Raw genomic sequence first — 57,671 nt, forward strand, 5'->3', positions numbered from 1 at the left:
CACCGTAACCAAGTAGCGTTGCAAAGTGGTGCGTTTCACGCGCGTCACCAGTTTCAACCACGATGTCACACTTCGCACGTAGACCTTTACGGATCAAGTGGTGGTGCACTGCGCCAACTGCCAGCATTGCTGGGATCGCCGCGTGGTTTGAATTCACTGCGCGGTCAGTGAGTAGGATGATTGAGTAACCATCGATAACCGCGTCTTCTGCGTATTGGCAGATACGTTTTAATGCACGCTCAAGTTTGCCTTGATCTTCATTAGCTTGGAATACGATATCCAGCGTCTTCGCTTGTAGGTGCTCGTTATCGATCGCACGTAATTTCTCAAGCTCAGAGTTGGCTAGAACAGGCGATTCCAATTCTACTTTCTGACAGTGAAGTGGTGTTTCAGTCAGAAGGTTTTGGTCTTTACCCAAGTAAGTGTTCAGCGACATAACCATACGCTCACGGATCGGGTCGATCGGCGGGTTAGTTACCTGTGCAAACAGCTGCTTGAAGTAGTTTGAAAGATGCTGAGATTGATGAGATAGAACCGCAAGAGGCCAGTCGGCACCCATTGCTGACAATGGTTCTTTTGCGTCATTCGCCATTGGAACGATGATTTCGTTCACTTCTTCAGTGCTCACACCGAAAGCTTGCTGACGATGCAGCAAACGCTCAGGAGAAGGTTGGCTGAACTGGTTGCTCGCATCTGGCAGCTTCTTCAAGCTCAGTAGGTTTTCTTCTACCCACTTCTCGTAAGGCTGCGCTGTTGCGATGGTGTCTTTCACTTCTTCATCAGAGATGATGCGACCTTGCTCTAGGTCTGCAACGAAGATACGACCTGGTTGTAGACGACCACGGAACTCAACGTTTTCTGGTTCTATATCCACAACACCAGATTCAGATGCCATCACTAGGAAGTTATCTTTGGTCACTGTGTAGCGAGAAGGGCGCAAACCGTTACGGTCTAGTGTCGCACCAACTTGAACACCATCAGTAAAACATACGGAAGCCGGGCCATCCCATGGTTCCATGATGTTCGCATGGTACTGATAGAACGCGCGACGTTTAGGATCCATGTTTTTGTTTTCTTGCCATGCTTCAGGAATCATCATCATCAATGCGTGTGGCAGGCTGCGACCAGACAGAACTAGGAGCTCAAGTGCCATGTCAAAGTTAGATGAATCCGAGCTGCCTTCCTGACAGATTGGAAGAAGCATGTCGATTTCAGCCTGAGTGAACAGGTCTGATTCTAGGATTGCTTCACGGGCTTTCATCCAGTTCAAGTTACCGCGAACTGTATTGATTTCACCGTTGTGGGCAATGTAACGGAAAGGCTGTGCAAGACGCCATTTCGGGAAGGTATTGGTAGAGAAACGAGAGTGTACCAGTGCCAGTGCAGTCACCATGGTCGGGTTTTGCAGATCAAGGAAGTACTGCGGTACTTGCTCGGTCGTTAACTGACCTTTGTACACCAATGTCTTGTAAGACATTGAGTTAATGTAGAAGTCGTCACCAATGTTCGAAACGCTTTCTAGGCAAACACGTACAGTGTAGTTACGAAGCACGTACAGTTTGCGTTCTAGTTCTTCAGGTGTGATGCCAGGGCCACCAGAGATAAACACATGCTCAAACTGAGGCTCTGTGCTTAGTGGGTCGGCACCAATCATGGAGTTGTCGGTTGGTAATACGCGGTAGCCGATAACTTCAAGGTCTAGACGCTGTGCGTTGCGTTCTAGAATGTCACGGCATTGTTCGCGTTTGTATTCGTCTTTCGGGAAAAGAACGACACCAACACCATACTTTTCAAACGAAGGCAGTTTAATGCCTAGCTTAACGGCTTCTTCTAATAGGAATTCATGAGGTTTTTGTAGCAAGATACCCGCACCGTCACCGCTGCATGGGTCACAACCTTGACCACCACGGTGTTCCATGCGAGCCAGCATATCCAATGCTTGAGTCACTACTTCATGAGATTTACGGTTTTTAAGGTGAGCAACAAAACCGATACCACAAGCGTCATGCTCCAGTTCCGGAGTGTACAGACCCTGTGGATTTTGCTCTCTATCTACCATAGATACATCCTTCCAGTTCAATGTCGACGCAAAAGTACCGGGCAGCAAATACTACCTAGACTATTGATTACGTCTTGTCCTTTATATTTATTATCGCCACCGATCTAGGTTGACCGGTCTTGATTCCTTTCCGTATCTCGCAGGAAAAGTTTTGCGAGAAAAACAATCCTTGGTGGTATCCCTTTATTTATTATCACTATCTAGTGATTTATATAGGTAGGAGTGGGATAACACCGACAAATCCCGCAGTGTGCTTTGTAATAAAAGTCACAAAAATAACGGGGTTGTGTAAGTATCCTACAATTTTGTCACTTCAGAATGCAATGAAAAAGTCGGCGTTGTGACCCAATTTTTTCGTTTAATTATGCATTTTTAGTTTAACATTTACGCAACATGAACGATTTTTGTCTTTAATTATGCAAGTTTATTGATTTTGACCCGCATGATGGGTGTTTGAATTGATTAATATTGTGTGTTTTTTCTTGCAGGGATGTAATTTATTTACACAGATCGTAGTGAGATTGATTACGATTTATTGTTGGTGAGAATTTATGCAGTTACATGAGTTGGTCAATACAATCGGCCAAGATCTTCAGCGTCGATACGGTGAAAAGGTTCATAAGTTAACATTGCACGGTGGATTTAGTTGCCCTAACCGCGATGGCACGATTGGGCGGGGAGGATGTACATTTTGCAATGTGGCTTCGTTTGCAGATGAAGAAGTCCAGATAAAAAGCATTCACGAACAGTTAAAAGATCGCGCAGGTGAAATTCACAGAGCGAAGAAATATCTAGCTTATTTTCAGGCCTACACCAGTACCTATGCAGAAGTACAAGTTCTCAAAAACATGTATGAGGAAGCACTAAAGGCTGCAGACATGGTTGGTCTTTGTGTGGGGACGCGTCCTGATTGCGTCCCTGATGCGGTATTGGATTTACTGTCGGGCTATGTACAGCAAGGTTATGAAATTTGGCTAGAACTAGGTCTTCAAACCGCCAACAATGACACCCTAAAACGTATCAATCGTGGTCATGACTTTGAGTGTTATGCCGAAATCACTAAGCGTGCGCGAACACTCGGAATCAAGGTTTGTACTCACTTAATTGTGGGTTTACCCAAAGAAACCCGCGCCGAAAATATTGAAACGCTGCAAAAAGTGTTGGCCGTGGGAACGGATGGCATCAAGTTACATGGCTTGCATATTGTCGAAGGTAGCACCATGGCGAAAGCTTGGCGTGCTGGAAAGCTAGAAGCCCCTGAATTAGAAGAATATGTTGCGGTCGCCAGTGAAATGATTCGTATGACACCACCAGATGTGATTTATCATCGCGTTTCATCAGCAGCTAGGAGGCCCACGTTATTATCGCCTCTGTGGTGTGAAAACCGTTGGCTAGCGATGACGGAAATTGGTCGAGATCTCAGTGCTCATGGTGCTCAAGGGAGCCTTACGGGGAATGCCTTTATCTATACTAAACCGGAATTAATAGCAGATCGCTCAATAAATAACTGATATATTTTAACCAGTGTTCTTTGAAGGTTTAAACGATGGATCAGTTACTCAATTGGCTTTGGGGTGGTCAAGGCGGTTATGGCTATGTCGTCTTGTTGTTAATCGCAGGCGTGTGCGCGTTAGCACTGATCTATTTGCACTTTCAGACATCACTTAAGCAACTAGTAACGGATTCTCCCTATCCAGTCATAGTGGTGGACACTAGCCATGCTCAGCTCTTGCTATCTAACCAGGCTGCGATGCAGTTATTAGGCATTCGCTCTTTGGGAACGGGGTATTTGTATCCTGCTTTATTCGATATTCATGAGCTTGAGCAGTTTCTCGAGCGCTTCTCTAGTCGTCATTTTCGTCAGCAGGCTTTTGACTGGCGACTATCTGATAGTGAATCTATTAAAGTGGAGCTGTCAGGCAGAAAGAGTTTATTGCGCAATCATCGAGTTTGGATTCTTTATGCTCAGCCATATCAAGCCACTCACCAAGAGCAGCAACAAGAACTTGCCCAATTAATCATCGCACGTTCGGCATTAGACTCACTTTCAGAGCTGATTTGTACCCAAGACCGCCAAGGCAATCTATTAACGACCAATCGAGCATTTGATCAATTCTGGCAAGGGCGAAGGGAAGAAGCTTGCGCATCCAAGGCCTTGGGTGAGATGACCAGAAAAAGCGAACGTAAATGGACAACGGATCCACAAGGTCGAAGTTGCTTATTGGAAGTCAATCAAAACTCTCTTGTTTCGCCGAGTGGTGAGCTTATCGGTACGCTGTCTATTAGTCATGACGTGACTGAATGGCACAAGATGCAACAGAATCTGCGAGATGAAATGGAGCGTCGCAAAGATACAGAGGTGGCGCTAGCGCAAAGAGATACTATCTTACAAACGATTCTGGATGCCAGTCCGGACTCTATTGGTATTTTCAATGAGAACATGGTCTATCAAGCGTGTAATCAGCCTTTTGTTAAGGCGTTAGGCATTTCAAAAATTTCTGATTTGATAGGTAAGCGCCTCCAAGACGTGATTCCTAAAGAGATGTACGCGCGCTTAGCAGACAGTGACTTAGAAGCATTACGCCAGTTAGAGCCAGTTCGATACATAGATAAAGTCGTGAGTAGTGATGGTAAAAGTACGTGGTTTGATGTGGTGAAATCGCCTTTTAAAGATAAAGCATCAGGAACGAATGGTGTGCTGATCATGGCGCGTGATATTTCTGAGCGTTATCTTGCAGAACAAAAGTTGGAAAAAGCCAACCTAGAGTTAGAAAAATTGAGCTTTATGGATAGCTTAACTCAAGTATCGAACCGACGCCGTTTCGACGAACAGCTGCAGGTATTGTGGTACCACCACGCTCGAGAAAAGCTGCCGCTCACCATCATGTTATGTGACATCGACTTTTTCAAAGATTACAACGACTGTTACGGTCACCAACAAGGTGATGAAGCGTTAGTCAGTGTCGCTACCGTGTTTACACAAGTCATCAATCGTTCTTCGGATTGTGTTGCGCGTTATGGTGGCGAGGAGTTTGGTTTTATATTGCCGAATACCACCACGGAAGGTGCGCGCAACGTAGCGCAGCGTATTCATGAGAAAATTCTACAGCTTGATATGGAACACGACAGTTCAGAAGCATCTGAACGCCTTACCGTCAGTATCGGTCTGGTCTCTTACATTCCTCAGCATGGTGATGAACCCGAAATGGGCATCGCTATGGCTGACAGTGCGTTATACCAAGCTAAAGCTGATGGACGTAATCGCACCTGTATTCACCCCAGTTCTTGCTAACGCTTTGTGACCGCTTGCTCTAAGTTGATAGCTGATTGTTTAAATCACCGTATTAAACACGTTAAACTTACACAAGCCTGTGCGCTCGTTGGTTTATCTTTTTATCTCGTGTCACAAGCGCAGATCGCACCGTGTGTTTTTCACTAATCAAACAGACCTAAATTGCGTTAGGTCGAGTGCATTTACCTGTTTTTCATCATCGAATGGCGCTATTTAGCCACCACCATGGAGTAGTTAATGAAACCCATGAAAAATCTCGCCCAGTATTATGTCGACTTGCTAGTCAAACTGGGGATTGTTCGCTTCTCTATTTTGCTAGCCCTTGCGCTGGTGGCATTAGCTGTTGTGGTGCAGGTAGGGATTACTTTAGCTCTCAAAGGGCGAGTAGATGATATCGACATTGTCCGTTCGGTGTTTTTTGGTCTATTGATCACCCCTTGGGCGGTTTACTTCCTCTCTGTGGTTGTCGATCAACTAGAAGAGTCTCGCCAGCGTTTAACTAAGCTGGTGTCCAAACTGAAGGACATGCGTTCGCGAGATCAAGAGTTGAATTACCAACTTCAACAAAACATTGAAAAGCTTAACCAAGAAATTGAAGAGCGTATTAAAGCGGAAGAAGCACGTGAAGAGGCGATGCAAGACCTCGAAAACGAGGTGTTCCAACGCGAACGTACTCAATTAGAGTTGGCAGAACGTACCGCATTACTGCGTTCATTTATTGATGCCTCACCAGACTTAATTTACTACCGCAATGCGGATGGTGTTTTCTCTGGCTGTAACCGCGCGATGGAAGAGCTAACGGGCAAGAAAGAGCACCAGTTAGTCGGATTAAGCCCTTGGGATGTGTATAGCAAAGAAATCGCCGAGCATATCGTTGATACTGACCAAAAGGTTTTTGCCGATAATCAAGCGATTACTTACGAGCAATGGCTCGAATACCCAGATGGTCGCAAGCATTACTTTGAGCTGCGTAAAGTGCCATTTTACAGCAAAGATGGCCGTCACCTTGGTCTCGTTGGGTTCGGTCGTGATATCACTGAACGTAAGCGCCATGAAGAGTCGTTAGAGAAAGCAAGCCGCGACAAAACTACCTTCATCTCAACCATCAGTCATGAGCTGCGAACGCCGCTGAATGGCATTGTAGGCTTAAGTCGTATGCTTCTAGATAGTCCGTTGACAGAAGAGCAGCGTAAACACATGCAGACCATCAATGTGAGTGCGATTACTCTAGGTAACATCTTCAACGATATTATCGATATGGATAAATTTGATCGCCGTAAGTTAGAACTATTACCTGCGCCACTTAACTTCGAAGACTTCGTCGCAGAGATTGAGAGTATCTCTGCTCTGATGGCGGAACAAAAAGGGTTACGCTTTGACTTAGAACGTTTAAGCGACTTGCCAAAAGCAATTGAAGTGGATGCAACCCGTCTACGTCAGGTGATTTGGAACTTGGTCAGCAACGCAATGAAGTTCACCAAGGAAGGTGGCGTTGTGATGACAGTGAGCGCGGATGTCGAAGACGATTTTGCGACCATTATTATGGAAGTGGAAGACACAGGTATTGGTATCCCAGACGAAGAGCTAGATAAGATCTTTGCGATGTACTACCAAGTGAAATCAGGCAAGGACAACCTGCACGCGGTCGGTACAGGTATTGGTTTGGCGGTATCTAAGCAACTGATCAATATGATGGATGGTGACATTACGGTTACCAGTGAGGAAGGCTTTGGTAGCACTTTTACTGTATCGATCCACGTTCCGATTGTTGAACTAGCTGAGCCAGTCATTGATGCGAAACGCGACAATGTGCGCCTCAACATATTTATGGTCGAAGACATCGAGCTTAACGTAACTGTGGCTAAATCGTTACTAGAGAGCCTAGGGCACTCTGTCACCGTGGCAATGACGGGCCAAGAAGCGTTAGTGAACTTTGTGCCAGAAAAATACGACTTAGCGTTGTTGGATATCCAACTGCCTGATATGACGGGCTTTGATGTCGCCAATTATTACCGCAAGCATTATAACAATCTTCCTCCATTGGTCGCCTTAACTGCTAATGTAATGAAAGATCGTCGTGAATACTTAGATAACGGCATGGATGATGCGATCAGTAAGCCGCTGGCAGTGAATGCTATTCAGTCAGTGATTGATAAATTCTTCGCTCACCAGTTAGAACAACCTAAGGAAGTGGTGAGCGGTCCCGAAACAGTGGAAGAGCCAGTGCCTTCTCCTGTGATTGAGACACATTTGCTCGATATGGATATGTTAGAGTCTTACGTCGACATTGTTGGTGCAAAACCTGTCTACGACAGCATAAAAATGTTTGAAGATATGATGCCAGACTATATCGATGTCTTAGATTCGAACATGACAGCGAAAGATCAAGATGGGATTGTTTCTGAAGCGCATAAAATCAAAGGTGCTGCAGGTTCAATTGGCCTGAAACGTATCCAAAGTGTGGCGCAAAAAGCGCAATCGCCCGATATGCCTGCATGGTGGGAAAACATTTCAGACTGGGTTGAAGAGATCAAAAATGAATACCAAAACGATATTCAAGTCCTCAAAAGTTGGTTGGAACAAAGGAAATAACATGAAAAGAATCGCACCATTGGCGTTAGTCATGGCATTGATGGCAGGCTGTAGTTCCGTTCCAAATGTGAATTGGCAACAAAACAGTCAGATTACGATTAATGAGGTTAATGTTGAGCTCAAAAGTAATTTATGGGTGAACCTCATGCCGAATATTGGGGACGTGGAAGAGCAAAGTATTCAAGGTGCACTTTACCTCGAAGGAGATCAGTTACTTCCTGCAAATCTAACGGCAGAAGCTCTTATTATTAAACAGGGGCAAAAAGAGTGGTTGGTGGACAGTGCGTCTTTAGATACTCGAACGCACAGTGAAAGCCGATGGGAGGTGGCGTTCTCGTCTCACATTGATGTGAACACAGAAAAATCGGTTGATATCGCAGTGCTTCTAGACGATGCGGGTAAACAGCGTTGGTTAGTCGAAAAGTACGTGAAGATTAACAAGGTTTATTAACCGCAATGATGTTGCATTAGTCGTTAGACCTAAAACAAAAAGGGCTTGCTCAATGAGCAAGCCCTTCGGATATTAGCGGTTAAATCTAGTCTTCTAGATCGCCACAGAAGCGGTAACCTTCGCCGTGGATAGTGGCGATGATTTCTGGCGTACCTGAAACAGACTCAAAGTGCTTACGGATACGACGAATCGTTACGTCTACAGTACGGTCGTGTGGCTTAAGTTCACGACCAGTCATCTTCTTAAGAAGATCTGCACGAGTTTGAATCTTACCCGGGTTCTCACAGAAGTGCAGTAATGCGCGGAACTCAGAGCGAGGTAGCTTGTAGCTATCACCAGCAGGGCTTACTAGAGAGCGGCTGTTGATGTCTAGTACCCAACCGTTGAATTCATACTTTTCTACCGAGCGCTTCTCTTCTTGCACCGCGTTAGAGCTCATTGAGCGACTAAGTAGGTTACGTGCACGAATAGTTAGTTCACGTGGGTTGAATGGTTTAGTGATGTAGTCATCTGCACCAATCTCAAGACCTAGGATCTTGTCTACTTCATTGTCACGGCCTGTCAGGAACATTAAAGCAATGTTCGCTTGCTCGCGTAATTCACGCGCTAGTAGAAGGCCATTCTTGCCTGGAAGATTAATGTCCATAATAACCAAGTTGACTGAGTTATCAGACAACACTTGGTGCATCTCTTCACCGTCACTGGCTTCAAAAACAGCGTATCCCTCTGCTTCAAAAATACTCTTAAGAGTGTTACGAGTTACTTGCTCATCTTCAACGATAAGAATCTGCGGGGTTTGCATTGGCGGTACCTAAATTTGTGACAAAATTGTGCTAATAGAATAAATTCTAGGCAAAAATATAACATACAGGTAATGTGATTTTGATAATAAATCAAGTTGATCAAAAAAACACTTCTTTCAGTTATCCGCCCTCCATGGAATTTTGCCAACTCACCAGTATCCAATGGCGACGTTTATTCTAAAGGGCTTGTTTACCTTTCATTTCCTGCTTTCAGTGGGGCCTGAAACGTAAACACCCTAAGATATTGAGCGGATTTTATATTGTTAACAGCATGCTAACAATGCTCAAATGTTAATTCCATTCAGTTTGTTGATTTATATCAATTGATGAAATGTAACTGTTATTAATCGTTTAAGACTTATGATAGAAAAAAGTAATACGAACATAGACGCATCGTTATGGAATGCTTATTCAGAATCTTTTTTCAGATTCGAAGCCGAGTGGCGTGTTTCAAACTATGCTGTGATAACCGCTTGGAACCCATACAGTAACTTGAGGTCCAAAGAAGAGAACAGCATAAACAATCACGCGTTAGAAAAACAGCTACAGCACGTTAATTACGCGCCTGTCACGGTAGGTGATAGCGCTTTTACATGGTATGAGGAAAGCTTTGCCGTCGAGTTGTCGCCAGAGGTAGCCGTTGAATTGGCGAATGACTTTCAACAAAACGCGATTTATTACGTCATTAATGACCAACTTTATCTTATTGCGTGCTCGCAGCCGAAAGTTTTTCATACGTTAGGCTCCATTAAACCTCGGCTCGTATAGAAGGTATAGAAAAGGATACTGCTCACTGAAGCATCGCTTGGGTGAGAAAATTCACGGAGGAAATATGAGAGACATTACACCCGATATTTGTGACCAATTTGAAGACCAAGTGAGCTTGCTTACTTTACCATTGCAGAACTTTGGTCAACGTAGCGCTTTTTACGGTGAAATCGTTACGGTGCGCTGCTATCACGATAACTCGAAAGTGCGTGAAGTACTGGGCGAAGATGGAACGGGTAAAGTATTGATTGTTGACGGGCATGGATCGTGTCAGAGAGCATTACTCGGCGATCAATTAGCGATACTCGGAATAGAAAATGGGTGGGAAGGCATCATTGTCTATGGTGCAATACGCGACGTAGCACAAATATCTCAAATGGACATTGGCGTTCAAGCTCTTGGAACTAACCCGTTTAAAACAGAGAAACGCGGGATAGGAGAGGTAAACGTAACCTTAACGATGCAAAACCAAATCGTTCAACCTAAGCACTACGTTTACGCGGACTGGAACGGTGTATTGATTTCTAAGCAAAAGCTGGACTTCTAAAAACGAAAGCCTAAACCAACCTCAAAGCCTTGTTGCCAATCTTGGTAATCAAGAGTCGCGTGAAGATCCAGTTTATCGGTAATTTTTACGCGACTTGATACTTCAGCCGCGAGGCTGCTGTCGTCTTGGCGAATACCTTCCGCTGTTTCGTTCTTGTAAGAGCGAACTGTACTTTTCAGCGTGACACGATCATTAAAGTGATAGCTGATCCCACTCAAAAAACCACTTTGATTTTGGGTAGGAGAGTTATTGACTCGCGCACCGACATAAACGTCTACCGAATCAAAAAGTTCGTAAGCGTAACCCGTATCGATATTCCAAACATCAAAACTGTCAGACTGATAACTGTCGCTGGAAATGAATAGTTTATGAGGAGAAGGGGATGTTTTACCTGGAAGCGGCGGAAGCTCGTTTGCTAGACAAACACCAGGCACAAAAAACAGCAACAGAAAAAGCCATCTTTTCATGTTCACCACTCCTTGTGTCAACTTTTTTATTAGTATGCGCCCAAAGCTTCTCACTATTAAAGCATAGAATATGAAAGCTAGCTCACCTATTTTCTAAATAATTCGATCCTATGAACATAAGTCACAGTTAAGTTGTTGTTATGTGTCACAACCCTCTCGAATTATTTGATCGTACGTTTTATGGCAAAGATCAGACTAGTTATTAGATAAAAAACCGAACTGGTGATGATGGTTAAGTCCTTTACAAAAACTAACTGTAGATTTTCAAATGATCAATAATGTGTAATTAACTATAAATATCAATGACATTGCTTAGCAGAAATCTCTGAAAGATGGAAAAACAAACAATTTTTTGTTGACTATGTATCAGAAACTCGGTAAACGTAGAGTTAAGCAAACACAATTAACGTTGAATATTTATTTATGCCATCTAACAGCCTAGTAGTAATGACCACGACCATTATTATTACCGACACGACACATGTTGGGGCAGGCTGCTGAGCGAAAGAAATTCACAAAAAAGGCCTGTATCCAACAAGATACAGGCCTTTTTTTATGCTTTTTTATCCAGAATTTAGACAAATTTAAGAAGATATACCGGAGGAAGGGATGCGAGTATTGAAGTTTGGCGGATCATCACTAGCTGATGCAGATCGCTTTTTGAGAGCGGCAGACATTATTGCCAATAACGCTCAACAAGAAGAAGTAGCGGTTGTTCTTTCCGCTCCTGGTAAAACAACAAACAAATTGGTTGCGGTCATTGAAGGCGCATTGCGCAATGGTGAAGCAGAACTACAAATCAAAGAGTTGGAGGAGTCGTTTAAAACGCTCTTCACTCAAATCCAAGCAGTACTACCCAATATCGATGGTTCAGCTTTCGATAACCAAGTGAAAACTTCTCTCTCTCAATTACGCCAATTCGTTCATGGCATCAATCTTCTTGGCATGTGCCCAAACAATGTTAATGCACGTATTATTAGCAAAGGCGAACGCGTTTCGATTCAATTGATGAAGGCAGTACTTGAAGCGAAAGGCCAACCTGCGCATCTTATCGACCCAGTTGAATACCTATACGCAAAAGGTGATCACCTTGAAGCCATGGTTGATGTAGACGTTTCAACGCAAAACTTCCGCCAAAACCCTCTTCCTCTGGGCCATGTGAACATTATGCCTGGCTTTACCGCCGGTAACGAGAAAGGTGAATTGGTAACACTTGGTCGCAATGGCTCTGATTATTCAGCGGCGGTTCTTGCGGCGTGTCTGCGCGCAGATTGTTGTGAGATCTGGACTGACGTAGATGGTGTATACAACTGTGACCCTCGTTTAGTAGAAGATGCTCGCCTGCTTAAATCTCTTAGCTACCAAGAAGCGATGGAGCTTTCTTACTTCGGTGCTTCCGTTTTGCATCCGAAGACCATTGCTCCTATCGCGCAGTTCCACATCCCATGTCTGATCAAAAACAGCTTTAACCCACAAGGTGCAGGAACTTTGATTGGGCAAGACACTGGTGAAGACAATCTGGCGATCAAAGGTATCACGACGCTAAACGACCTAACTATGGTTAACGTCTCCGGCCCAGGTATGAAGGGTATGGTTGGCATGGCAAGCCGCGTATTTGGCGCAATGTCTTCCGCTGGTGTGTCTATTGTTCTTATTACTCAGTCTTCTTCTGAGTACAGCATTAGCTTCTGTATTGAGGCAGAAGATAAAGCAAAAGCGCAACAAGTACTGGCCGATGCGTTTGAGTTGGAACTGAAAGATAGCTTATTAGAGCCGGTCGAGTTTATTGATAATGTTTCAATCATAACGTTGGTTGGTGACGGCATGCGTACATCGCGCGGTGTTGCATCTCGCTTCTTCTCATCTCTTGCTGAAGTGAACGTAAACATTGTAGCCATCGCACAGGGCTCATCTGAGCGTGCTATCTCAGCCGTGATTCCTGAAGATAAAATCTCTGAAGCAATCAAAGCGTGTCACGAAAACCTCTTCAACTCTAAGCACTTCCTAGACGTCTTCGTGGTTGGTATTGGTGGCGTTGGTGGTGAGCTGGTGGATCAGATCGAGCGTCAACAGGCGAAGCTTGCGGAAAAAGGCATCGTTATTCGCGTGTGTGGCTTGGCAAACAGCAAAGGTCTTTTACTTGATAGTGAAGGTCTGCCACTCGAGCATTGGCGTGATCGTATGTCGGCAGCGACAGAAGAGTTCAGCCTAGCGCGTTTGATTTCTTTGGTTCAACGTAACCACATCATCAACCCAGTATTGGTTGACTGTACATCAAGTGAAGATATCGCGAATCAATACGCTGATTTCTTAGCTGCTGGTTTCCATGTTGTTACACCAAATAAAAAAGCAAACACAGCAAGCATGGCTTACTACCATCAGCTTCGCGATGTTGCGCGCAGCTCTCGTCGCAAGCTGATGTACGAAACAACTGTGGGGGCGGGTCTACCGGTAATCGAAAACCTGCAAAACCTAATCTCAGCGGGTGATGAGCTAGAGCGCTTCAGCGGTATTCTTTCTGGCTCTCTGTCATACATCTTCGGTAAGTTAGATGAAGGTATGAGCCTAAGTGAAGCAACTAATATCGCAAAAGAAAGTGGTTTTACTGAACCGGATCCTCGTGATGATCTTTCTGGTATGGATGTCGCGCGTAAGCTTCTGATCCTAGCTCGTGAAGCAGGCATGTCTCTAGAACTAGAAGACGTTGTGGTTGATCAAGCACTGCCACCAGGTTTTGATGATTCTGGTAGCGTTGATGAATTTATGGCGCGTTTACCTGAAGCAGACGCCTACTTTAAAGAATTATCTGCAAAGGCAGCGGAAGAGGGCAAAGTACTGCGCTACGTTGGTGAAATTAATGAGGGCAAGTGCACAGTAAGCATCGCAGCGGTGGATGAAAACGATCCAATGTATAAAATCAAGGACGGTGAAAACGCACTGGCATTTTACAGCCGTTACTATCAGCCAATCCCACTAGTGTTACGTGGCTATGGTGCAGGCACCGAAGTAACGGCTGCGGGTGTATTTTCTGACGTGATGCGTACTTTAGGTTGGAAACTAGGGGTATAACAATAATGAGTTCAAGTGATATGGATGTAGTGGTTTATGCCCCAGCATCAATTGGTAATGTAAGCGTTGGCTTTGATGTGCTAGGGGCTGCCGTGTCTCCAGTGGATGGCACACTATTGGGTGACCGTGTATTGGTGAAATCTGGGGCTGATCCGTTCAGCCTTAAAACGGCGGGTGATTTTGTTGAGAAATTGCCAACTGAACCAAAAGAGAACATCGTCTACGACTGTTGGCTCGTGTTTGCTCGTGAGTTAGACAAAAAAGGCGTTGAGCTAAAACCACTTGAGATGACGCTAGAAAAGAACATGCCAATTGGCTCTGGTTTAGGCTCAAGTGCATGTTCTATCGTCGCTGCATTAGATGCATTGAACCGATTCCATGGACAGCCACTTAACGAGACAGAATTATTGGCGCTGATGGGAGAGATGGAAGGCAAGATCTCTGGTGGTATTCACTACGACAACGTTGCGCCATGTTACCTTGGTGGTGTGCAACTGATGCTTGAAGAGTTGGGTATCATCAGTCAAGAAGTGCCTTGCTTTGATGATTGGTACTGGGTGATGGCGTATCCGGGTATCAAGGTATCAACGGCGGAAGCGCGTGAGATCCTACCATCTCAATACCGCCGACAAGATATCATTGCTCATGGTCGCCACCTTGCGGGCTTTATTCATGCGTGTCATTCTGGTCAGCCAGAACTTGCTGCAAAAATGATCAAAGACGTGATCGCAGAACCGTATCGTGAGAAACTGCTTCCAGGTTTTGCGAATGCACGTCAATACGCAGCGTCTGCGGGTGCATTGGCAACCGGTATTTCTGGCAGTGGTCCGACACTGTTCAGTATTTGCAAAGAGAAAGATGTCGCTGAGCGAGTTGCTCGCTGGTTAGAACAAAACTACGTACAAAATGAAGAAGGATTCGTCCACGTTTGTCGTCTAGATAAGCAGGGTTCGAAAGTAACAGGAAGTGAGCTATGAAGCTTTACAATATAAAAGAAAATGATGAACAAGTTTCCTTTGGCCAAGCCGTTCGCCAAGGGTTAGGTCGCAATCAAGGCCTATTTTTCCCATCGGAATTACCAAAATTTGAAGATATCGATGCGCTGCTTGCAGAAGACTTTGTCTCTCGTAGCACTAAGATTCTATCGGCGTTAATTGGAGATGAACTTACAGAGGAGCAAGTGAATGCTCTTGTTGATGCTGCATTCCAATTCCCTGCGCCAATTAATCAGGTCAAAGACGGTGTTTACGCTCTGGAACTGTTCCATGGTCCAACGCTTGCATTTAAAGACTTTGGTGGTCGCTTTATGGCGCAATCTCTTGCTGCGGTTTCGGACGGCGGCAAGATCACTATTCTGACTGCAACTTCCGGCGATACTGGCGCAGCCGTTGCGCATGCTTTCTACGGTATGGAAGACATCAACGTTGTGATTCTTTACCCGAAAGGCAAGATCAGCCCACTGCAAGAGAAGCTATTCTGTACGCTTGGTAAGAACATCCATACTGTCGCGATCGATGGAGACTTCGATGCGTGTCAGGCACTGGTTAAGCAAGCTTTTGATGATTCTGCACTGCGTGAAGAGATCGGTCTGAACTCAGCAAACTCAATCAACATCAGCCGTTTGATGGCGCAAATCTGTTACTACTTTGAAGCAGCTGCGCAAATGAGCAAGCAAGAGCGTGAAAACCTAGTCGTGTCTGTACCAAGCGGTAACTTTGGTAACCTAACTGCTGGTCTACTGGCAAAAGCGCTGGGCTTGCCTATCAAACGCTTTATCGCTGCAACTAATGCCAATGACACGGTTCCTCGCTACCTAGAAACAGGTAAGTGGGAGCCAAAACCAACAGTCGCAACAACATCGAACGCGATGGACGTGAGCCAACCAAACAACTGGCCTCGTATCGAAGAGCTATGCCGTGTGAAAGAGTGGGGCTTGGAGACGCTAGGTAAAGGTGCAGTATCTGATGAGCAAAGCGCACAGTCAGTGAAAGACTTACATGCTCTAGGCTATCTATGCGAACCGCACGGTGCGATTGCTTACCGAGTGCTTGAAGAACAACTGCAAGACGGTGAAACCGGTCTGTTCCTATGTACTGCTCACCCTGCGAAGTTCAAAGAAGTGGTGGATGATATTCTAGAATCCGATATCGACCTTCCTGCACCGCTAGCGAAGCACGCTGCGATGGAGCTGCTATCGGAAGATCTCGACGCAGACTTTGACGCATTGAAACAAGTACTGCGCCGCGTGCAGTAAGCTTCAAAGTATAGTAAGTATCAAAAACAGAAATAACGAGAGGTGAATGAGTAATCATTCACCTTTTTTATTGTCGGTAAGTTTTGACTCTCTTTATGATTGAGAAACGAACTTAACTAAATGAGATGGAAAGAGAAGCATGCATTTTTTGATTTTTCTTGGCTCAGTGAGAAACAGCACGCCACCACGACCAGCCCGTTTAGGAATGCGAGTCAGTAAAGCGTGTGAAAAACTCATCGCGAGTCAACATTCGCAACATACGGTCGAAATCATCGACCCTTTGAATTACGACTTTGGCGATGTGTTTAAGCCCGAGTTTGCTTATCACCGCTCTAAAGTTCCGCAGCACCTAAGTGAGCTGGCAGACAAAATCAAACAGGCCGATGGGTATGTGATGGTTAGCCCGGAATATAACCATTCGATGAGTCCTGCTTTGGCGAACATGCTTAACCATTTCGGCAGTTCGCTGTTTTCTTACAAGCCGAGTGCTATCGTGACCTATTCTGCCGGACAATGGGGTGGTGTTAGAGCTGCCGTTTCTATGCGTACCTTCTTATCTGAACTTGGATGTCTACCTGTCTCTGCGATGATCCACATTCCGAAAGCGCAAGAAGTGTTTGATGAACAGGGCGTTGCTGAGGATGAGTCGGAGCAGACGCAGTGGGACAACTATATGAATCGCACTATGCATCAATTGATTTGGTGGGCAGAAGGGGCTTCACTGCAAAGAGATAGGCTTGATCCAACCTCTTTAGCGCAAGCGTTTCAGAAAGATCCTTCGCAAAGAAATGCACCTTAGAGGCGAGTTGCTTTCCATTATAGAAAGGGTTTAGAAGGATTCTGAAACAAAAAAGCTTGGTCATTGCTGACCAAGCTTTTTAAATTCTAGCGAGCTAGTTTACTGAGAGATTATAGAGTCTCAGTAAAAGTACGAGCGATTACATCACGTTGTTGCTCTGGAGTTAGCGAGTTAAAACGTACTGCGTAACCAGAAACACGAATAGTTAGTTGTGGGTATTTCTCTGGGTGTGCAACTGCATCTTCTAGTGTTTCGCGTTTAAGCACGTTCACGTTTAGGTGTTGGCCGCCTTCGATACGAGGAGCAGTTTCGATTGCAACTTCACGGCTTTCGTATTCACCTAGGTCGCTGATTGCGATAACTTGGTCTGCTTCGTAGCCAGCAGTTGCAGCAACACAACGAGCTTCATTTTTTTCGCTATCTAATAGCCAGATAGAGTTTAGTAGGTCGTCGTTTGCCGCTTTTGTAATTTGGATACCTTGGATCATCACTATCTCCTAGACCACTTACGTGGTGATTATTGGTGTTAATTTTCGAATTTTCGTTGAGCTGAGTATTATATAGCTAATATCCACTATTTTAATATTGATTTAAGTCAAAAAACAACCAAAAACATTATTTTTATTAAGGTAATTTTATTGAGTTAAATCAATAAAACCTTTGAAAACAAACTAATTACAATTTATTTGATAATATAAAAAATATCTAATAACTAGTTTTGTTGTAAATTTACTACAAATTGAGATTAAAGTTTAAACTGGTTAACGCAACTATCTGTATTTAGGTAGCAATACTGAAAGTCTAAAGTGATTAAATGACAAACATGAAAAACAAGCTTGGGAATAAACTCATTGGTGCACATGTCTCTGCTGCTGGTGGGGTCGATCAAGCTCCGTTGAGAGCTCGTGAAATTGGCGCGAATGCATTCGCACTATTTACAAAAAACCAACGCCAGTGGGTGGCGAAGCCTTTAGAAGCAAAAACCATCAGTGCGTTTAAAGCGAACTGTAAAATGCTGGGTTTCGGAGCAGAACATATTCTTCCCCATGATTCTTATCTGATTAACTTGGGTGCGCCGGAAGAAGAAAAGCTGAATAAATCCCGCGCGGCATTTATTGATGAAATGGAGCGTTGTAATCAGTTGGGGCTGACTTTGCTTAACTTCCATCCGGGTAGTCACCTAAAGAAAGTCTCTGAACAGGAGTGCCTCGCGACGATCGCCGAGTCGATCAATCTTGCGCATAAAGCGGTGCCGAATGTGATCGCTATTATCGAGAATACGGCAGGTCAAGGCACTAACTTAGGCTGGAAGTTTGAGCACCTTGCTGAAATCATCGAGCAAGTGGAAGATAAAGATCGTGTCGGCGTTTGTATTGATACCTGCCATACCTTTACGGCTGGTTATGACTTACGTACAAAAGAAGATTGCGAGCGCACCTTTGCAGAGTTCGACCGTATCGTAGGTATGCACTATTTAAGAGCAATGCATCTAAATGATTCAAAAGTAGAGTTTGCCAGCAAAGTGGATCGCCACCATTCTCTAGGTAAAGGAGAGATCGGGTGGGATTGCTTTGAGTACATCGCGAAAGACCCTCGTTTTGATGGTATCCCTCTGATTTTGGAAACAATTGATCCAGATATTTGGCAGCAAGAGATCAACACGTTGCGTCAATTCCATTTAGCGGCCATTGACAGTTAATGGCGTAACCACAAAGTTGGCACCTTTCTTTCTTAGTCATTGAACATCAATCTCTGAATTAGCAAAGAAGGATGCCAACATGTCTCGACCACTCTCTTTTACTCCTTATGCTTACACTCGTCGCGTGCTTCGCTTACCGATGCCTAATCGTCACATTACCGGACAGGGGCACTTTCGAACGCCACAGAAGCATTAGTCTTTTATTACTTGTCTCAAGTTCGTGGTAAGTTTTTGTTTGTTTGAGTTTCGCTCGTTAGAATAGAAGCAAAATTTAGGACAGGAACTTTCCATGAATCAGTCACCCACTTGGCACGATGTGATCGGCGAAGAGAAAAAGCAGAGCTACTTTGTAGACACCTTGAATTTTGTTGAAGCCGAACGCGCCGCAGGCAAAGCTATTTTTCCTCCCGCAAAAGATGTCTTTAACGCGTTTCGTTTTACCGAGTTCAAAGACGTTAAGGTCGTGATTCTAGGACAAGACCCATACCACGGCCCAAATCAGGCGCATGGCCTGTGTTTCTCTGTACTTCCTGGCATTAAAACGCCACCGTCACTGGTTAATATGTATAAAGAGCTGGCGCAAGATATTGAAGGTTTCCAAATCCCTCAGCATGGTTTTTTGCAAAGCTGGGCTGAACAAGGCGTATTGTTACTCAATACGGTATTAACGGTGGAGCAAGGTAAAGCGCATTCACATTCAAAGACAGGTTGGGAAACGTTTACTGATCGAGTGATTGAAGCCATTAATCAGCATCAAGAAGGTGTAGTGTTCCTGCTGTGGGGTTCACATGCACAGAAGAAAGGTCGTTTTATCGATCGCAATAAACACCATGTCTTGGCAGCACCGCATCCATCGCCGTTATCGGCACATCGAGGCTTTTTCGGTTGTAAGCATTTCTCTCAAGCAAACCAGTTGCTTACATCACAAGAAAAAGCACCAATTAACTGGCATTTGCCATTAACGGTATAAATGAAGAGACAGCGATCATGGATGCTATGATCGCTGTTTTTTTGAGCACGCTCGAGGCTGATAGTAAATTTCTCATGTACACTTACTAAAAGTAGGTGTTAAGGAGAGACGCTATGATGATCGAAAGAATTCGACGCGAACATGGTTATATGGTTCGTCTGTTGGCGATACTGCGCCATAAGCTTAATGAGATAAAAAAAGAACGTGTAATCAACTATGCGTTAGTAAGCGAGATTGTTGATTACCTCTCTAATCATTCGGAGAAAGTACACCACCCGAAAGAAGATATCCTCTATCACCACTTTCTTGAACACTATGGTAAGCAACAAACCATGGAAAATTTAGAGAAAGAACATCTAGAGTTAGCGAGTAAAACCAGAGAGTTTTCATCCGTGATAGAGATGATCCTTCAGGATGCTGTTGTGCCACAAGACATGTTTGTCGCTCACCTAGAAGATTTCATAGAATCGCAAAGGCACCACTTGGAGCTAGAAGAGCGAAAAATTTTGCCTCTCATTGAAGAGTTATTTACCACAGAAGATTGGCAGCATGTCGAGAGCTTGTGGAGCGTCAGTGAGGATGATCCTGTGTTTGGTGACACGATTGCTGATCGTTATAAGCAGTTGGCCGAACGTGTTCGTCAAAGTGATACTGAATATGTTTAAGACTGAATGATGAAACCTGAGCGAGCGAAAGCCGTCTCTCGGGTTTGTGAGATACATTTCTTATTTATTGGGAATCAACCGAAAATTTAGTGTGCATATTTCTCGGCAAAAAGTACGGAAGATTCTCATTGAGTAATAATGGTATTCATACTTAAACCTTGGTACATAAACTCACGGTGTTTACGGTCACTGTAAACAAAAAACAAAAGGCACCTGTAAGGTGCCTTTTGTTTGAATTAGAGTTTAATGTCTTCCAAGTTATAATCGGTACAGACATCAAGTTCGCGCAGCTCTTTAAGCAAATTGCGTCTGTCGTTCATCTCTTCTATTTCACGCCACTTTCGCTTTACTGGTTTGGCACGAGATTTGGTTGTTGAGGTAGTATCCAGATTAAAAATGTCATCTAGTTGAAAGCCTTCCATAAGCCACCTTTACCTTTCTTAAGCTAAACTGTTGTAACCAGTCCTTGTGGAGTTTTTTTAGTACCACAATAGCCGTGAGAATAACCATGATATATTTCGCATTTGTGTCGGTAGCATGACATTTTCGTGCAAAAATATTCTCAAAATCACACTTTTTATTGCAACGATGTGGATAAAAAATGCACAAACGATCTCAAGAAAACGATTAAATAGAGAGATTTTCTATGTTAATTCGATTTGATGAATGGGTGCACTGCGCAAAGGTTAAAGTTGCATAAAATCAGTTTGATGAAATAGTGTTCAATTAGATGGTAAGTCACTAGCGTAAATTTATGTAACACCTTGTGAATACTAGCTTGTTCTTGTTTATACGGTTTACCATTCCATTTAATGAAGAATAATTATTTATGTTGGTGTTTGGTAATTGAAATGTTGCGCAGTTTGAGTGTTAAGTCTTCTATTTATGTTATTTTTTGGTGACTTTATAGTGAAAAATAACAATGTTATTCTTGTTGTTGCATATTGATTTTTGCGCTCCTAGGTTGCATTATCCGCCCGTCAAAAAATACGCTGGTACGTAAAATGGATGCATGAAGCGACGTTTACGATTCTAGATTGCCCATAAACATTACTTAAAAAGCTAAGCACACTTTGACACTTAGCAGGCAATTTGGTGGATGGCTAGGACGCATAGACTGGCGCAACTCACTTTGAGGTACACATGACAGACTTAATCAATTTGATGAACGATCTCCTCTGGGGCTCGATTCTGGTTTATCTTCTTGTTGGTGTTGGTATTTACTTCACCGTTCGATTAGGGTTCATTCAGTTCCGCCATTTCGGCCACATGTTCTCTGTTCTTAAGAACAGCCGTAAAGCAGACAAAGCTGGTATTTCCTCTTTCCAAGCGCTTTGTACTAGTCTTGCTGCACGTGTTGGTACAGGTAACATGGCGGGCGTTGCAGTTGCATTGACTGCGGGTGGTCCTGGTGCGATCTTCTGGATGTGGCTGATTGCAATGCTTGGTATGGCAACATCGTTTGCTGAGAGCACACTGGCGCAGTTATACAAAACCAAAGATGATGATGGCAACTACCGTGGTGGCCCTGCCTACTACATGGAAAAAGGCCTGGGCATGCGTTGGATGGGCGTGTTGTTCTCAGTTTTCCTAATCATCGCTTTTGGTTTGGTATTCAACGCCGTACAAGCTAACTCAATTGCCAATGCAATGAGCAACGCATTTGGTTGGAATAACCTGTATGTCGGTATTGCCGTTGTTTTACTGTCTGCAATTGTTATTTTCGGTGGCATCAAGCGTATCGCAAGAGTTGCTGAGATGATCGTTCCGATCATGGCACTACTTTATCTAGCCCTAGCGCTGTTCATCATGTTCTCTAACCTAGAGAAATTACCTGATGTATTGATGCTTATCTTTAAGAGTGCATTTGGTCTGCAAGAAGCAGCAGCAGGTGGTCTTGGCTACGCAATTGCACAGGCAATGATTAACGGTATCAAGCGCGGTCTATTCTCGAATGAAGCAGGTATGGGTTCTGCACCTAACGCGGCAGCTTCAGCAACACCTTACCCACCACACCCAGCGTCTCAAGGTTATGTACAGATGCTAGGCGTGTTCATGGATACGATCGTTATCTGTTCTGCAACAGTGGCTATCATCCTGATGTCTGGTGAGTATGTCGGTCAAGCAACAGAAGTGACGGGTATCGAGCTAACTCAGCGTGCATTGAGCTCACAAGTTGGCGATTGGGGCGGCATCTTTGTTGCTGTGGCAATCTTCTTCTTTGCGTTTACTTCAATCATTGCAAACTACTCGTATGCTGAAACGAACTTAATCTTCCTAGAGCACAATCATAAAGCGGGCTTAAGCATTTTCCGCGTTATTGTTCTTGGTATGGTGATGTTTGGTGCACTAGCTTCGTTACCAGTCGTATGGTCGCTTGCTGATGTCTCTATGGGTCTGATGGCGATAGTCAACTTGGTGGCGATCATCTTGCTATCTGGCATCGTGATTAAACTGGCCAAAGATTACAACCGCCAGCTTGGTGAAGGCAAAGTGCCAACATTTGATGCGAATGACTTCCCAGAGCTGAAATCTCAGCTTGAAGAAGGCATTTGGTACAACGATAAAAAAGACTAAGTGAGCTATCACTCATAGTTGAAAGCTATTAGTACGATGTAAAAAGCCATGCAGACAATGCATGGCTTTTTTTGTACCCTATTAAAAACAAAATTAGAGAAGGGAAAGTCATGCTTATCGTAGTTTCTCCAGCGAAGACTCTTGATTACGAGTCTCCGTTAGCGACAGAAAAATTTACTCAACCTGAGTTGGTCGAATACTCAAAAGAGCTTATCGATGTTTGCCGCAAACTGACTCCTGCTGATGTTGCCTCTTTAATGAAAGTGAGCGACAAGATTGCCGATTTAAATGTGGGCCGATTCCAAGAGTGGAGTGAAACGTTTACCACGGAAAACTCACGACAAGCCATTCTTGCATTTAAAGGTGACGTTTACACAGGGCTAGACGCCGAAAGTTTATCTGAAGCGGACTTCGAATATGCTCAAGATCATCTGCGTATGCTATCGGGTCTTTATGGTTTACTAAAACCACTTGATTTGATGCAGCCATACCGTCTTGAAATGGGTACCAAGCTTGCAAACGACAAGGGTACGAACTTGTACCAGTTTTGGGGCAATGTAATTACGGACAAGCTTAACGAAGCGATTTCTGCTCAAGGTGATAATGTCCTTATCAACCTTGCATCAAATGAATACTTTAAAGCGGTTAAGCCAAAGAATTTAGATGCGCAAGTGATCACGCCAGTATTCAAAGATTGTAAGAATGGTCAATACAAGGTCATCAGTTTTTACGCGAAGAAAGCGCGCGGTATGATGGCGCGTTACATCATTGAAAACCGTGTTGAGAGCGTTGCAGACCTGACTAAGTTTGATACGGCGGGTTACTACTTTGTGGAAGATGAATCGACGCCAACAGAGTTAGTATTTAAACGCGAAGAGCAAAAATAAAGCTGATTGAGACGTAGTCTACGTTAATCTCTATCAGCACAAACGAAAAAGGGTTGGCATTGCCAACCCTTTGTTTTTTAGCTTGAGCTACTTCGCCCCAACAAGATTACTTCTTCTTAGCGGTTTTCTTTTTCGCTACTTTTTTCTTGTCGTCTTTTTTCTTTTTCTTCTTAAACACTGGCTTTTTGTGTTTAGGACGCATCTCTTTCACGAAACGCTCTTTGATGTCTTCTTTCACGTAACGTGCAACGCGATCCATCATTGGTTGGTCGTGTGCTTCTACGATTGAGATAGCGTTACCTTTCTTACCTGCGCGAGCCGTACGGCCGATACGGTGAAGGTAAACATCAGCCGTGCGCGGCATGTCGTAGTTGATAACGTGTGATACATCCGGAAGATCGATACCACGCGCAGCAACGTCCGTCGCGAGCAGCACATTCACAGTTCCATCGCGGAAGCGAGAAATCGCATTGTTACGACGATCTTGCGGCATTTCACCTTGAATCCAAGAACATGGAATCTGTGCACTTTCAAGCTGCGCTCGTAGCTCAGCCAAACGCTCACGAGTCTTTAAAAAGACGATAGTGCGCTCAGCTTGCTGAGTAATAATGTGTTTTAGTAATTCCAGTTTGTGTTCAGCATCATCAGCTCGGTGGTACCACTGAGCAATTTTCTTACGCTCACGCAGCGGCGATTTTGCATCAATCTCTGCTGGGTCATTCAACAGATCAGCGGTAAAGCCTTCTACGCCTTTCCCTTCTAACGTTGCTGAGAACAGAAGGGTTTGCTTACGCCAGCGACATTCGTTCGATAGGCGATCGACAGTAGGAGCAAAACCCATATCTAGCATACGGTCTGCTTCATCAAGGATTAACCATTCGATTGCACGACAATCAAAACGTTCTGCATCAATGTATTCTTTTAAACGGCCAGGTGTCGCAACCACAATGTCTTGCGTTGTTGCAAGGATGTCGGCGTGCTCTTGGTACTGAACACCACCAGTGATGGTGAAAATGTTGAGTTTGGTATTTTTTGCCAAAGCACGTGCTTGATCGGCAATTTGCATCGCCAGTTCGCGAGTAGGCGTTAGGATCAAAATACGCGCAGGCCCAGGCTTACGACGAGGGAAGTCTTGCAAGTATTGCAATGCTGGCAGGACGAAGGCGGCCGTTTTTCCAGTTCCTGTTGGCGCTGACGCTAGAATGTCACGACCGTCCAACGCTTGTGGAATCGCTTCTGCCTGAATTTTTGTTGGGCGTTCGTAACCCATCTCTTCAATGGCTTCAAGTAGGTTTTGGTCTAGATCAAGTTCAGCAAAGGTTCTGATCACAATGAGTTCTCCACAAGCAAAGCTTGGTTAATGGTTCGCCACAACAGCATAGAATACAAAAAGGTCGCACATTATAAAGTGATTGGTGATAAGGATCACATGTTATTTCACATCTTAAGATAAAACTCGCGAGTTAACTGGATGAAATCATCACTATAGCCGTCATTTGAACGGATAATTAAATGTGACGTTTGCGAATCGCAAGGTCGTTTTGACAGTTCAAATAACAATCGGTGTACTGGTTTCTTTTCTGATGGTTGCACACGACAGATCCTCGATAGATACCAACCTTGGTTTAATGCTAGCTCAATGAACTGCTCGCCTTCGGTGATTGGCAACACAAAACTAGCTCTCCCTTCGTCATCAAGCAAATGATAGCAACGCTGTAGCAATGCGTTATGGCCTAGCGTATCAGTGTGCCTCGCGGTTGCACGTTGACTGTGTTTCGATTGCTCGCCGCTGTTGAAGTAGGGCGGGTTACAAATGATGCGTTGGAATGGATGTGTCGGCGTAAAGTGCAGTATGTCGGTGTGATGCACACTTACACGATCTGACCAAGGAGACTGGGCCATATTTTTTTGCGCGGCAACAACGGCTGTTAATTCGATATCGACCGCGGTTATTTGAGCTTTCGTAAAGCGTTGAGCACACATCAGGGCAAGCAGGCCAGTGCCAGTGCCAATATCGAGAATTTTAGCGTCGTTAGGGCTTTGAATCCAAGCACCAAGCATTACCCCATCTGTGCTGACTGGCATACCACTCTCGCCGCCCTCAATACAAAATTGCTTCAAATTGAAGCCTTTAGTTTTCAGTGTTTTGTTCTTCATGATTGTTTTATATTTGCTCAATAATTAAGTGGATTGCTCTATTGTTTATTAATTGTATAGATTGTTGTTTTGTTGGTTATTAAATTGTATTGTTAATTGATCGAGATAAAGAACTGGTCTGTTATTTGGATCTGGTTATATCCACTGCTTTTAAGTTTGAAAACTAAATTAATATGGTGTTTTTTTCTTAAAGGTTGCCAAATGATGAGTCTTTCGTCATTATGCGGCGAAAATTTTATAGATTGAACCACGTGTACTTATTGACTTTAGGTATACAAAAAGTGGTCTAAGCATACACAACATTCATTAATTAAAAGACAAGGGTTATCTGTGAAGCAGACGTTAAAACTAACAGATATTATCGCAGTAGGCTTTATGCTATTTGCGTTCTTTTTAGGTGCGGGCAATATTATCTTTCCACCTCTAGCGGGTCAGTTAGCGGGTGAAAACTTAATGCCAGCTATGTTTGGTTTCTTGCTAACAGCGGTAGGTCTACCTCTTATTACTATCGTTGCTATTGCTGTTGCTGGTGGTTCTTGGGATCACTTGACGCAAGATCTTCCGAAAAAAGCGGCAGTTCTTATGGCTGCACTGATTTTCATCATCATTGGTCCTGCGTTTGCAGCGCCTCGTACTGGCCTAGTGGCTTACGAGATGGCGGTGAAACCTTTCTTCCTTGAGGCATCACAAACGCATCTGACAGCGTTCTCAGTGATCTTTTTTATCGCAGCGATGATGTTCTCATGGTTCCAAGGTCGTTTGATCGATCTTATCGGTAAAGTACTGACACCAGCATTGTTTGTTGGTTTGATCATTCTTGCTGTCGCTGTCTTCCTTGATCCTCAGGGCGATATGATAGGCGCGCACGGTGAATACCTAACGCAGCCTCTGACCAAAGGCTTCTTAGAAGGCTACAACACAATGGATACGTTCGCGTCATTGATGTTTGGTATGCTGATGGTTGATGCACTGCGCGGTAAAGGCATTACTGAGCGCTCTGCAACTACTAAATATCTGATCTATGCAGGTTGTATTGCTGCTGCTGGTCTTGCGTTTGTTTACATCTCACTATTTTACTTAGGTGCGACGAGTGCAACGGTTGCTGCTGGTGCTGATAATGGTGGCCTAGTGCTTAGCCAATACGTTCAAGCGTTGTTTGGTCCATACGGTCAAATCGTTCTGTCTGTCATCGTATTGCTAGCGTGTCTGACAACCGCGATTGGTTTGATTTCTGCGTGTTCAGATTTCTTCAGCTCGAAAACACCACTGTCATACAAGCAATGGGTACTGATTAATGGTTCTGTTTGTGCATTGGTTGCAAACGTTGGTCTTGCGCAGCTGATTTCTCTGTCAGTGCCAGTATTGTTTGCGCTATACCCTGTGGCGATTGCGTTGGTTGCACTAACATTTGTGCGTAGCAAACTGCCGAATCCACGCTTTGCTTACCGTGCAGTACTGCTTGTATCTCTGCTGTTTGCGTTGGTTGATGCGGCAAAAGTATCGGGTATTGATGTTTCTGCGTTTAACATGTTGCCATTATTCGAAGTCGGCATGGGTTGGGTGCTTCCAACATTTGCGGCTATCGTGTGCATGTTCTTCATCGCGAAACCTCGCCCAGAGCTAGCACAAGAAACCGCGTAATCACTTCGCGTAATCATTAAAAAGTAAAAAGCCCGATGAATTACTTCATCGGGCTTTTTACTTTTTAATGATTACGTGTTTGCGCTATTAAAGCGTGTCGTGGAATTCCACAAGAACTTGTTCACACCATTTTTCGATGCGTTCATCACTCAGTTCGTACTGTGAGTCTTCATCTAACGCAAGTCCAACAAACTTACTGCCATCTTCGATCAATGCTTTCGATGCTTCAAATTCGTAGCCTTCATTTGGCCAGTAACCGATAAAGGTTGCACCTGTGGCTTGCAATTCATCGTGAAGTAAGCCCATCGCATCTAAATACCACTCTCCGTAACCTTCTTGGTCACCCAGACCAAACAGCGCTACAACTTTGCCTTTCAGTGGCGTGGTCGCGATGTCTTGCCAAATCGCGTTCCAATCTTCTTGAATTTCACCAAAATCCCAAGTTGAGATGCCAAGGAGTAATAAGTCGTAGTCCGCCATTAGTGATAACGGTGTCTCTTTCACATTGTGAATGTCGACAAGGTCTTCACCAATAAGGGTACGAATTTTCTCTGCTGCCATTTCGGTGTAGCAGGTCGTTGAGCCGTAAAAGAGTCCGATTTTCATTATATTCGTCGTTATTTGTGTTGCTGTTGTGGAAGATTCTAACCATAAATTGAGGAAGATTGCAGCGAATATCCTATGTGGGATGATTTTTTATGGTATTGGATTGGCAGGTGCTTTAATCTAAATACTGTAAATATAAACAGATAAGGAAGCATTCATGACGGCACAACAGCCTGTCAATCAACAAGATTTTTCGCTTGTTGAGCAATTCTTAGATGCGATGTGGATGGAGCGTGGCCTATCAGAGAACACGTTGGCTTCCTACCGAAACGATTTAATGAAGCTGCTCGTGTGGATGGAAAAACATCGATACCGTCTTGATTTTATCAGTTTGTCTGGCTTGCAAGAATATCAAAGCCACCTTGTAGACTTAGATTACAAACAGACGTCCCGTGCGCGTATGTTGTCGGCTATTCGTCGTTTATTTCAATACCTGCATCGTGAGAAGGTGCGTGCTGATGACCCGAGTGCGCTCTTGGTTAGCCCTAAACTGCCACAACGTTTACCCAAAGATATTAGTGAAGAGCAAGTGGACGCGTTGCTCGAAGCGCCAGACCCGAATGACCCTATAGAATTGCGCGATAAAGCGATGCTAGAGCTACTCTACGCGACAGGGTTGCGTGTGACAGAGCTCGTCAGTTTGACCATGGAAAATGTTAGCTTGCGCCAAGGGGTGGTGCGCGTGACTGGTAAAGGCGGTAAAGAACGCCTGGTTCCTATGGGGGAAAACGCGGTCGATTGGATCGAGACGTTCATTCAACAAGGGCGCCCTGCGTTACTTGGTGATACATCATCTGATATTGTTTTTCCTAGTAAACGCGCAAGACAAATGACTCGTCAGACGTTTTGGCACCGTATTAAGTACTATGCTTTGATAGCAGGGATTGATACTGATCAGCTGTCGCCGCACGTACTGCGTCATGCCTTTGCCACGCATTTATTGAACTATGGCGCAGATCTCAGGGTCGTACAGATGCTTTTAGGACATAGTGACTTATCGACCACGCAAATTTATACTCACGTGGCGACTGAACGATTGAAGCAGATCCACAGTCAACACCACCCAAGAGCATAACAATGGTTAGATTCATCCATGTCTTCTTGGAAAAACGATTTTACATTAAGGTGAATTTCATGAGCGTATTACGCCGACTAACTCTGCTGACTTTACCATTTTTTGTTACCGCTTGTGGTGCAGAAGAAAGTCAGGCTCAAACGGAGACTCCTGCGCAACAAGTGGCGCCAGCTGCACAAAGCGGCTTTGATGAAGCAGCATTAAAAACTAAGTTCTCAAAGCTTGGTTTATCTATCGTTGATATTCAACCATCAGACGTCGCTGGCTTATTGGAAATTCAAACCAATGGCGGGATCCTGTTTGCTTCAAATGATGGTAGCCATTTTATCGCCGGTACGCTTTATGCCATTAATGATGATGGCAGTTACAAAGATGTCATAGCAGAGCGTCAAGCGCCACTTAACGCCGAGAAAATTGCGCAGTTCTTCGATAGCATGATCGAATACAAAGCCGACGATGAAAAGTACGTTGTGACCGTATTCACCGATATCACATGTGGTTACTGTGTGCGTCTGCATAGCCAAATGCAAGGCTATAATGATCTAGGTATTACAGTGCGTTACATGGCTTACCCTCGCCAAGGTGCAACTGGCCCTGTGGCAGAACAAATGGCAACGATTTGGTGTGCTGAAGATCCGGCGTCGGCAATGCACAACGCGAAAGTGAATCGTACATTTGATAACCCTGCGAAAGACTTAAAACAGTGTAAAGAAACCATCCAGGCGCATTACAATCTAGGTCGCCAATTGGGTATTTCTGGTACGCCAGCAATCTTCTTACCGAATGGCGAAATGGTTGGTGGCTACCTACCACCTGCAGAGCTATTGAAACGTTTAAAGCAACTATAATCCATTAGGAGCAGAGCCGGCAAAGTTGTCGGCTCTTTTAAGCATGATAGAAATTCAACGACGTCCTGAACCTGATCTTTCCCTTCTTCCTGATTCCATTCCTCCGATTCTTAAACGTATCTACATCAACCGTGGGATAACGGATCTTTCACAATTAGAAACGTCGGCCCGTGGGTTGCATTCATATCAAAAACTCGGGGGGATTGAGCAAGCTGTCGATCTTTTGTTTCAGGCGATAAAAGAACAAAAACGCATCATCGTTGTCGGTGATTTTGACGCTGATGGCGCGACAAGCTCAGCATTATCAGTGCTCGCGCTGCGTATGCTTGGTAGTCACAATGTGGATTACCTAGTGCCAAATCGTTTTGAAGACGGTTATGGGTTAAGCCCAGAAGTCGTTGACCAAGCCTTAGAGCTTGGCGCTGAGATGATCATGACGGTGGATAACGGCGTCTCATCAATCGAAGGCGTGCGTTACGCAAAAGAAAGTGGCATTACCGTGCTTGTTACCGATCACCACTTGCCAGGACAAGTGTTGCCTGATGTGGATGCGATGGTGAACCCAAACCTTGACAGCTGTAGCTTTCCATCTAAAGCGCTTGCGGGTGTGGGGGTCGCGTTTTATCTCATGATGGCACTATGCGTTCATATGCGAAAACACAATTGGTTTGCAGAACAGGGGATGCAAGAGCCCAAGTTGATGGAACTGATTGACCTTGTTGCACTGGGTACCGTCGCCGACGTCGTTCCATTGGATGAAAACAACCGCATTCTTGTACACCAAGGTTTGCAACGTATTCGTGCGGGCAAAGCGCGTCCCGGCATCCAAGCGTTAATTGAGGTCGCTAAGCGCGATGCGCGTCGTTTAGTTGCGTCCGATTTTGGCTTTGCTTTAGGTCCACGTATTAACGCAGCAGGCCGTCTTGATGACATGTCTTTCGGTGTTGAACTGCTGATGTGTAACAACATCCACGCAGCTCGTCGCATGGCAAGTGAATTGGATGGCTTGAACCAGACTCGTAAAGAGATTGAAGAAGGCATGAAGCAAGAAGCGATGGCTTTCTGTGAGCGCCTTCAGTTTGGTGAAGGCAATGAGCTTCCTTATGGCTTAGCCTTATTCCAACGTGATTGGCACCAAGGTGTGATTGGTATTTTGGCTTCGCGCATTAAAGAGAAGTTTCATCGTCCAGTCATTGCATTTGCTGATGGTGGAGAAGGGACGATTAAAGGCTCGTGTCGTTCTATTCCGGGGCTACACATGCGCGATGCGTTGGATTTCATCGACACGCAAAACCCGGGTTTGATCATCAAGTTTGGTGGACACGCCATGGCAGCAGGCTTAACGATTAAAGAGCAGGATTTTGAGCGTTTCAGTCGTTTGTTTGATGAAGTGGTAAAAAAGGAACTCGATGAAGCGGCGCTAAAAGGCGTGATCATGTCAGATGGCGAACTTAAGCCGGAAGAGTTCTCTATGCATGTTGCTGAACAGCTGCGATCGGGTGGCCCTTTTGGACAAGCTTTCCCAGAGCCAATCTTTGATGGTGAGTTTAAAGTACTGCATCAAAAGCTGGTGGGTGAGAAGCATCTTAAATTGATGTTAGAGCCGCTTTATAAAGGTCACCCTACCAATGTGATGATCGACGGTATCGCATTCAATGTTGATCTACGTCGATGGCCAGATGCATCGGTTAAAACAGTACGTCTCGCGTATAAGCTGGATGTGAATGAATTTCGTGGTAATCAATCATTGCAATTGATGATCGACCATATCGAAGCTAAGTAATACCTAGATCAACCTTTCTTATAGAGTACGGTTGCCCCTAAGTGGGCGTAAAATTTTATGACCGTGCTCTCTCTCACCGCAATCTGATTTCTCATCCGAAATTTTCCTGTATCTCGGTCACATTTTTCAGTAGAATTTCTCGGTTAAATTCTATTCTAAAATGTTGAGTAAACATGTTTGAAATCAATCCAATTAAAAACCGTCTGCAGGACGTGTCTCAGCGCACAAATGTCCTGAGGGGGTATCTTTGACTATGACGCGAAGAAAGAGCGTCTAGAAGAAGTCAACGCAGAACTTGAACAACCAGATGTATGGAACGAACCTGAGCGTGCGCAAGCACTGGGTAAAGAGCGTGCATCACTAGAAGCGGTTGTTGAAACTATTGATCAACTAGAGCAAGGTGTGGAAGATGTAGAAGGTCTTCTTGAGCTGGCTGTAGAAGAAGAAGATCAAGAAACATTTGACGAAATTGAACCAGAACTTGCTGAGTTGGAAGAGAAGCTAGAAAAGCTTGAATTCCGTCGTATGTTCTCTGGCGACCACGATAGCTCTGATTGTTACATCGATTTGCAAGCTGGCTCTGGTGGTACAGAAGCACAAGACTGGACTAACATGCTGCTGCGTATGTACCTACGTTGGGCAGAAGCGAAGGGCTTCAAAGCTGAAGTGATTGAAGTCTCTGAAGGTGAAGTCGCGGGTCTTAAGTCGGCAACAGTTCGCATCTCTGGTGAATATGCGTACGGTTGGTTACGTACTGAAACGGGCGTTCATCGTCTTGTTCGTAAATCTCCGTTCGATTCAGGCGGTCGTCGCCATACGTCATTTGCTTCTGCGTTCATCTATCCAGAGATTGATGAAAACATCGACATCGACATTAATCCTTCCGACCTACGCATTGACGTTTATCGTGCGTCAGGCGCAGGTGGTCAGCACGTAAACACCACAGAATCTGCGGTACGTATTACGCACGTACCTACGAACACAGTGGTTCAGTGTCAGAATGACCGTTCTCAACATAAGAACAAAGATCAGGCAATGAAACAGCTTCGAGCGAAGCTATTTGAGCTTGAATTGCAAAAGCAAAATGCGGAAAAACAAGCTAATGAAGACGCTAAGTCTGACATTGGCTGGGGTAGCCAGATCCGTTCTTACGTATTGGATGACTCACGTATTAAGGACCTCCGTACGGGCATTGAAAACCGTAATACTCAAGCGGTTCTTGATGGCGATCTGGACAAATTTATTGAAGCTAGCCTGAAATCAGGTCTATAAAGCTTTTCACCGACAAAAACAGGATACATCGAAAATGACTGATGCTGTTCAAAACGAAACTGTACTAGAAGAAAATAAGCTGATTGCTGAACGCCGCGCTAAACTGGATGCAATCCGAAAGAGCTGCAAAGCGAACGGCCATCCAAACGACTTCCGTCGTGACGCACTAGCGGGCGACCTTCAGAAAGAGTTCGGTGAAAAGACGAAGGAAGAGCTAGAAGAGCTTAACCACGTAGTAGCAATCGCTGGCCGTATCATGGCTAAACGTGGTCCATTCTTGGTAATTCAAGAAACTTCTGGCCGTATCCAAGCTTACGCTGACAAAGCGGTTCAAAAAGTACTTAAAGAAAAATACCAAGGTCTAGATATCGGTGACATCATCGGTGTTAAAGGTGCACTTCATAAGTCTGGTAAAGGTGACCTATACGTGAACATGGAAGAGTACGAGTTGCTAACCAAAGCACTACGTCCACTTCCAGAGAAGTTCCACGGTCTAACTGACCAAGAGATGCGTTACCGCCAACGTTACGTTGACCTGATCGTTAACGAAGACTCTCGTCAAGCGTTTGTAGTACGTTCTAAAGTCATGTCTGCAATCCGCAACTTCATGATCTCTAAGCAGTTCATGGAAGTTGAAACGCCAATGATGCACGTTATCCCTGGCGGTGCGAGTGCGCGTCCATTTATCACGCACCACAACGCACTAGACATGCCAATGTACCTACGTATCGCGCCAGAGCTATACCTGAAGCGTCTAGTTGTTGGTGGTTTTGATCGCGTATTCGAAATCAACCGTAACTTCCGTAACGAAGGCCTTTCTCCACGCCACAACCCAGAATTCACAATGATGGAATTCTACATGGCGTACGCAGACTACAAAGATCTGATGGACCTAACTGAAGAACTACTAAGCTCAGTGGCGCAAGAAGTTCTAGGTTCAACGTCAATGCCTTACGGTGATGAAACGGTTGAGTTTGGTGGTACTTACACTCGTATGAGCATGTTCGAAGCAATCAAGCACTACAACCCAGACCACGCGCAAATCCAAGCGCTAACAGAAGAAGACCTACAAAACCGTGATCTAATGGTTTCTATCGCGAAATCTGTTCACGTTGAAGTAGAACCTTTCTGGACATGTGGTCAGCTTCTTGAAGAGATCTTTGGTGAAACAGCAGAACCTAAGCTAATGCAGCCTACGTTCATCACTGGTTACCCAGCAGATATTTCTCCGTTGGCTCGTCGTAGCGATGATAACCCGTTCTTTACAGACCGCTTTGAGTTCTTTATCGGTGGCCGTGAAGTAGCGAACGGTTTCTCAGAGCTTAACGATGCTGAAGACCAAGATGCACGCTTTAAAGCACAGGTTGAAGCGAAAGAGTCTGGTGACGACGAAGCAATGTTCTACGATGCAGACTACATCACTGCTCTAGAGCACGGCCTACCGCCAACAGCAGGCCAAGGTATCGGTATCGACCGTTTGGTTATGCTACTGACTAACACGCACACTATCCGTGACGTGATCCTATTCCCTGCAATGCGCCCGCAAGCGTAATTCGATAGGATGAGTAAAAAACCACCTTCGGGTGGTTTTTTTTTGCCTTTTAGTTAAGTTAATTCAAGTTGTTGCATTTGCCTTTTAATGGGATATGCAAATAAACATTCGCCAAATCTCAATCTATTGCATAGTCTTAATACTGAGACAGACGTGAGGGGGCGGAGTCTCGATAATGTTACCCGCTCGCAAAGATAAGTTTGTGGCACAAAATTTCTATTAACAATGAAAAAGGGTTAGAGAATGGCTGGGCAGTTTAAGATGGATTCCATCCCGGGATCGCTTGTGGTAGTTGGCGGTACTTATGAGCCTTGGTTATCGGTACTGGAGCAAGTGGGCTGGAAGTGTCACCAAGTAGGTGATTTACGCAAAGCTAATACGCTGTTAGAAGATATTGGTCCATGTATCGGTATTGTTGATCTCAGCCATGACGAGTTCAGCTTGAATGGTTTGGCGAACTTAGTCAGCTCTCACAAACACGTACGTTGGTTAGCGTTTATTCGTGAATCTCAGCTTGGCACTGACACCATATGCCAGTTCATTGTTAACTTTTGTATCGACTTTTTCACAGCGCCGATCCCAGATGCACAGTTATTAAGCACAATAGGTCACCAGCTTGGCATGCTTAAGTTGGAGAAAAAAGTTTGGCCTAGTTTTGGTAGCAGTTTAGATATGGGTCTGATCGGTGAATCTATCCCGATGAAACGTTTACGCGATCAAGTGAAGCGCATTGGTCCAACGGACGTCAGCATTCTGATTTCTGGGGAAAGTGGGACTGGTAAAGAGGCGGTTGCTAGGGCCATCCATAAAGTCTCTTCACGCTCTCATAAACCGTTTATGGCAATTAACTGTCGCGCACTCAATGAACAACGTTTCCAAGCTGAAGTATTTGGTATTAACGCTGATGAAGATATGGAAGCATGCCTGCTTGAACAAGCAGATGGTGGCACCGTGTTGTTTAATGACATTCTTACCATTTCAAAAGAGCAGCAAATGAATCTGCTGAGATTCTTGCAAGAAGGCACCATTGATACCAAAGATGGCGTAAAAGCGGTTAACGTACGCATTCTTGCTGCTAACTCGTCAGATGTTGAAAAAGCTTTGATTGACGGTGACTTCAATGAAGAACTTTACCATTACATCAACGTTCTGCGCATCAATGTCCCTAGCTTGAAAGAACGTGCGAGTGACATCGCATTGCTGGCTCGTTTCTACTTACAAGAGTTCTCAAAAGAGTACAACTCGCAAGCAAAAAGCTTTTCTGAGGATGCATTCAAGGCACTGACACGTTATTTCTGGCCTGGAAATGTGCGTGAGCTGATGAACCAAGTGAAGCGAGCGGTATTAATGTCCGACAGCGTAATGATTGAAGAGCATCACTTAGATTTACCTCAACGTAATGACTCAAAGCGCAGCTTGAAATCAATCCGAGAGAAGAGTGAACGTGATGCGTTGCTGGTTGTTTTGGAATCTCATTCTGGTCAAGTTTCAAATGCGGCGAAAGAGCTCGGAGTTTCGCGTGCAACCATGTATCGACTACTTAATAAACATAACTTGATTTCCGAACAAGCCATGTAGTTGGCCTTTCCCTGTGTCAAATAGGCGAATAAATACAATAAAAGAGAGTGGCCACAGAGCCGCTCTTTTTATTTTTTGTTTGGTTTGATTTATAAAATCCGCAAATTTATATATTCCTCAGGTGAATATGTTATACATAAAAGTATATGAAACTAAATTGCGGTGTATTGATTTGTTTTTAATCAAAAAGGCAAAAAATGTTTGATATATATTCATCAAAGCTTACAATTTAACCGTAACTCAATGAGTTATACCTTTCATAAACGGATTAATTTTTAGCTAGGAGGCGCAAGATGAAACATTACGTTGTTAACACCACTGCTTACGCTGATCGTATGCCTATCGCTCCGATAACCCTTAAATCGGATGATACCAATACCACTGGCTCACAAGATAAAAATTAATCCGTAACCTATCATATTTATTACTAGGCTGCGGGAAAGTAGCGGCTTAGTATCAACAGAATATTTCTGTTCATTTTACGCACTATTTTTCCCAGTCGAATACATCGATAATCGGAGAAAATATTATGCGTCACTCTATTTACTTACAATTGGCCACTTTGCTATTGAAAGCAGACCTTAAACGCGAAGAAAAGCAATGGCAGCGTACCATACGCCGAACTGCTCATGATATTCCATGGACGAATGTTCATCTATTGAGGGATATTGGTTTAGATCGCGATGGTCGTTCTACACGTGCCAATGTTCCGGATGCAGTAAAAGTTGAACGTCGAGTTCGTCACCTTCGTCGAGTCTTAACGTCGCGAATAATGACGTAATTGTTAGCGTGTTGGGCTGACTGAGTTGCTAACGAGTCATTCAACACGCTTAACTTTTTATATGAAGTATGACTTCATTGGATAAACAGCTGATCTTGAAGATCAGCTGTTTTCGTTTGAAGGTGGTACTGTTAAGGGCAAGGATTCGAGTAAGTTGTACCTATTGCTTGAATTTCAGTAAGTAGTTCGTCGCTAAGTTGCAAATCAATACTGTCGATATTGGCTTTTAATTGGTCTAGGTTTGTTGCTCCGATAATGTTAGAAGCAACAAATGGACGCTGATTGACAAACGCGAGCGCCATTTGTGCAGGGTTTAGACCATGCTCTTGAGCTAAATTGACGTAAGCTTCGGTCGCTTTAACACCTTGCGGAGTGAAGTAGCGCGCAAAACGCTCCCACTTAGTGCATCGAGCGCCTTCAGGTTTTGCCCCGTTTAGGTATTTACCACTCAGGCAGCCAAATGCCAAAGGAGAGTAGGCAAGTAACTGAACGCCTTCGTAATGGCTGATTTCAGACAAGCCAACTTCGAAGCTGCGGTTCAATAAGTTATATGGGTTTTGAATGGAGACAATTCTTGGCAAATCGTGTTTTTCTGCCAAACGCAATAGCGACATCACACCCCACGGCGTCTCGTTGGATACGCCGATATAGCGCACTTTACCTGCATTCACTAATTCAGTAAGCGCTTCCAACGTTTCAATTAACGTGACTTCTTCTTGTTTGTCAGGGTATGGGTAGTTGAGTTGACCAAAGCAGTTGGTTTGACGCTGCGGCCAATGTAGTTGGTACAAATCGACATAATCGGTTTGTAGACGATTAAGGCTGTCATCAATTGCTGTATGGATGTGGCGACGATTAAGGCTCATGTTGTCTCTAATGTGAGGAACATTGCGAGGGCCTGCCACTTTTGTTGCCAGTACTACTTTCTCTCTTTTGCCGCTTTTTGCTAACCAATTACCGATGTATTGCTCGGTGAGCCCTTGTGTTTCCGAGTTTGGCGGTACAGGGTACATCTCTGCGGTATCGATGAAGTTCACCCCATGATCGAGGGCAAAGTCGAGCTGTTCAAAGGCGTCCTTTTCTGTGTTTTGCTCGCCAAACGTCATAGTGCCGAGGCAGATTTTACTGATCTCAAGTGATGAGTGCGGTAGTTTTGTGTATTGCATATCACGTCCTTGAAGAGTTACCGACTAAATAAGTGACTCCAATATAGGGGATTTGTAGCCGCAATCGCAAATGATTTACGTATAAAGGAAGAGCAAACTCGAAAGCTACAGTTAGCCTAACTACACTTAAATGATCGTGTGAAGGAGGTATGTTATGCAGAAGCATCAATTGGACATGTGGCTACATGGTCCACATAAAGATACTTATAAAACTCCCAAAGTATTTGTGATTGGGTGTTCTGATGTCTCTGACTATCTTTTAGCTGTGGAGTACAAGCATCAACTTGAGCCGATTAAAGACGGTGAAGACCCGATACATTTTGGCTCTCTAGACTTAGTAAAAGAAGAACTATTGAGGCTAGGGGTCGATAAAGCGTATTTAAGGCTGCGCAATGCGTATGACGAATGTGGCACTGAAGAGGCAGCCTCATACTGCGATATTGAGTTATCGCTCGTGACGCACTAAATAGCTGATATAGTTTTATTCTGGTTGAGTGTTAATGTAGTGCTTGAGTAAGATCTGTTCAGTAAACTGTGTTCTAAGGTAAAAGCCTCGGGGCAGAGTTTTCATCGGCTTACCATTTGAGTTATATGCTTCGGTGAGCGCTTTTGCATTTGCGGCTTTAGGGCGAAGATGCAGCGCTTCTCCGTGTCTGGCGGAAATTTGATCAAATCTTCCCAAGACGATCATCTCCATTAACTCTTCCCAGTCATTTCGCAAAATCCGTTCTTCTTCTTCATCTGGTGACCAAATGAGTGGACTGCCCACACGTCTTTCAGCGAGTGGGATTTCTCGTTCTCCTTCTACGGGTACCCAAAGCACACGAGATAGCTTGTTTCGAACATGACTTGTTTCCCATGTAAGACCATGAACACCAGTGAGGGGGGCCACAGAAACAAAGGTTGTTTCTAAAGGTTTGCCAGAGTAACTGATCGGAATACTTTTCAACTCGATCCCTAGTTTTGCGAAATCTTGTTGAGGTTTACTGCCAGCTGGAGCGCCCAAGTGCCATTCGAGTAATTGACCCACCCAACCTTTATCACGTTTTAAGTTTTCAGGAACAATCATATTCGCCTCGGCGGCCAACTCAGCAAAACTGAGTCCTGCCATATCATGCGCTCGTTCCAATAGCTCTGCTTCTGTTTGTGGTTCTGGTTTCATAGTTACAAGGTGGTATTACAAAAAATATAGTTTATCAAACTCCGACCAAATCTACTGTTTAAGATTTCACCGAGGCGGTGTAAGAACGATCAATTCATAACTTATCCACAGGTGGAGGAGGTATTGATAAGATCCTGACGAGGTCTGTATGAATAAACAGGGGTTAAAATGCATTTTTGGGGTTGATTTTGTTGTAATCATCTAAACGAATAGCAGGTAAGTGTGGATAAATAGCCTGTTGGTGGATCTTTGACCGATCTGAGTTTGGTGAAAAGATCATCAAGAAATTGAAGATCGAATTATCGTTATTTTTAAAAATAAATGCTTTTTTATCAATGTGTTATGTTTGTTTTTTTGTTTATTCATTTGTTTTTCATTTGATGGGATTGAACTGAATTACTCATTTGAATTGAATTCTTCACAAAGTTATTCACAGAAAAGGTGAATAAATGTGGGCAATGTCTCACTCTTGTGTTGATAAGGTATGGTTTGATTAAAAGATATCCAAAAATGCTGAAAAGGTAATAAATCTTGCTCATATCACATCAGTAAGTTTGCTAGTAATGGGGATATGTGGAAAAATCACGGTAATAAAAAATTTATTCATAGAGGTTAGCCAGTGATAGATGGCGATGGTTACCGACTTAATGTTGGTATTGTGATATGTAATAACCATGGTCAGGTCTTCTGGGCTAAACGATACGGGCAACACTCATGGCAATTTCCACAAGGTGGGATTGACGAAGGTGAAACCCCTGAACAAGCCATGTTCAGGGAGTTATACGAAGAAGTCGGTTTAACGAAAAAAGACGTTAAGATCATTGCAACAAGTCGTCATTGGTTAAGATATAAGCTACCAAAGCGATTGGTGCGTTGGGACTCCAAGCCTGTTTGTATCGGCCAAAAACAGAAATGGTTTCTGCTGAGATTAGAATGCGATGAGTCTCGCATTAATATGCAACGCGGAAAATCCCCTGAATTTGATGGTTGGCGCTGGGTAAGTTACTGGTATCCAGTTAGGCAAGTTGTTTCTTTCAAGCGAGATGTTTATCGACGAGCGATGAAAGAATTTGCATCCTTAGCCATGCCTTTTCGAGAGAGAAAAGCGAAAGGGAAAAGAAAAAAGCAACGTAGAGGATAATCATGCTCAGTCAGCTAAGGGAAATAGTTGAGAAAGTCTCCAGGGTCGATGATGTGCATCTGGCACTCGATATATTGGTGAAAGAGACTTGTGCTGCCCTTAGTACTGAGTGCTGTACTATCTATCTTGCTAATGAAGAAATGCAGCGCCTTGAGTTAATGGCAACTCAAGGCCTTATTTTTGAAGGTGATAGTATTCATATCAACTTCAATGAAGGCTTGGTTGGGTTGGTAAAACGAAGCGCTGAACCCCTTAACCTTGCCGAAGCCTCAAAACACCCCGAGTTCAAATTCTTTCCTCAACTCGGCGAACAGATTTACCACTCTTTTTTAGCTACTCCAATCATTCATCGTAAACAAGTTTTAGGTGTGTTGGTGATCCAACAAAAAACGCCGCGCTTGTTTAGTGAAATGGAAGAATCGTTTCTTGTTACCTTATCCGCTCAGTTAGCGGTGCTCATTGCACATGCGCAGAATCTTGGGCATTGGCAGTTAGCATCTAAACCCACGGTATTAAAAGGTTTGCCTGCGTCTACTGGTGTCGCGATTGGAGAGTTTTGGTTCGACAATACCCAGCCGAGTTTATCGGATGTTTTCCCTTCGTCCACGTTAGATAAGGAACGCGAGCACGAGACATTACTGGTGGCCATAGAGCGAGCGTTAAATGACTTTCGCCGTATGCGGAAAAAGCTGGACAGTGAAATCAACAAAGATGCGCTGGCGATCTTCGATCTGTTTACTCACTTACTGAATGATCCGATGCTTCGCGGTGATTTGAAGAAGCAGATTGAAAAAGGAGATAGGGCAGACTGGGCGTTACGCCAAGTTGTAGAGTCATACTCGAATCGATTTGCAAGAATGTCGGATGTATACATGCGTGAAAGAGCGCAAGATATCCGAGAGTTAGGGCAAAGGCTGCTCTATTTTCTGCACAACAGTGAGCAAGAAAATTCTGCAATTGATCGTCCCATTATTTTGGTGGCGAACGAACTCACTGCCACCTTGCTCGCTTCTGTACCTAAAGAGTTTTTGTTAGCCGTCGTATCATTAGAGGGAGGCGCAAACTCTCACGCTGCCATTTTATCTCGAGCTCTTGGGGTCCCTGCAGTCATGGGCGCCAACATTAATCCGGATGTGGTGAATGGCAAACTCGGGATAGTCGACGGCTATACGGGTGAGATCTTCTTAGAGCCAAACCGCCAGTTGTTGCGAGAGTATCGCAGCTTAGTAAGCGAAGAGTCTGAACTGTTTGCCATGGTAAACAAGGACCTCGCACTCCCTGCGGTTACGCAAGATAATCACCATATCGAAATTATGCTGAATGCGGGACTCAGTGCAGACAGTAATATTGCCATCAACACAGGTGTTGATGGTGTTGGGTTGTACCGAACTGAGATTGCATTTTTACTTCAGCATCACTTTCCTTCGGAAGATGAGCAGTATCATCAATACCAAGCAATACTTAACAGCTATCCGAATCAACGAGTAGTGATGCGTACTTTGGATATTGGTGGTGACAAACCTTTGCCGTATTTGCCCATCGAAGAAGATAATCCGTTTCTAGGCTGGCGTGGCATTCGTTTTACATTGGATCATCCAGACATTTTCTTGATCCAGCTGCGTGCAATGTTAAGAGCGAGTGCAGAAAGCGGAAACTTAAGTATCTTATTGCCAATGGTGTCAGGGGTAAAAGAGCTAGACGATGCCATTAGCTTGATTAATCAAGCTCACAGCGAAGCCGTTTTGCTTGATGATAGAATTCAATTCCCACAAATTGGGGTCATGATTGAAGTACCATCGATGGTGTATCTGTTGCCAACGATTGCTCACCGTGTTGATTTTGTTTCTGTCGGGACAAACGATTTAACTCAGTATTTATTAGCGGTAGATAGGAACAATTCGCGCGTAGCGGATGTCTATGAATCTATGCATCCTGCGGTACTGTTAGCGCTTAAGCAAATCCATGAGGTGTGTGATAAATATCAGGTGCCCGTGTGTATTTGTGGTGAGCTAGCGGGTGATCCATTTGGCGCTCTTCTCTTACTTGGGTTAGGGTATACCAGTTTGAGTATGAACACCTCCAACGTGGCTAAGGTGAAATATTTGATTCGTCATAGTCAACAAGAAGAATTAGAAAAATTAGCGGAGCAAGCAATGACAAAGTCCTATGGGGAGGACATTCATCAAATGATGCATGACTTCTTCATTCAACAGGGCTTTGCGGGCTTTATCCGTGCAGGTAAAAAGTAGGAAATCGTGACCGTCTCTTTATTTTTGTTATTGTTGGCGCTAGGCGCTTTTGTGGGTGTGATGGCGGGGTTACTCGGTATCGGTGGTGGTTTGATTGTTGTTCCTGCCTTGTTGTATTTGCTTCCTCTTGCTGGGATCTCTCCAGAAATGAGTATGCACATGGCCTTAGCCACTTCGTTAGCGAGTATTATTGTCACGTCTGGCTCATCGGCGATGAATCACCTTAAGCTCGGCAATGTCGATATGTTTGTCGTAAAATGGTTGATGCCTGGTGTGGTCATTGGTGGCTTTGTTGGTGCCAATATTGCTGAGTGGATCCCTACACACTATTTGCCGAAAGTGTTTGGTGTCATTGTTCTTTGCCTGTCAGTACAAATGTTTCGTTCCATTAAAGTTACGAGCAGTAAACCTATGCCGAGCAGCCCTGTGACTGTAGTTTACGGCACGGGAATTGGTGTCGTATCAAGCCTTGCTGGTATTGGTGGTGGCTCACTGTCGGTACCATTTTTAAATAAACATGGGATAGAGATGCGTAAAGCGGTGGGCTCATCCTCCGTTTGTGGTTGCGTGATTGCTATTTCTGGTATGATCGGCTTCATCTTACATGGCTATAAAGTGGAAGGCTTACCTTCATACAGTATTGGCTATGTTTATCTTCCCGCTTTATTAGCGATTGCTATGGCCTCGATGCTCACAACAAAAGTGGGTGCGAAGCTGGCAACTAACCTTCCAACTGCGGTATTAAAAAAGATATTCGCGGTGTTCTTAATGTTTGTTGCAGCGACCATGCTGCTCTAAGTTTGTACCCAAGTCATTCTCGCTGAACCAAGCATCTAGAGGTTACTTGGGTATATTTATTTTGTTGTGATAAGAAGAGAATGATTTATGTCTCAGGGATATATTGAATTTCCCAATATTGATCCGGTTTTAATCTCTATTGGTCCTGTTTCGGTTCGTTGGTACGGTTTGATGTACCTTGTGGGCTTTATGTTTGCTCTATGGTTAGCTAACCGACGTGCGGATAAGCCTGGAAGTGGTTGGACACGAGAGCAGGTTTCTGATTTGTTGTTCGCAGGCTTCCTTGGCGTGGTGATTGGTGGCCGTGTAGGCTACGTGCTTTTCTACAATTTTGAGCTCTTCCTGGCTGACCCTTTGTACCTGTTTAAAGTGTGGACCGGTGGTATGTCTTTCCACGGGGGCTTACTGGGTGTGATTACCGCGATGTTCTGGTATGCACACAAAAACGGGCGAACTTTCTTCGGTGTTGCTGACTTTATCGCGCCGCTTGTGCCATTTGGTTTGGGTATGGGGCGTTTAGGTAACTTCATGAACAGCGAGTTGTGGGGCCGAGTAACGGATGTGCCTTGGGCGATCGTTTTCCCAAATGGCGGTCCACTGCCACGTCATCCATCGCAACTTTATGAAATGGCGCTTGAAGGTATCGTCCTTTTCTTCATTTTGAATTGGTTCATCAAGAAACCTCGTCCTCTAGGTTCTGTTTCAGGACTCTTTCTTGCGGGTTACGGAACCTTCCGTTTCCTAGTAGAATACGTGCGCGAACCAGACGCTCATTTGGGTTTATTCGGTGGCTTTATTTCCATGGGACAGATTTTATCCCTGCCAATGGTGGTTATCGGTGTCCTCATGATGGTTTGGGCATACAAACGTGGTCATTACAAAGACGAATTACCACAAAAGACGAAGTAAGGTATTGGTGTGAAACAGTATTTAGATTTGTGTCAACGCATCGTTGACCAAGGTGTTTGGGTTGAAAATGAGCGTACAGGCAAGCGCTGCCTGACCGTAATCAACGCGGATTTAACCTACGATGTTGCGAACAATCAATTTCCGTTGGTCACCACACGTAAAAGTTTTTGGAAAGCGGCCGTTGCAGAACTATTAGGGTATATTCGTGGTTACGATAATGCGGAAGATTTTCGTAAGCTGGGCACGAAAACCTGGGATGCCAATGCCAACCTAAATGATGCCTGGTTGAATAACCCATACCGTAAAGGTGAAGACGACATGGGCCGTGTCTATGGGGTTCAAGGGCGCGCCTGGGCGAAACCTGATGGTGGTCATGTTGACCAGCTACGTAAGATAGTGGATGACTTAACGCGTGGTGTTGATGACCGCGGTGAAATCTTGAACTTCTACAATCCGGGTGAGTTCCACATGGGGTGCTTGCGTCCTTGTATGTACAGTCACCATTTTTCATTGCTGGATGATACGCTTTACCTGAATAGTACTCAGCGTTCGTGTGATGTACCGCTTGGCTTAAACTTCAATATGGTTCAAGTTTACGTGTTCTTGGTGATTATGGCGCAAATTACGGGCAAGAAACCTGGTCAGGCATTTCATAAGATTGTGAATGCTCACATTTATGAAGATCAGCTTGAACTGATGCGCGATGTTCAGTTGAAACGTGAGCCATTAAAAGCGCCGACGTTCCATATCAACCCAGAGATTAAATCTCTAGAAGATTTGGAAACATGGGTCACACTGGATGACTTTTGGGTTGAAGGGTACGAGCATCACGATCCTATTCGTTACCCATTCTCAGTGTAACGAGTATCGTTCTTCAAGATATAGAAAAAGCTCCGAATGGAGCTTTTTTCTTTTTTGTACTTAGAAGGTATTATTTTAGTGCACTGACAATATAACGGTGAATTGGGTTGGTCTGCATCGGTGTGGACAGTGCCGGGCTAATAAACTTAGGTTGAGTGAATATTTCTTTACTCACTAATGAACGGATAAGCTCAAAGTACTTCAGCTCTGTTTTCCCGCACAACAATAGTGAAAAGTCATCGCCCAATCTATCATAGGCATTGAGCACCTCTCGGAATCCTCTAAGATACAAGTAATCCTTCGTTAAACCTCCACCTCGATAGACTCGGGCAGTCGTTGTAAATGCTTGAAGATCAGAAGCTTTATACTGTTCTTTTAATAGCATGAACGTATGGCGGAAATCGCGATCCTTGATCATCGACTCTACTGCCAGAACTCGTAAGGCTAAGGTTCTTAGGCGCTTGATACTGAAATGTCCTGACAGATACTCACATAATATAGCCAGCCCTTCTTGAGTGTTGGTATTGGCAGGACAACCTAAGCTCAGGACTTTTAGCGGTTGTTGACGACCGTTAAGCGTAGTTAGGAGATGTACTCCCATTTCATGATGTGCAAGAGCCTCCAGCTCATCAGTGGTGATGTACGCCGCGTGGTTAATTTTGACTCTAGATCCTGAAACTAGTGCGTTTGCTAACATCCCGTCCAACACCTGTATTTCACATTCATACCCATTGCGTTGAGCAAAATTTTGCATGAAACGTGCTATTGCACGGCTATCGTGCTGAGGTTCTTTTTCTTCTTCTGTAGGAAGGTGCAATATGAAATGGGCGTTGGCAATATCTTTGGCGCTCGGTTCCCCATAATAGCGTAAGGAGTTATAAAGAAACTCTTGCGTACCTATGGTATTCACTTGATCCAGTTTATCTGCATAAGACTGAATTACATCCGCGTACAGCCTCTGCAGTTGGGTGTCTTGAATGTTTTCTAGAGGTAGCTCATATAGACGTCGCTTTGCGCTGTGGGTATCTACGTTAGTAATTGAATATTGAAAATTAGGCTCTTGAGAATATTTGTTTTTAATGAAACGTTCTCTTTCTTGAGCATAATTAAGAGGATTCACGCTACTGAGGATATCAATATCAGCAACCAGTTGGGTTAGGTTTTCGTCTATTGCGAGTAGCTGATCAGAAATAGCGTCATTAAGCTGCGTCATGTTGTCGACTCCAAATGAGATAGCTCAGCATAAGCATGCTGATGTGGCTCAAATTATCACCGGACAATCGATTTGAACAGTTTAATTATCATAAAAAAGGCTCCACGATGTGGAGCCTAAACAATAAGCGATAGTATGTCGTTGTTGTTACGTTGTTAGGGCTAGAATTGCACCTGGTAGAATAACGAATACTGACATTAGGTAACCACCAACAACTGCTTTATTCTTAATAGCCATTTCAGAAATCATCTCAGCGCCTTTAACCGGAATCTCACGTAGGAATGGAATTCCAAAGATAAACAGCGTCGCCATGATGTTAAATACTAAGTGGACTAGAGCGATTTGTAGTGCGAATACTGCGAACTCTCCAGATACCGCTGTCGCTGCTAGTAGTGCCGTAATACAAGTACCAATGTTAGCACCCAGAGTGAAAGGGTAGATATCTCGTACTTTCAACACGCCAGTACCAACCAACGGAACCATTAAACTTGTCGTGGTTGAGGAAGATTGTACTAGAACGGTCACGATTGAGCCTGATACGATGCCGTGAATAGGACCACGACCGATGGCGTTTTTCAAAATTTCACGTGCACGACCAACCATTAGGCTCTTCATTAATTTACCCATCACTGTGATTGCAACGAAGATAGTCGCAATACCCAAAGCAATAAGCATGACGCCGCCAACAGTATCACCGAAGGTAGAAAGTGGCTCTTTAATTGCGCCTACGACTGGCTTTGTAATTGGTTTAATAAAGTTGAAGCCTTTAATGCTCATATCACCAGTAGCAAGCAGTGGAGAAACAAGCCAGTGAGAAACTTTCTCTAAAATGCCGAACATCATTTCCAACGGAAGGAAAATAGCGACAGCAAGCAAGTTGAAGAAGTCGTGAATGGTTGCACTTGCAAATGCACGTTTGAACTCTTCTTTACAGCGCACGTGGCCAAGAGATACAAGCGTATTGGTCACTGTGGTACCAATGTTAGCACCCATCACCATAGGGATAGCGGTTTCTACAGGTAAGCCACCTGCAACCAAGCCTACAATAATAGACGTTACAGTACTTGAAGACTGAATTAAGGCTGTTGCCACCAAGCCGATCATTAGACCTGCAACTGGGTGTGCGGCAAATTCAAATAGCACCTTAGCTTGATCGCCAGTTGCCCATTTAAAGCCACTACCAACCATAGATACTGCTAGAAGAAGCAGATATAACATGAATGCCAAGTTAGCCCAGCGTAACCAACGAGCTGTGCTCGAAATTGGTGCCACTGTTGAAGTAGCTTGGTTCATCATAATTTTCTCCGTTGACCTTTCAGTTCATTTTTCGGTCTGTAGTTGAATCTGCGGGCGATGTTAGAGAACAAATATTTCAGTAATATTACAGATTTCTTGCTGTGAGAGATTTTTATTGTTCTTTTTGATAATGGCGTAAAAGAGGAAGAAAATTAATTTTTAACCTGTTGATTTTAATGGTTAAATTTTGATTTCGTTTTGTTTGGTTTTTGCGCTTTTTTTGTAGAGAAAATGCGCCTCAGTTCAACTTTTATGACAGTATTGACTTTATACTTTCGGTAAAACTTATGCTTTTGTAAGGTATTGTATGGTTTTGTCGAGTTTATTGTTTGTCTCTGTCACATTTGGTATAAAAAGTATCACTTTCTTTTCGGGACTCGATCATGTCACATCTAAACTACAACCATCTCTATTATTTCTGGATGGTGTGCAAACAGGGCTCTGTAACTAAAGCGGCTGACGCGCTCTTCCTGACACCGCAAACCGTGACAGGACAGATTAAAGCGCTTGAAGAGCGCATGAAAGGAAAGTTAACCAAGCGCAATGGTCGTACAGTTGAGCCCACTGAGTTAGGTCAGCTTGTGTTTAAGTACGCCGACCGGATGTTCGGTTTGAGCTATGAGATGTTAGATATCGTCAATTACAGCCAGCACTCGAACATTCTATTTGAAGTTGGTGTAGCCGATGCATTATCTAAACGCTTGGTCAGTAAAGTACTGATGACGACCGTCCCGGAAGATAACAGTATTCATTTACGCTGTTATGAATCAACCCACGAACTGCTACTTGAACGCCTTTCTCAGCACAAGCTAGATATGATCCTTTCGGATTGTCCCGTTGATTCTACTCAAAGTCCTGGCCTTTATAGCAAAAAGTTAGGTGAAAGTAGCATGAGCTTTTTTGCTTCTTCTGAAATTGAAAATGTGCGATTTCCTGAGATCTTGGAACAAAAAAAACTTCTGATTCCCGCGAGCCGAACGGCTATGGGGCGTAAAGTTATTCAATGGTTTGATCGTCAAGGCCTTCAAGCCAATGTGCTGGGGGAGTTTGATGATGTTGCGTTGATGAAAGCTTTTGCTCGGTACCACGACGATGTGATTTTCTTGGCACCGACCGTATACATGTCGGAGATTGAAGACGACCGAAATTTACAGCTAATTGGCCATGTCGATGGGCTAAAAGAAGAGTACTACGTGATTTTTGCGGAACGAATGATCCAACACCCCGCGGTAAAAAATGTTTGTGATGCTGATTTCAGTCAAATGTTTGAGTAAACCCGTATCGTTGCGTAAATAAATAGATTACTATCAATAAAAATATAATTCTAAATAATATCTAAGTAAGCAAGATACTTGTTTTAGTGAGCAAAACTATTAATTATTGATGGCGCACCAATTAAAATCCTTGGTGGATAATATTGGTGTATCACTAACAACTAAATTAGAGGTTCTAATAATGAAGACTCTGGGAGTGTATCTTGATTTTCTTAGATATATAAATCAGTGCAACACAACAAGCTGGCCAGGGTTGGAATAAGTAAGTTGTAGCTAGAGGTCCAACACATGAATCTACAAGAAATGGAGCAGAACTCCGCAAAAGCCGTCGTGTTGCTCAAAGCGATGGCAAACGAGAGACGCCTACAAATCCTTTGTATGCTGCATAACCAAGAGCTGTCCGTGGGAGAGCTGTGTGCAAAGTTAGAGCTAAGCCAGTCGGCATTATCTCAGCATCTTGCTTGGCTTCGCCGTGATGAGTTAGTCACGACAAGGAAAGAAGCACAAACGGTGTACTACACATTAAAGAGTGATGAAGTGAAAGCGTTAATAAAAACACTGCATAGTCTTTATTGTGCTGAGAGTGCTCAACATTAATTAAATAGTCCTAATATACTGCTCATCTTAGAGTGTGAATCTAACTTGTTGGAATATTTGAGAGTGGCGTTAAACTTTTGATGATAGGGTACTACTCATCGACCAATTTGCTTTGTTCTCAAGTGTTTTAATAGTGCTTTCTAGTTTGAGCGTTATATGGGTAATGAATAAGCTGATGTCTTTAAATGGGACATTCAGAAAAAGAAAAGCTGGCATTGCCAGCTTTTTTTATTAAGAAAATTTTGTAGATATAAAAAAACCGACACAAGGTCGGTTTTTTCTTCGCTGTAAAATCAGGACTCTATTAAAGAGCTTTGATTTGTGCAGCGAAACGAGACTTATGGCGAGCTGCTTTATTCTTGTGAATAAGGCCTTTAGTTGCCATGCGGTCTAGGATAGGTGTAACTACAGCGAATGCAGCAGTTGCAGCTTCTTTGTCGCCTGCTTCGATAGCAGCAACAGTTTTCTTCATGTAAGTACGCATCATTGAGCGACGGCTAGCATTGTGCTGACGACGTTTCTCAGCTTGGATAGCGCGCTTCTTAGCAGATTTACTATTTGCCAAGGGTCTAACTCCCAAAAACTTAGTTCTGTGACAATTTAAGGGCGAGGAATATCCCTCATTTGCGCTTAAATGTCAAATGATTTGTGCAAAAACCGATCTAAGCCAAAACAAATTTTGGTAAGAGAGGTTATCGCGGTTAAGATGGCGGGGATTCTAACAGCATTTTTATACCAATGCTAATAATTATCCGCGAAAGGCACACTTATTCCTTACAACCCGCGGATAGATTTTTGACGTCTATTTACAGCACCTGTCAGAGAAACAGTATAGGGTTAGCTGTCTTATGGTGATATTCCGAGGTTACAGTGAGTAAACGACTACTCAAGTCTGGCATGATCGTCAGTGCTATGACATTTATTTCCCGCGTTCTTGGCCTAGTTCGTGATGTTGTAGTGGCAAATTTAATGGGGGCAGGAGCAAGCGCAGACGTCTTTTTCTTCGCCAATAAAATTCCTAATTTTTTACGACGTTTGTTTGCTGAAGGTGCTTTTTCCCAAGCGTTTGTACCTGTTTTAACGGAAAGCCATGCTCAAGGCGACATGGATAAAACTCGGGAGCTCATTGCTCGTGCAGCGGGCACATTGGGGGTGATAGTCTCAATTGTTACCATCTTAGGTGTTCTAGGTTCCGGTGTGGTGACTGCACTGTTTGGTTTTGGTTGGTTCCTAGACTGGATGCATGGTGGTCCCGCGGCTGAGAAGTTCGAACTTGCTAGCGTGATGCTCAAGATTACCTTTCCTTATTTATGGTTCATCACTTTTGTTGCCCTATCGGGAGCCATTCTCAATACACTAGGTAAGTTTGCGGTTTCTTCGTTTACTCCCGTCTTCCTCAACGTAATGATCATTTTGGCAGCATGGTTTATCTCGCCGCAGATGTCACAGCCAGAGATTGGTCTTGCCATCGGTGTTTTCCTTGGTGGTTTGGTTCAGTTCTTATTTCAAATCCCTTTCCTTATTAAAGCGGGGGTTATGGTTAAGCCGAAATGGGGCTGGCGCGATCCGGGCGTGGTGAAGATCCGAACCTTAATGATTCCTGCTTTGTTCGGTGTGTCGGTAAGCCAAATCAACTTGTTGTTTGATACTTTTATTGCCAGCTTTCTGCAAACCGGTTCGATCAGTTGGTTGTACTATTCAGATCGCTTGTTGGAATTCCCGTTAGGTCTGTTTGGTATTGCTATTGCAACGGTGATTTTACCAGCATTATCACGCAAACATGTTGACGCACAAAATGAAGGATTCGCACAAACCATGGACTGGGGGGTGCGCATGGTGATCTTACTTGGCCTTCCTGCAATGCTTGGTTTGATGGTACTGGCAAAACCTATGTTGATGGTGTTATTCATGCGAGGTGAGTTTTCGCCACAAGACGTACATCAAGCATCATTGTCACTCTTTGCTTACGCTTCAGGCTTGTTGAACTTTATGCTGATTAAAGTGCTCGCTCCGGGTTATTACTCGCGTCAAGACACTAAAACGCCAGTGAAATACGGCATCATTGCGATGGTGACCAACATGGTATTTAATGCAATTTTTGCGTACTTCTATGGCTACGTTGGCTTGGCTATCGCGACGGCACTATCGGCATTTGTGAATATGGCACTGCTGTATCGTGGCCTGCACATCGCAGAGGTATACCAAATCACTAAGCGAACCGTCTTCTTTATTATACGTTTAGCTATTGCTGGCGCGGCGATGGTGGCGGCAATCTTATGGCAACTGGAAGATATGTCAGTATGGCTGGGCTGGAGCTTTGCTCACCGAAGCGCGGTGCTAGGGATGTTGATCGGTTTAGGAGCCGTGGTTTACCTAGTGGTTCTATTTTTAACTGGTGCGCGTTTAAAAGACCTAAAAGCTGGGACAGACTGAGGGTGATTAGTATATAATCCGTCAGTTTCACACAGTGTAAAGTAAAACAGAGGCAGAAAGCAGTATCCAATGGAACTGATTAGAGGCATTCACAATATCAACCCGCGACATCATGGTTGTGTGCTGACTATTGGCAATTTCGATGGTGTCCATAAAGGCCATCAACAAGTATTGCAGCAAGTGTCTGAGCAAGCGGACAGGCTATCCTTGCCTTCTGTTGTGATGACCTTTGAACCTCAGCCGATGGAGCTGTTTGCCAAAGACAAGGCACCTGCAAGGTTGACGCGATTACGCGATAAGTTCGTGCAATTGAGTAAGCTCGATATTGACCGCTTACTGTGTGTCAATTTCAATCGCCATTTTGCAAGTTTAACCGCGGAAGAGTTTATCCGTGACTTGTTGGTCGAGCGTTTGGGTGTTAAGTTTCTTGTCGTTGGTGATGATTTCTGCTTTGGCAAAGGCCGTACAGGTAACTTTGCAATGCTGCAGGAAGCAGGGGAAAAATACGGCTTTGATGTCGTAAGTACCCAGAGCTTTTGTTTACAACAATTACGTGTCAGCAGTACGGCTATCCGTCAAGCGCTGGCGCGTGACGATTTGCATTCCGCGCAACAGATGCTGGGAAGAAACTACAGCATCAGCGGTCGTGTTTCTCATGGAAGAAAGCTAGGTCGAACCATTGGGTTCCCTACTGCAAATATTCCTTTGAAACGCTGTGTTTCTCCGGTTTCCGGAGTCTATGTTGTTCAAGCGCTTGGCTTAGGAAATAAGCCAGTTGGTGGTGTTGCTAATATTGGTCAAAGACCAACCGTCAATGGTGTTCGCCAACAGTTAGAAGTGCACTTATTCGACTTTCATGCCAATTTATATGGCAAGCAACTAGAAGTGGAACTTTTGCATAAACTTCGAGATGAGCAAAAGTTTGAGTCGTTTGAAGCACTTAAACAACAAATCGAATTGGATGCTGAAGCAGCAAGGGTGTGGCTGCGTCAGCTTAAGCGTTGAGCGGTTTATTCCACCGTTCAACATAATGTCTAATTTTCGCCCAATATAACGGAATTAAGAATCGATGAGTGAGTATAAAGATACCCTGAACTTACCTGAAACAGGGTTTCCAATGCGCGGCAACCTGGCCAATCGTGAGCCAGAAATGCTTAAGCGTTGGTACAAAGAAGATCTTTACGGTGAAATCCGTAAAGCTAAGAAAGGCAAAAAGTCATTCGTATTGCACGATGGCCCTCCTTACGCAAATGGTGACATTCATATTGGTCACGCACTAAACAAGATTCTTAAAGACATTATTATTAAATCCAAAACACTTTCAGGTTTTGACGCACCTTACATCCCAGGCTGGGACTGCCACGGTCTACCAATCGAATTAATGGTAGAGAAGAAAGTAGGTAAGCCAGGCCAAAAAGTGACAGCAGCGGAATTCCGCGAGAAATGTCGTGAATACGCAGCTGGTCAGGTTGAAGGTCAGAAAGAGAGCTTCAAACGCCTTGGTATCATGGGTGAGTGGGACAAGCCATACCGCACTATGGATTTCGCAACTGAAGCGAACATTATTCGTGCTCTTGGTAAGATCGCAAGCAATGGTCACCTGCTAAAAGGTTTCAAACCTGTTCACTGGTGTACAGACTGTGGTTCTGCTCTTGCTGAAGCGGAAGTAGAATACAAAGATAAAGTATCGCCATCTATCGACGTTCGTTTTAAAGCGGCTGACGAAGCGGCACTGCTATCTAAATTTGAACTGACAGAAGGTCATGAAGGTCACGGTGACGTATCTATCGTTATCTGGACAACAACACCTTGGACACTGCCTGCAAACCGCGCAGTATGTCTACGTGATGATCTAGAGTACGTGCTTATCCAAACAGAAGGCGACAACGCTGAGCGTATCATCGTTGCTGCTGAGCTGGCGAAAGACGTAATGGACCGTGCTGGTATCGAGCACTTCCACAACCTAGGTTTTGCGAAAGGTGCGGATCTTGAGCTTTCTCAATTCCAACACCCATTCTACGATTTCACTGTACCGGCGATCCTTGGTGATCACGTTACAACTGATTCAGGTACTGGTGTTGTTCACACTGCACCTGGTCATGGTCAAGAAGACTTCGCGGTTGGTAATAAGTACAACCTAGAAGTAGCAAACCCAGTTGGCTCAAACGGTGTTTACCTACCAGATACAGATCTATTTGCTGGTCAGCACGTATTTAAAGCGAACGATGCAGTAGTAGAAGTACTAAAAGAAAAAGGTGCACTACTACACCACCACGCTTACGAGCACAGCTACCCACACTGTTGGCGTCATAAGACTCCAATCATCTTCCGTGCTACACCTCAATGGTTCGTTTCTATGGACCAAGCTGGCCTACGTGCTAAAGCATTAGAGTCAATCAAGAATGTAGAGTGGATGCCTGAGTGGGGTCAAAGCCGCATCGAAGGTATGATCGAAGGTCGCCCTGAGTGGTGTATCTCTCGTCAACGTACTTGGGGTGTGCCAATTGCTCTGTTTGTTCATAAAGAAACAGCAGAACTTCATCCAAACACGCTAGAGCTGATCGAGAAAGTCGCTAAGCTGGTTGAAGAGAAAGGCATCCAAGCATGGTGGGATGTAGATGCCGCTGAACTACTAGGTGCTGACGCTGACCAATACGAAAAAGTGCTAGATACGCTAGACGTATGGTTCGATTCAGGTGTCACTCACTTCTCTGTTGTTGATGCTCGTGAAGAGTACAACGGCAACAGTGCAGACCTATACCTAGAAGGTTCTGACCAACACCGCGGTTGGTTCCAATCTTCTTTAATTTCATCTATTGCGATGAAAGACGAAGCGCCTTACAAACAAGTACTGACACACGGTTTCGTGGTTGACGGTCAGGGTCGTAAGATGTCTAAATCTATCGGTAACGTGGTTGCGCCAAAAGACGTAACCAACAAGCTAGGTGCTGACATTCTTCGTCTATGGGTTGCTTCTACAGACTACACTGGTGAAGTTGCGGTTTCTGATGAAATCCTAAAACGCAGCGCAGATGCGTACCGTCGCATCCGTAACACAGCGCGTTTCTTCCTAGCTAACTTGAGCGGCTTCAACCCTGAAACAGACATCGTTCCTGTTGAAGAGATGGTTGCGCTAGATCGCTGGGCGGTTGGTCGTGCACTAGCAGCACAAGAAGAGATTGTTAAAGCATACGAAGAGTACAACACACACGGTGTGACTCAGCGTCTAATGCAATTCTGTTCAATCGAAATGGGCTCTTTCTACTTAGACGTAATTAAAGACCGTCAGTACACAGCAAAACGTGGCGGCAACGCTCAACGTAGCTGTCAGACTGCACTTTACTACATCGTAGAAGCGCTAGTTCGTTGGATGGCGCCAATCATGTCGTTCACTGCAGATGAAATCTGGAACGAAATGCCAGGTCAACGCGACAAGTTCGTATTCACTGGTGAGTGGTTCGACGGTCTATTCGGTCTTGCTGAAGGTGAAGAGCTGAACAACGAATTCTGGTCTGAGATCCAAGCGGTTCGTGGTGCGGTAAACAAACTTCTAGAAGATGCGCGTAAAGAGAAAACCATTGGTGGTGCACTACAAGCTGAAGTGACTCTATTTGCTGATGACGCACTAGCGGCGAAGATCAACAAACTTGAAGATGAACTGCGCTTTGTTCTACTAACCTCTGCGGCGAAAGTTAAGCCTCTAGGTGAGAAGACGGATGCAGCACAAGCCACAGATATCGAAGGCTTGTTTGTAGAAGTAGCAGCAGCTGAAGGCGAGAAGTGTGACCGTTGTTGGCACCACACGCCAGACGTAGGCACAATTGAAGGTCACGAGAAGATCTGTGGTCGTTGTGTGTCTAACGTAGACGGCGAAGGTGAAGTACGTAAATTCGCGTAATTGCCTAGAACGACTGAACTTTTTTTAAAATTAACAGCCCCAGTATTTACTGGGGCTGTTTGTAGGTAAAGTAATGAGTGAAAAAGCACTGACGTTAAAGCAATCTGGAGTTCGCTGGCTGTGGTTAGCAATTCTGGTATTTATTGCAGATATTGGCATCAAATTGGTGGTGATGGACAACATGGGCTACGGATGGGCAAACCGAATTGAGGTGTTGCCATTCTTCAACCTACTTTATGTTCATAACTACGGTGCTGCATTCAGCTTCTTGAGCGATCAAGCCGGTTGGCAGCGTTGGTTATTTACAGGTATCGCGTTTGTTGTGACGGGTCTTTTGACCTACTGGATGAGCAAGCTTCCAGCAAAAGAAAAATGGAACAACATTGCTTATGCACTGATTATTGGTGGTGCAGTGGGCAACGTGTTTGACCGCGTCGTTCATGGCTTTGTTGTTGATTACCTAGACTTCTTCTGGGGTAACTACCACTGGCCAGCATTCAACCTTGCTGACATGGCGATCTGTATTGGTGCGGCAATGATTATTCTGGATGGCTTCCGTAAAAAAGACGCTGACAAGTAATCTTTTGCGGTATATCGAATAACCCTAAGCGTCGTCCGTTGATTCGAGCGACGCTTTTTATTATGTTGGAGCGCCAATCAGCATATCAATGTATAAAAAGACCAAGCTGACAGCGTAATAACCCAAGAACAAGGAAGCATTAACGTGACAACAATAACCAATGAATCGGTAGTAACCCTTCACTTTACGATTAAAATGAAAGACGGATCGGTTGCAGATAGTACTCATAACATGGGTAAACCAGCGAAATTTGTTATGGGTGATGGCAGCTTGAGTGAAAACTTTGAGCAGTGCTTGATAGGCCTCGAAACAGGCGCACAAAAAGCGATTGAGCTAAAGGCAGAAGACGCGTTTGGTATGCCAAACCCTGATCATATTCACTATATGGATCGCACTAAATTTGTAGGTGATGCAGAAGTGGAAGTTGGTACAATCATGGCCTTCAGTGGCCCTGATGGCATGGAAATCCCGGGCATTATTACAGAGATTGCAGGCGATTCAGTCACTGTGGACTTCAACCATCCTCTAGCGGGACAAGACGTGACTTTCGAAGTTGAAATTTTGTCAGTAGAATAGCGAACCAAATAAAAGATAACTTCCATGAGCAATGAAATGAAAATCCTGTTAGCTAACCCACGTGGTTTCTGTGCTGGTGTTGACCGCGCGATTAGCATCGTAGAGCGTGCGCTAGAGATGTATCAGCCACCGATTTATGTGCGTCATGAAGTGGTGCATAACCGTTTTGTGGTTGAAGGTCTAAAACAGCGTGGTGCTATCTTCGTTGAAGAACTGCACGAAGTGCCAGACAACAACATTGTGATTTTCTCCGCTCATGGTGTATCGCAGGCAGTTCGTCAGGAAGCCAAGCAGCGTGATTTGACCGTATTTGACGCAACGTGTCC

51 protein-coding genes and 1 other annotated feature (2 of these 52 running past the window's edge) are annotated in these 57,671 nt (G+C 44.3%); of the genes, 38 read left to right on the forward strand and 13 right to left on the reverse strand.

The genetic code is table 11. The features are described from left to right. A protein-coding gene (gene gltB / locus R7O03_RS05195) for a glutamate synthase large subunit (protein WP_318131557.1) crosses the window boundary here: on the reverse strand, positions 1–2,059 show its beginning. 2,492 nt of this gene lie to the left of the window's left edge; only the first 2,059 of its 4,551 coding nucleotides appear in the window; its start codon is at positions 2,057–2,059; its stop codon lies off the left edge, out of view. A 551-nt stretch (positions 2,060–2,610) separates the two neighbouring features. Between gltB and R7O03_RS05200 the strand changes: the two genes are divergently transcribed. The 4 genes from R7O03_RS05200 to R7O03_RS05215 all read left to right on the forward strand — a co-directional run bounded on the left by R7O03_RS05200 (position 2,611) and on the right by R7O03_RS05215 (position 8,394). After that, the gene (locus R7O03_RS05200; RefSeq protein ID WP_213963282.1) at positions 2,611–3,570 is read left to right on the forward strand and encodes a TIGR01212 family radical SAM protein; all 960 of its coding nucleotides are present in this window, start codon (positions 2,611–2,613) and stop codon (positions 3,568–3,570) included. 35 nt (positions 3,571–3,605) lie between these two features. Then, positions 3,606–5,351, forward strand: a complete 1,746-nt coding sequence (locus R7O03_RS05205; protein WP_025768422.1) for a GGDEF domain-containing protein — start codon at positions 3,606–3,608, stop codon at positions 5,349–5,351. A gap of 237 nt (positions 5,352–5,588) precedes the next feature. Continuing rightward, positions 5,589–7,943: an aerobic respiration two-component sensor histidine kinase ArcB gene (gene arcB, locus R7O03_RS05210; protein ID WP_005381826.1), complete on the forward strand. Its 2,355-nt coding sequence runs from the start codon at positions 5,589–5,591 to the stop codon at positions 7,941–7,943. A gap of 1 nt (position 7,944) precedes the next feature. Then, complete coding sequence (locus R7O03_RS05215) at positions 7,945–8,394, forward strand: hypothetical protein (protein WP_054574283.1); 450 nt, start codon at positions 7,945–7,947, stop codon at positions 8,392–8,394. Positions 8,395–8,479: 85 nt separating this feature from the next. On the opposite strand, the gene arcA is transcribed toward R7O03_RS05215, so the two are convergent. Continuing rightward, positions 8,480–9,196, reverse strand: coding sequence for a two-component system response regulator ArcA (arcA, locus tag R7O03_RS05220; protein ID WP_005381824.1), 717 nt, complete (start codon positions 9,194–9,196; stop codon positions 8,480–8,482). A gap of 361 nt (positions 9,197–9,557) precedes the next feature. On the opposite strand from arcA, the gene R7O03_RS05225 reads away from it, so the two are divergent. Further along, the gene (locus R7O03_RS05225) at positions 9,558–9,965 is read left to right on the forward strand and encodes a DUF3293 domain-containing protein (protein ID WP_053306886.1); all 408 of its coding nucleotides are present in this window, start codon (positions 9,558–9,560) and stop codon (positions 9,963–9,965) included. A gap of 64 nt (positions 9,966–10,029) precedes the next feature. After that, a complete protein-coding gene (locus R7O03_RS05230; RefSeq protein WP_005381822.1) occupies positions 10,030–10,512 on the forward strand; it encodes a putative 4-hydroxy-4-methyl-2-oxoglutarate aldolase in 483 nt (160 codons plus the stop codon). On the opposite strand, the gene R7O03_RS05235 is transcribed toward R7O03_RS05230, so the two are convergent. Beyond that, complete coding sequence (locus tag R7O03_RS05235) at positions 10,509–10,979, reverse strand: hypothetical protein (RefSeq protein ID WP_047102035.1); 471 nt, start codon at positions 10,977–10,979, stop codon at positions 10,509–10,511. The two genes, R7O03_RS05230 and R7O03_RS05235, sit on opposite strands and share 4 nt — an antisense overlap. 423 nt (positions 10,980–11,402) lie before the next feature. Here R7O03_RS05235 and thrL point away from each other — a divergent pair, with 423 nt between their 5' ends. From thrL to R7O03_RS05260, 5 genes are all read left to right on the forward strand, one after another. Continuing rightward, complete coding sequence (thrL, locus tag R7O03_RS05240; protein WP_074192076.1) at positions 11,403–11,480, forward strand: thr operon leader peptide; 78 nt, start codon at positions 11,403–11,405, stop codon at positions 11,478–11,480. Continuing rightward, positions 11,416–11,535, forward strand: a sequence feature (Thr leader region). (Overlaps the previous gene by 65 nt.) 53 nt (positions 11,536–11,588) lie before the next feature. Beyond that, positions 11,589–14,048, forward strand: a complete 2,460-nt coding sequence (gene thrA / locus R7O03_RS05245; RefSeq protein ID WP_318131558.1) for a bifunctional aspartate kinase/homoserine dehydrogenase I — start codon at positions 11,589–11,591, stop codon at positions 14,046–14,048. 20 nt (positions 14,049–14,068) lie between these two features. Continuing rightward, a complete protein-coding gene (gene thrB / locus R7O03_RS05250; protein ID WP_017635074.1) occupies positions 14,069–15,025 on the forward strand; it encodes a homoserine kinase in 957 nt (318 codons plus the stop codon). Beyond that, a complete protein-coding gene (thrC, locus tag R7O03_RS05255; RefSeq protein ID WP_213915919.1) occupies positions 15,022–16,302 on the forward strand; it encodes a threonine synthase in 1,281 nt (426 codons plus the stop codon). The genes thrB and thrC overlap by 4 nt, the downstream gene beginning before the upstream one ends. 139 nt (positions 16,303–16,441) lie before the next feature. Continuing rightward, on the forward strand, positions 16,442–17,101 hold the full coding sequence (locus tag R7O03_RS05260) for an NADPH-dependent FMN reductase (protein ID WP_213966860.1): 660 nt from the start codon (positions 16,442–16,444) through the stop codon (positions 17,099–17,101). A gap of 110 nt (positions 17,102–17,211) precedes the next feature. Here R7O03_RS05260 and grcA read toward each other — a convergent pair whose 3' ends face one another. Next, on the reverse strand, positions 17,212–17,589 hold the full coding sequence (gene grcA, locus R7O03_RS05265) for an autonomous glycyl radical cofactor GrcA (RefSeq protein ID WP_005381814.1): 378 nt from the start codon (positions 17,587–17,589) through the stop codon (positions 17,212–17,214). Between the two features lie 326 nt (positions 17,590–17,915). Here grcA and nfo point away from each other — a divergent pair, with 326 nt between their 5' ends. From nfo to R7O03_RS05280, 3 genes are all read left to right on the forward strand, one after another. Then, complete coding sequence (nfo, locus tag R7O03_RS05270) at positions 17,916–18,800, forward strand: deoxyribonuclease IV (RefSeq protein ID WP_213903627.1); 885 nt, start codon at positions 17,916–17,918, stop codon at positions 18,798–18,800. Between the two features lie 289 nt (positions 18,801–19,089). Further along, complete coding sequence (gene ung, locus R7O03_RS05275) at positions 19,090–19,770, forward strand: uracil-DNA glycosylase (RefSeq protein ID WP_005382846.1); 681 nt, start codon at positions 19,090–19,092, stop codon at positions 19,768–19,770. A gap of 113 nt (positions 19,771–19,883) precedes the next feature. Next, complete coding sequence (locus R7O03_RS05280) at positions 19,884–20,435, forward strand: hemerythrin domain-containing protein (RefSeq protein ID WP_005381807.1); 552 nt, start codon at positions 19,884–19,886, stop codon at positions 20,433–20,435. A 236-nt stretch (positions 20,436–20,671) separates the two neighbouring features. On the opposite strand, the gene R7O03_RS05285 is transcribed toward R7O03_RS05280, so the two are convergent. Beyond that, complete coding sequence (locus R7O03_RS05285; protein ID WP_005381805.1) at positions 20,672–20,857, reverse strand: DUF3545 family protein; 186 nt, start codon at positions 20,855–20,857, stop codon at positions 20,672–20,674. Between the two features lie 721 nt (positions 20,858–21,578). Here R7O03_RS05285 and R7O03_RS05290 point away from each other — a divergent pair. Together R7O03_RS05290 and yaaA are read left to right on the forward strand one after the other, a co-directional pair. After that, entirely contained in the window at positions 21,579–23,012 is a 1,434-nt protein-coding gene (locus R7O03_RS05290; RefSeq protein ID WP_005381800.1) for an alanine/glycine:cation symporter family protein, read from the forward strand. A gap of 110 nt (positions 23,013–23,122) precedes the next feature. Beyond that, positions 23,123–23,899: a peroxide stress protein YaaA gene (gene yaaA, locus R7O03_RS05295; RefSeq protein ID WP_005382848.1), complete on the forward strand. Its 777-nt coding sequence runs from the start codon at positions 23,123–23,125 to the stop codon at positions 23,897–23,899. Between the two features lie 106 nt (positions 23,900–24,005). Here yaaA and srmB read toward each other — a convergent pair whose 3' ends face one another. Further along, positions 24,006–25,229, reverse strand: a complete 1,224-nt coding sequence (srmB, locus tag R7O03_RS05300; RefSeq protein WP_005381797.1) for an ATP-dependent RNA helicase SrmB — start codon at positions 25,227–25,229, stop codon at positions 24,006–24,008. Between the two features lie 107 nt (positions 25,230–25,336). Continuing rightward, positions 25,337–26,056, reverse strand: coding sequence for a tRNA1(Val) (adenine(37)-N6)-methyltransferase (locus R7O03_RS05305; protein ID WP_318131559.1), 720 nt, complete (start codon positions 26,054–26,056; stop codon positions 25,337–25,339). Positions 26,057–26,386: 330 nt separating this feature from the next. On the opposite strand from R7O03_RS05305, the gene brnQ reads away from it, so the two are divergent. Continuing rightward, entirely contained in the window at positions 26,387–27,697 is a 1,311-nt protein-coding gene (brnQ, locus tag R7O03_RS05310; protein WP_005381792.1) for a branched-chain amino acid transport system II carrier protein, read from the forward strand. An 87-nt stretch (positions 27,698–27,784) separates the two neighbouring features. On the opposite strand, the gene fldB is transcribed toward brnQ, so the two are convergent. Further along, entirely contained in the window at positions 27,785–28,303 is a 519-nt protein-coding gene (gene fldB / locus R7O03_RS05315) for a flavodoxin FldB (protein WP_005381790.1), read from the reverse strand. A 157-nt stretch (positions 28,304–28,460) separates the two neighbouring features. Here fldB and xerD point away from each other — a divergent pair, with 157 nt between their 5' ends. From xerD to R7O03_RS05350, 7 genes are all read left to right on the forward strand, one after another. Continuing rightward, a complete protein-coding gene (xerD, locus tag R7O03_RS05320) occupies positions 28,461–29,378 on the forward strand; it encodes a site-specific tyrosine recombinase XerD (RefSeq protein ID WP_005381788.1) in 918 nt (305 codons plus the stop codon). Positions 29,379–29,437: 59 nt separating this feature from the next. Further along, positions 29,438–30,226, forward strand: coding sequence for a bifunctional protein-disulfide isomerase/oxidoreductase DsbC (gene dsbC, locus R7O03_RS05325; RefSeq protein WP_318131560.1), 789 nt, complete (start codon positions 29,438–29,440; stop codon positions 30,224–30,226). A 43-nt stretch (positions 30,227–30,269) separates the two neighbouring features. Then, positions 30,270–32,009: a single-stranded-DNA-specific exonuclease RecJ gene (gene recJ / locus R7O03_RS05330; RefSeq protein ID WP_318131561.1), complete on the forward strand. Its 1,740-nt coding sequence runs from the start codon at positions 30,270–30,272 to the stop codon at positions 32,007–32,009. Between the two features lie 173 nt (positions 32,010–32,182). Continuing rightward, positions 32,183–33,281, forward strand: a protein-coding gene (prfB, locus tag R7O03_RS05335; protein ID WP_100068604.1) for a peptide chain release factor 2 whose coding sequence is annotated in 2 segments (ribosomal slippage) — positions 32,183–32,257 and positions 32,259–33,281 — 1,098 coding nt in all. Because the reading frame shifts where the segments join, the coding sequence is not laid out codon by codon here. A gap of 34 nt (positions 33,282–33,315) precedes the next feature. Beyond that, positions 33,316–34,833 (forward strand): lysine--tRNA ligase, encoded by a 1,518-nt coding sequence (lysS, locus tag R7O03_RS05340; RefSeq protein ID WP_005382861.1) that lies wholly within the window; start codon positions 33,316–33,318, stop codon positions 34,831–34,833. A 243-nt stretch (positions 34,834–35,076) separates the two neighbouring features. Next, positions 35,077–36,411, forward strand: coding sequence for a cyclic-di-GMP-binding transcriptional regulator VpsR (gene vpsR / locus R7O03_RS05345; RefSeq protein WP_017635067.1), 1,335 nt, complete (start codon positions 35,077–35,079; stop codon positions 36,409–36,411). 529 nt (positions 36,412–36,940) lie between these two features. Further along, the gene (locus tag R7O03_RS05350; protein WP_005381776.1) at positions 36,941–37,192 is read left to right on the forward strand and encodes a hypothetical protein; all 252 of its coding nucleotides are present in this window, start codon (positions 36,941–36,943) and stop codon (positions 37,190–37,192) included. A gap of 131 nt (positions 37,193–37,323) precedes the next feature. Here the strand turns inward: R7O03_RS05350 and R7O03_RS05355 are convergent, their stop codons facing one another. Further along, positions 37,324–38,358, reverse strand: coding sequence for an NADP(H)-dependent aldo-keto reductase (locus R7O03_RS05355; protein WP_005381774.1), 1,035 nt, complete (start codon positions 38,356–38,358; stop codon positions 37,324–37,326). Between the two features lie 154 nt (positions 38,359–38,512). Between R7O03_RS05355 and R7O03_RS05360 the strand changes: the two genes are divergently transcribed. Then, positions 38,513–38,824: a DUF6482 family protein gene (locus tag R7O03_RS05360; RefSeq protein ID WP_005381772.1), complete on the forward strand. Its 312-nt coding sequence runs from the start codon at positions 38,513–38,515 to the stop codon at positions 38,822–38,824. Between the two features lie 15 nt (positions 38,825–38,839). Here R7O03_RS05360 and mutH read toward each other — a convergent pair whose 3' ends face one another. Beyond that, positions 38,840–39,520: a DNA mismatch repair endonuclease MutH gene (gene mutH / locus R7O03_RS05365; protein WP_017821501.1), complete on the reverse strand. Its 681-nt coding sequence runs from the start codon at positions 39,518–39,520 to the stop codon at positions 38,840–38,842. A 619-nt stretch (positions 39,521–40,139) separates the two neighbouring features. Between mutH and rppH the strand changes: the two genes are divergently transcribed. The 5 genes from rppH (at position 40,140) to R7O03_RS05390 (ending at position 45,478) form a co-directional block, all read left to right on the forward strand. Beyond that, entirely contained in the window at positions 40,140–40,661 is a 522-nt protein-coding gene (rppH, locus tag R7O03_RS05370) for an RNA pyrophosphohydrolase (protein WP_005381953.1), read from the forward strand. A gap of 2 nt (positions 40,662–40,663) precedes the next feature. Beyond that, positions 40,664–42,910 carry a phosphoenolpyruvate--protein phosphotransferase gene (gene ptsP, locus R7O03_RS05375; protein ID WP_005385966.1) on the forward strand — a complete coding sequence of 749 codons (2,247 nt, stop codon included), beginning with the start codon at positions 40,664–40,666 and terminating at the stop codon, positions 42,908–42,910. Positions 42,911–42,916: 6 nt separating this feature from the next. Then, entirely contained in the window at positions 42,917–43,708 is a 792-nt protein-coding gene (locus tag R7O03_RS05380; protein ID WP_005385965.1) for a sulfite exporter TauE/SafE family protein, read from the forward strand. A gap of 87 nt (positions 43,709–43,795) precedes the next feature. Next, positions 43,796–44,617, forward strand: coding sequence for a prolipoprotein diacylglyceryl transferase (gene lgt / locus R7O03_RS05385; protein WP_005381948.1), 822 nt, complete (start codon positions 43,796–43,798; stop codon positions 44,615–44,617). A gap of 9 nt (positions 44,618–44,626) precedes the next feature. Continuing rightward, positions 44,627–45,478 (forward strand): thymidylate synthase, encoded by an 852-nt coding sequence (locus R7O03_RS05390; RefSeq protein ID WP_025768429.1) that lies wholly within the window; start codon positions 44,627–44,629, stop codon positions 45,476–45,478. Positions 45,479–45,548: 70 nt separating this feature from the next. Here R7O03_RS05390 and R7O03_RS05395 read toward each other — a convergent pair whose 3' ends face one another. After that, a complete protein-coding gene (locus R7O03_RS05395; RefSeq protein WP_025768430.1) occupies positions 45,549–46,691 on the reverse strand; it encodes a flavohemoglobin expression-modulating QEGLA motif protein in 1,143 nt (380 codons plus the stop codon). 147 nt (positions 46,692–46,838) lie between these two features. Continuing rightward, the gene (locus tag R7O03_RS05400; RefSeq protein ID WP_025768431.1) at positions 46,839–47,984 is read right to left on the reverse strand and encodes a Na/Pi symporter; all 1,146 of its coding nucleotides are present in this window, start codon (positions 47,982–47,984) and stop codon (positions 46,839–46,841) included. Positions 47,985–48,370: 386 nt separating this feature from the next. On the opposite strand from R7O03_RS05400, the gene nhaR reads away from it, so the two are divergent. Together nhaR and R7O03_RS05410 are read left to right on the forward strand one after the other, a co-directional pair. Further along, the gene (gene nhaR, locus R7O03_RS05405) at positions 48,371–49,261 is read left to right on the forward strand and encodes a transcriptional activator NhaR (RefSeq protein WP_005385959.1); all 891 of its coding nucleotides are present in this window, start codon (positions 48,371–48,373) and stop codon (positions 49,259–49,261) included. Between the two features lie 288 nt (positions 49,262–49,549). Beyond that, positions 49,550–49,858 carry an ArsR/SmtB family transcription factor gene (locus tag R7O03_RS05410; protein ID WP_005381940.1) on the forward strand — a complete coding sequence of 103 codons (309 nt, stop codon included), beginning with the start codon at positions 49,550–49,552 and terminating at the stop codon, positions 49,856–49,858. A 304-nt stretch (positions 49,859–50,162) separates the two neighbouring features. Here the strand turns inward: R7O03_RS05410 and rpsT are convergent, their stop codons facing one another. After that, positions 50,163–50,423 carry a 30S ribosomal protein S20 gene (gene rpsT / locus R7O03_RS05415; protein ID WP_005381938.1) on the reverse strand — a complete coding sequence of 87 codons (261 nt, stop codon included), beginning with the start codon at positions 50,421–50,423 and terminating at the stop codon, positions 50,163–50,165. 305 nt (positions 50,424–50,728) lie between these two features. On the opposite strand from rpsT, the gene murJ reads away from it, so the two are divergent. The 6 genes from murJ to ispH form a co-directional block, all read left to right on the forward strand. Continuing rightward, positions 50,729–52,291: a murein biosynthesis integral membrane protein MurJ gene (gene murJ, locus R7O03_RS05420; RefSeq protein WP_005381936.1), complete on the forward strand. Its 1,563-nt coding sequence runs from the start codon at positions 50,729–50,731 to the stop codon at positions 52,289–52,291. A gap of 69 nt (positions 52,292–52,360) precedes the next feature. After that, on the forward strand, positions 52,361–53,296 hold the full coding sequence (gene ribF / locus R7O03_RS05425; RefSeq protein ID WP_005381933.1) for a bifunctional riboflavin kinase/FAD synthetase: 936 nt from the start codon (positions 52,361–52,363) through the stop codon (positions 53,294–53,296). 64 nt (positions 53,297–53,360) lie between these two features. Further along, positions 53,361–56,189, forward strand: a complete 2,829-nt coding sequence (ileS, locus tag R7O03_RS05430; RefSeq protein WP_318131562.1) for an isoleucine--tRNA ligase — start codon at positions 53,361–53,363, stop codon at positions 56,187–56,189. A gap of 73 nt (positions 56,190–56,262) precedes the next feature. Next, positions 56,263–56,769, forward strand: coding sequence for a signal peptidase II (lspA, locus tag R7O03_RS05435; protein ID WP_005385948.1), 507 nt, complete (start codon positions 56,263–56,265; stop codon positions 56,767–56,769). Between the two features lie 144 nt (positions 56,770–56,913). After that, positions 56,914–57,345, forward strand: coding sequence for an FKBP-type peptidyl-prolyl cis-trans isomerase (gene fkpB, locus R7O03_RS05440; RefSeq protein WP_005381922.1), 432 nt, complete (start codon positions 56,914–56,916; stop codon positions 57,343–57,345). 24 nt (positions 57,346–57,369) lie between these two features. Continuing rightward, positions 57,370–57,671: the 5' end (the start) of a 4-hydroxy-3-methylbut-2-enyl diphosphate reductase gene (ispH, locus tag R7O03_RS05445; protein WP_005381920.1), read on the forward strand. 664 nt of this gene lie beyond the right edge of the window; the window shows 302 of its 966 coding nt (coding positions 1–302); it begins with the start codon at positions 57,370–57,372; the stop codon falls past the right edge of the window.

The sequence above is a fragment of the Vibrio sp. Vb2960 genome (genome assembly GCF_033337665.1).
GTDB lineage: Bacteria > Pseudomonadota > Gammaproteobacteria > Enterobacterales > Vibrionaceae > Vibrio > Vibrio alginolyticus.

Excerpts from the sequence above, each read along its gene's own strand:
- R7O03_RS05395 (WP_025768430.1), bottom strand. The coding sequence starts at position 46,691 with ATGACGCAGCTTAATGACGCTATTTCTGATCAGCTACTCGCAATAGAC.
- R7O03_RS05355 (WP_005381774.1), bottom strand. The coding sequence starts at position 38,358 with ATGCAATACACAAAACTACCGCACTCATCACTTGAGATCAGTAAAATC.
- R7O03_RS05400 (WP_025768431.1), bottom strand. The coding sequence starts at position 47,984 with ATGAACCAAGCTACTTCAACAGTGGCACCAATTTCGAGCACAGCTCGT.
- fldB (WP_005381790.1), bottom strand. The coding sequence starts at position 28,303 with ATGAAAATCGGACTCTTTTACGGCTCAACGACCTGCTACACCGAAATG.
- R7O03_RS05350 (WP_005381776.1), top strand. The coding sequence starts at position 36,941 with ATGCGTCACTCTATTTACTTACAATTGGCCACTTTGCTATTGAAAGCA.
- ung (WP_005382846.1), top strand. The coding sequence starts at position 19,090 with ATGAATCAGTCACCCACTTGGCACGATGTGATCGGCGAAGAGAAAAAG.
- lgt (WP_005381948.1), top strand. The coding sequence starts at position 43,796 with ATGTCTCAGGGATATATTGAATTTCCCAATATTGATCCGGTTTTAATC.
- thrA (WP_318131558.1), top strand. The coding sequence starts at position 11,589 with ATGCGAGTATTGAAGTTTGGCGGATCATCACTAGCTGATGCAGATCGC.
- yaaA (WP_005382848.1), top strand. The coding sequence starts at position 23,123 with ATGCTTATCGTAGTTTCTCCAGCGAAGACTCTTGATTACGAGTCTCCG.
- vpsR (WP_017635067.1), top strand. The coding sequence starts at position 35,077 with ATGGCTGGGCAGTTTAAGATGGATTCCATCCCGGGATCGCTTGTGGTA.
- thrC (WP_213915919.1), top strand. The coding sequence starts at position 15,022 with ATGAAGCTTTACAATATAAAAGAAAATGATGAACAAGTTTCCTTTGGC.
- arcA (WP_005381824.1), bottom strand. The coding sequence starts at position 9,196 with ATGCAAACCCCGCAGATTCTTATCGTTGAAGATGAGCAAGTAACTCGT.
- dsbC (WP_318131560.1), top strand. The coding sequence starts at position 29,438 with ATGAGCGTATTACGCCGACTAACTCTGCTGACTTTACCATTTTTTGTT.
- xerD (WP_005381788.1), top strand. The coding sequence starts at position 28,461 with ATGACGGCACAACAGCCTGTCAATCAACAAGATTTTTCGCTTGTTGAG.
- ptsP (WP_005385966.1), top strand. The coding sequence starts at position 40,664 with ATGCTCAGTCAGCTAAGGGAAATAGTTGAGAAAGTCTCCAGGGTCGAT.
- mutH (WP_017821501.1), bottom strand. The coding sequence starts at position 39,520 with ATGAAACCAGAACCACAAACAGAAGCAGAGCTATTGGAACGAGCGCAT.
- R7O03_RS05290 (WP_005381800.1), top strand. The coding sequence starts at position 21,579 with ATGACAGACTTAATCAATTTGATGAACGATCTCCTCTGGGGCTCGATT.
- ileS (WP_318131562.1), top strand. The coding sequence starts at position 53,361 with ATGAGTGAGTATAAAGATACCCTGAACTTACCTGAAACAGGGTTTCCA.
- lysS (WP_005382861.1), top strand. The coding sequence starts at position 33,316 with ATGACTGATGCTGTTCAAAACGAAACTGTACTAGAAGAAAATAAGCTG.
- thrB (WP_017635074.1), top strand. The coding sequence starts at position 14,069 with ATGGATGTAGTGGTTTATGCCCCAGCATCAATTGGTAATGTAAGCGTT.
- R7O03_RS05260 (WP_213966860.1), top strand. The coding sequence starts at position 16,442 with ATGCATTTTTTGATTTTTCTTGGCTCAGTGAGAAACAGCACGCCACCA.
- grcA (WP_005381814.1), bottom strand. The coding sequence starts at position 17,589 with ATGATCCAAGGTATCCAAATTACAAAAGCGGCAAACGACGACCTACTA.
- nhaR (WP_005385959.1), top strand. The coding sequence starts at position 48,371 with ATGTCACATCTAAACTACAACCATCTCTATTATTTCTGGATGGTGTGC.
- R7O03_RS05205 (WP_025768422.1), top strand. The coding sequence starts at position 3,606 with ATGGATCAGTTACTCAATTGGCTTTGGGGTGGTCAAGGCGGTTATGGC.
- R7O03_RS05360 (WP_005381772.1), top strand. The coding sequence starts at position 38,513 with ATGCAGAAGCATCAATTGGACATGTGGCTACATGGTCCACATAAAGAT.
- R7O03_RS05410 (WP_005381940.1), top strand. The coding sequence starts at position 49,550 with ATGAATCTACAAGAAATGGAGCAGAACTCCGCAAAAGCCGTCGTGTTG.
- arcB (WP_005381826.1), top strand. The coding sequence starts at position 5,589 with ATGAAACCCATGAAAAATCTCGCCCAGTATTATGTCGACTTGCTAGTC.
- R7O03_RS05200 (WP_213963282.1), top strand. The coding sequence starts at position 2,611 with ATGCAGTTACATGAGTTGGTCAATACAATCGGCCAAGATCTTCAGCGT.
- recJ (WP_318131561.1), top strand. The coding sequence starts at position 30,270 with ATGATAGAAATTCAACGACGTCCTGAACCTGATCTTTCCCTTCTTCCT.
- lspA (WP_005385948.1), top strand. The coding sequence starts at position 56,263 with ATGAGTGAAAAAGCACTGACGTTAAAGCAATCTGGAGTTCGCTGGCTG.
- thrL (WP_074192076.1), top strand. The coding sequence starts at position 11,403 with ATGCCATCTAACAGCCTAGTAGTAATGACCACGACCATTATTATTACC.
- R7O03_RS05225 (WP_053306886.1), top strand. The coding sequence starts at position 9,558 with ATGATAGAAAAAAGTAATACGAACATAGACGCATCGTTATGGAATGCT.
- nfo (WP_213903627.1), top strand. The coding sequence starts at position 17,916 with ATGACAAACATGAAAAACAAGCTTGGGAATAAACTCATTGGTGCACAT.
- ribF (WP_005381933.1), top strand. The coding sequence starts at position 52,361 with ATGGAACTGATTAGAGGCATTCACAATATCAACCCGCGACATCATGGT.
- R7O03_RS05230 (WP_005381822.1), top strand. The coding sequence starts at position 10,030 with ATGAGAGACATTACACCCGATATTTGTGACCAATTTGAAGACCAAGTG.
- R7O03_RS05305 (WP_318131559.1), bottom strand. The coding sequence starts at position 26,056 with ATGAAGAACAAAACACTGAAAACTAAAGGCTTCAATTTGAAGCAATTT.
- R7O03_RS05235 (WP_047102035.1), bottom strand. The coding sequence starts at position 10,979 with ATGAAAAGATGGCTTTTTCTGTTGCTGTTTTTTGTGCCTGGTGTTTGT.
- R7O03_RS05285 (WP_005381805.1), bottom strand. The coding sequence starts at position 20,857 with ATGGAAGGCTTTCAACTAGATGACATTTTTAATCTGGATACTACCTCA.
- R7O03_RS05280 (WP_005381807.1), top strand. The coding sequence starts at position 19,884 with ATGATGATCGAAAGAATTCGACGCGAACATGGTTATATGGTTCGTCTG.
- R7O03_RS05215 (WP_054574283.1), top strand. The coding sequence starts at position 7,945 with ATGAAAAGAATCGCACCATTGGCGTTAGTCATGGCATTGATGGCAGGC.